General features: G+C 38.8%; 52 protein-coding genes (2 of these 52 running past the window's edge). 27 read left to right on the forward strand and 25 right to left on the reverse strand.

Going from position 1 to position 57,671, the window contains the following annotated elements:
* From AC1RJ8_RS22230 to AC1RJ8_RS22240, 3 genes are all read left to right on the forward strand, one after another.
* On the forward strand, positions 1 to 329 hold the 3' end of the coding sequence (locus AC1RJ8_RS22230; protein ID WP_493008062.1) for a TonB-dependent receptor. The gene continues 2,029 nt to the left of window position 1, outside the view; 329 of the gene's 2,358 nt are visible here — the last part of the coding sequence; its start codon lies beyond the left edge, outside the window; its stop codon occupies positions 327 to 329.
* 27 nt (positions 330 to 356) lie between these two features.
* Positions 357 to 923: a biliverdin-producing heme oxygenase gene (locus AC1RJ8_RS22235; protein WP_492955717.1), complete on the forward strand. Its 567-nt coding sequence runs from the start codon at positions 357 to 359 to the stop codon at positions 921 to 923.
* A 515-nt stretch (positions 924 to 1,438) separates the two neighbouring features.
* The gene (locus tag AC1RJ8_RS22240; RefSeq protein ID WP_492955718.1) at positions 1,439 to 1,744 is read left to right on the forward strand and encodes a GNAT family N-acetyltransferase; all 306 of its coding nucleotides are present in this window, start codon (positions 1,439 to 1,441) and stop codon (positions 1,742 to 1,744) included.
* A gap of 297 nt (positions 1,745 to 2,041) precedes the next feature.
* Here the strand turns inward: AC1RJ8_RS22240 and AC1RJ8_RS22245 are convergent, their stop codons facing one another.
* The 4 genes from AC1RJ8_RS22245 to AC1RJ8_RS22260 all read right to left on the reverse strand — a co-directional run bounded on the left by AC1RJ8_RS22245 (position 2,042) and on the right by AC1RJ8_RS22260 (position 6,009).
* The gene (locus AC1RJ8_RS22245) at positions 2,042 to 3,190 is read right to left on the reverse strand and encodes an FAD-dependent oxidoreductase (protein ID WP_492955719.1); all 1,149 of its coding nucleotides are present in this window, start codon (positions 3,188 to 3,190) and stop codon (positions 2,042 to 2,044) included.
* Positions 3,191 to 3,197: 7 nt separating this feature from the next.
* On the reverse strand, positions 3,198 to 3,794 hold the full coding sequence (locus AC1RJ8_RS22250) for a TetR/AcrR family transcriptional regulator (protein WP_492955720.1): 597 nt from the start codon (positions 3,792 to 3,794) through the stop codon (positions 3,198 to 3,200).
* Between the two features lie 249 nt (positions 3,795 to 4,043).
* Entirely contained in the window at positions 4,044 to 4,913 is an 870-nt protein-coding gene (locus AC1RJ8_RS22255; protein ID WP_492957537.1) for a 1-aminocyclopropane-1-carboxylate deaminase/D-cysteine desulfhydrase, read from the reverse strand.
* A gap of 64 nt (positions 4,914 to 4,977) precedes the next feature.
* Positions 4,978 to 6,009 (reverse strand): DUF6588 family protein, encoded by a 1,032-nt coding sequence (locus AC1RJ8_RS22260; protein ID WP_492955722.1) that lies wholly within the window; start codon positions 6,007 to 6,009, stop codon positions 4,978 to 4,980.
* Between the two features lie 102 nt (positions 6,010 to 6,111).
* Here AC1RJ8_RS22260 and AC1RJ8_RS22265 point away from each other — a divergent pair, with 102 nt between their 5' ends.
* Positions 6,112 to 7,140, forward strand: coding sequence for an RluA family pseudouridine synthase (locus tag AC1RJ8_RS22265; RefSeq protein WP_131032353.1), 1,029 nt, complete (start codon positions 6,112 to 6,114; stop codon positions 7,138 to 7,140).
* 3 nt (positions 7,141 to 7,143) lie between these two features.
* Positions 7,144 to 7,983: an aminotransferase class IV gene (locus AC1RJ8_RS22270; RefSeq protein WP_492955723.1), complete on the forward strand. Its 840-nt coding sequence runs from the start codon at positions 7,144 to 7,146 to the stop codon at positions 7,981 to 7,983.
* A gap of 565 nt (positions 7,984 to 8,548) precedes the next feature.
* On the opposite strand, the gene fmt is transcribed toward AC1RJ8_RS22270, so the two are convergent.
* A complete protein-coding gene (gene fmt, locus AC1RJ8_RS22275) occupies positions 8,549 to 9,457 on the reverse strand; it encodes a methionyl-tRNA formyltransferase (RefSeq protein WP_492955724.1) in 909 nt (302 codons plus the stop codon).
* Positions 9,458 to 9,549: 92 nt separating this feature from the next.
* Here fmt and AC1RJ8_RS22280 point away from each other — a divergent pair, with 92 nt between their 5' ends.
* Together AC1RJ8_RS22280 and AC1RJ8_RS22285 are read left to right on the forward strand one after the other, a co-directional pair.
* Positions 9,550 to 10,593, forward strand: a complete 1,044-nt coding sequence (locus AC1RJ8_RS22280; RefSeq protein WP_492955725.1) for a DNA topoisomerase IB — start codon at positions 9,550 to 9,552, stop codon at positions 10,591 to 10,593.
* Positions 10,594 to 10,625: 32 nt separating this feature from the next.
* Positions 10,626 to 12,473: a PAS domain-containing sensor histidine kinase gene (locus AC1RJ8_RS22285; protein WP_492955726.1), complete on the forward strand. Its 1,848-nt coding sequence runs from the start codon at positions 10,626 to 10,628 to the stop codon at positions 12,471 to 12,473.
* Between the two features lie 33 nt (positions 12,474 to 12,506).
* Here AC1RJ8_RS22285 and AC1RJ8_RS22290 read toward each other — a convergent pair whose 3' ends face one another.
* Entirely contained in the window at positions 12,507 to 12,713 is a 207-nt protein-coding gene (locus tag AC1RJ8_RS22290; protein WP_492955727.1) for a hypothetical protein, read from the reverse strand.
* Between the two features lie 137 nt (positions 12,714 to 12,850).
* Positions 12,851 to 14,119: an exo-beta-N-acetylmuramidase NamZ family protein gene (locus AC1RJ8_RS22295; RefSeq protein WP_492955728.1), complete on the reverse strand. Its 1,269-nt coding sequence runs from the start codon at positions 14,117 to 14,119 to the stop codon at positions 12,851 to 12,853.
* 178 nt (positions 14,120 to 14,297) lie between these two features.
* Between AC1RJ8_RS22295 and AC1RJ8_RS22300 the strand changes: the two genes are divergently transcribed.
* Positions 14,298 to 15,518: an ABC transporter permease gene (locus AC1RJ8_RS22300; protein ID WP_492955729.1), complete on the forward strand. Its 1,221-nt coding sequence runs from the start codon at positions 14,298 to 14,300 to the stop codon at positions 15,516 to 15,518.
* Between the two features lie 56 nt (positions 15,519 to 15,574).
* On the opposite strand, the gene AC1RJ8_RS22305 is transcribed toward AC1RJ8_RS22300, so the two are convergent.
* The 3 genes from AC1RJ8_RS22305 to AC1RJ8_RS22315 are packed head-to-tail and all read right to left on the reverse strand — an operon-like array spanning position 15,575 to position 17,271.
* On the reverse strand, positions 15,575 to 15,976 hold the full coding sequence (locus AC1RJ8_RS22305) for a hypothetical protein (protein WP_492955730.1): 402 nt from the start codon (positions 15,974 to 15,976) through the stop codon (positions 15,575 to 15,577).
* 11 nt (positions 15,977 to 15,987) lie between these two features.
* Positions 15,988 to 16,434: a hypothetical protein gene (locus AC1RJ8_RS22310; RefSeq protein WP_492955731.1), complete on the reverse strand. Its 447-nt coding sequence runs from the start codon at positions 16,432 to 16,434 to the stop codon at positions 15,988 to 15,990.
* A gap of 36 nt (positions 16,435 to 16,470) precedes the next feature.
* A complete protein-coding gene (locus tag AC1RJ8_RS22315; protein WP_492955732.1) occupies positions 16,471 to 17,271 on the reverse strand; it encodes a tRNA pseudouridine synthase A in 801 nt (266 codons plus the stop codon).
* A 74-nt stretch (positions 17,272 to 17,345) separates the two neighbouring features.
* On the opposite strand from AC1RJ8_RS22315, the gene AC1RJ8_RS22320 reads away from it, so the two are divergent.
* On the forward strand, positions 17,346 to 17,729 hold the full coding sequence (locus tag AC1RJ8_RS22320) for a YchJ family protein (RefSeq protein WP_492955733.1): 384 nt from the start codon (positions 17,346 to 17,348) through the stop codon (positions 17,727 to 17,729).
* A gap of 81 nt (positions 17,730 to 17,810) precedes the next feature.
* On the opposite strand, the gene mazG is transcribed toward AC1RJ8_RS22320, so the two are convergent.
* The 6 genes from mazG to mnmC2 form a co-directional block, all read right to left on the reverse strand.
* Entirely contained in the window at positions 17,811 to 18,617 is an 807-nt protein-coding gene (gene mazG / locus AC1RJ8_RS22325) for a nucleoside triphosphate pyrophosphohydrolase (protein ID WP_492955734.1), read from the reverse strand.
* Positions 18,618 to 18,637: 20 nt separating this feature from the next.
* Positions 18,638 to 19,087, reverse strand: coding sequence for a DoxX family protein (locus tag AC1RJ8_RS22330; RefSeq protein ID WP_492955735.1), 450 nt, complete (start codon positions 19,085 to 19,087; stop codon positions 18,638 to 18,640).
* Between the two features lie 16 nt (positions 19,088 to 19,103).
* Positions 19,104 to 19,400 (reverse strand): hypothetical protein, encoded by a 297-nt coding sequence (locus AC1RJ8_RS22335; protein ID WP_492955736.1) that lies wholly within the window; start codon positions 19,398 to 19,400, stop codon positions 19,104 to 19,106.
* 1 nt (position 19,401) lies between these two features.
* The gene (locus AC1RJ8_RS22340) at positions 19,402 to 20,511 is read right to left on the reverse strand and encodes an AI-2E family transporter (protein WP_492955737.1); all 1,110 of its coding nucleotides are present in this window, start codon (positions 20,509 to 20,511) and stop codon (positions 19,402 to 19,404) included.
* A 78-nt stretch (positions 20,512 to 20,589) separates the two neighbouring features.
* The gene (locus AC1RJ8_RS22345; RefSeq protein ID WP_492955738.1) at positions 20,590 to 21,537 is read right to left on the reverse strand and encodes an aldo/keto reductase; all 948 of its coding nucleotides are present in this window, start codon (positions 21,535 to 21,537) and stop codon (positions 20,590 to 20,592) included.
* Positions 21,538 to 22,200: 663 nt separating this feature from the next.
* Entirely contained in the window at positions 22,201 to 22,869 is a 669-nt protein-coding gene (mnmC2, locus tag AC1RJ8_RS22350; protein WP_492955739.1) for a tRNA (5-methylaminomethyl-2-thiouridine)(34)-methyltransferase MnmC2, read from the reverse strand.
* Between the two features lie 312 nt (positions 22,870 to 23,181).
* Here mnmC2 and AC1RJ8_RS22355 point away from each other — a divergent pair, with 312 nt between their 5' ends.
* The gene (locus AC1RJ8_RS22355; protein WP_492955740.1) at positions 23,182 to 23,520 is read left to right on the forward strand and encodes an MmcQ/YjbR family DNA-binding protein; all 339 of its coding nucleotides are present in this window, start codon (positions 23,182 to 23,184) and stop codon (positions 23,518 to 23,520) included.
* 64 nt (positions 23,521 to 23,584) lie between these two features.
* Here the strand turns inward: AC1RJ8_RS22355 and AC1RJ8_RS22360 are convergent, their stop codons facing one another.
* A complete protein-coding gene (locus AC1RJ8_RS22360) occupies positions 23,585 to 24,394 on the reverse strand; it encodes a DUF2625 domain-containing protein (protein WP_492955741.1) in 810 nt (269 codons plus the stop codon).
* A 320-nt stretch (positions 24,395 to 24,714) separates the two neighbouring features.
* The gene (locus AC1RJ8_RS22365; protein WP_492955742.1) at positions 24,715 to 26,748 is read right to left on the reverse strand and encodes a M13 family metallopeptidase; all 2,034 of its coding nucleotides are present in this window, start codon (positions 26,746 to 26,748) and stop codon (positions 24,715 to 24,717) included.
* Positions 26,749 to 27,094: 346 nt separating this feature from the next.
* On the opposite strand from AC1RJ8_RS22365, the gene AC1RJ8_RS22370 reads away from it, so the two are divergent.
* Positions 27,095 to 29,077 carry a heavy metal translocating P-type ATPase gene (locus tag AC1RJ8_RS22370; RefSeq protein ID WP_492955743.1) on the forward strand — a complete coding sequence of 661 codons (1,983 nt, stop codon included), beginning with the start codon at positions 27,095 to 27,097 and terminating at the stop codon, positions 29,075 to 29,077.
* 164 nt (positions 29,078 to 29,241) lie between these two features.
* Positions 29,242 to 29,877 carry a Uma2 family endonuclease gene (locus AC1RJ8_RS22375; RefSeq protein ID WP_492955744.1) on the forward strand — a complete coding sequence of 212 codons (636 nt, stop codon included), beginning with the start codon at positions 29,242 to 29,244 and terminating at the stop codon, positions 29,875 to 29,877.
* 1 nt (position 29,878) lies between these two features.
* On the opposite strand, the gene AC1RJ8_RS22380 is transcribed toward AC1RJ8_RS22375, so the two are convergent.
* Positions 29,879 to 30,280 (reverse strand): DoxX family protein, encoded by a 402-nt coding sequence (locus AC1RJ8_RS22380; protein WP_492955745.1) that lies wholly within the window; start codon positions 30,278 to 30,280, stop codon positions 29,879 to 29,881.
* Between the two features lie 367 nt (positions 30,281 to 30,647).
* Here AC1RJ8_RS22380 and AC1RJ8_RS22385 point away from each other — a divergent pair, with 367 nt between their 5' ends.
* From AC1RJ8_RS22385 to AC1RJ8_RS22400, 4 genes are all read left to right on the forward strand, one after another.
* Entirely contained in the window at positions 30,648 to 33,314 is a 2,667-nt protein-coding gene (locus AC1RJ8_RS22385; protein WP_492955746.1) for a valine--tRNA ligase, read from the forward strand.
* Positions 33,315 to 33,753: 439 nt separating this feature from the next.
* Positions 33,754 to 35,109, forward strand: coding sequence for a Gfo/Idh/MocA family protein (locus AC1RJ8_RS22390; protein ID WP_492955747.1), 1,356 nt, complete (start codon positions 33,754 to 33,756; stop codon positions 35,107 to 35,109).
* 92 nt (positions 35,110 to 35,201) lie between these two features.
* Positions 35,202 to 36,566 (forward strand): 3-keto-disaccharide hydrolase, encoded by a 1,365-nt coding sequence (locus AC1RJ8_RS22395; protein WP_492955748.1) that lies wholly within the window; start codon positions 35,202 to 35,204, stop codon positions 36,564 to 36,566.
* A gap of 320 nt (positions 36,567 to 36,886) precedes the next feature.
* The gene (locus AC1RJ8_RS22400; protein ID WP_492955749.1) at positions 36,887 to 38,080 is read left to right on the forward strand and encodes a Gfo/Idh/MocA family protein; all 1,194 of its coding nucleotides are present in this window, start codon (positions 36,887 to 36,889) and stop codon (positions 38,078 to 38,080) included.
* A gap of 401 nt (positions 38,081 to 38,481) precedes the next feature.
* On the opposite strand, the gene AC1RJ8_RS22405 is transcribed toward AC1RJ8_RS22400, so the two are convergent.
* On the reverse strand, positions 38,482 to 38,940 hold the full coding sequence (locus AC1RJ8_RS22405) for a type I restriction enzyme HsdR N-terminal domain-containing protein (RefSeq protein ID WP_492955750.1): 459 nt from the start codon (positions 38,938 to 38,940) through the stop codon (positions 38,482 to 38,484).
* A 257-nt stretch (positions 38,941 to 39,197) separates the two neighbouring features.
* Between AC1RJ8_RS22405 and holA the strand changes: the two genes are divergently transcribed.
* The 3 genes from holA (at position 39,198) to AC1RJ8_RS22420 (ending at position 44,575) form a co-directional block, all read left to right on the forward strand.
* On the forward strand, positions 39,198 to 40,220 hold the full coding sequence (gene holA / locus AC1RJ8_RS22410; RefSeq protein ID WP_108199923.1) for a DNA polymerase III subunit delta: 1,023 nt from the start codon (positions 39,198 to 39,200) through the stop codon (positions 40,218 to 40,220).
* A gap of 135 nt (positions 40,221 to 40,355) precedes the next feature.
* The gene (locus AC1RJ8_RS22415; protein ID WP_492955751.1) at positions 40,356 to 42,614 is read left to right on the forward strand and encodes a glycosyl hydrolase family 95 catalytic domain-containing protein; all 2,259 of its coding nucleotides are present in this window, start codon (positions 40,356 to 40,358) and stop codon (positions 42,612 to 42,614) included.
* A 449-nt stretch (positions 42,615 to 43,063) separates the two neighbouring features.
* On the forward strand, positions 43,064 to 44,575 hold the full coding sequence (locus AC1RJ8_RS22420) for a sulfatase family protein (RefSeq protein WP_492955752.1): 1,512 nt from the start codon (positions 43,064 to 43,066) through the stop codon (positions 44,573 to 44,575).
* 185 nt (positions 44,576 to 44,760) lie between these two features.
* On the opposite strand, the gene AC1RJ8_RS22425 is transcribed toward AC1RJ8_RS22420, so the two are convergent.
* Positions 44,761 to 45,378, reverse strand: coding sequence for a class I SAM-dependent methyltransferase (locus AC1RJ8_RS22425; RefSeq protein ID WP_492955753.1), 618 nt, complete (start codon positions 45,376 to 45,378; stop codon positions 44,761 to 44,763).
* 159 nt (positions 45,379 to 45,537) lie between these two features.
* Between AC1RJ8_RS22425 and AC1RJ8_RS22430 the strand changes: the two genes are divergently transcribed.
* The 4 genes from AC1RJ8_RS22430 (at position 45,538) to AC1RJ8_RS22445 (ending at position 48,584) form a co-directional block, all read left to right on the forward strand.
* The gene (locus AC1RJ8_RS22430) at positions 45,538 to 46,530 is read left to right on the forward strand and encodes a helix-turn-helix domain-containing protein (protein WP_492955754.1); all 993 of its coding nucleotides are present in this window, start codon (positions 45,538 to 45,540) and stop codon (positions 46,528 to 46,530) included.
* A 475-nt stretch (positions 46,531 to 47,005) separates the two neighbouring features.
* Positions 47,006 to 47,566: an RNA polymerase sigma factor gene (locus AC1RJ8_RS22435; protein WP_492955755.1), complete on the forward strand. Its 561-nt coding sequence runs from the start codon at positions 47,006 to 47,008 to the stop codon at positions 47,564 to 47,566.
* Complete coding sequence (locus AC1RJ8_RS22440; protein ID WP_492955756.1) at positions 47,547 to 47,816, forward strand: hypothetical protein; 270 nt, start codon at positions 47,547 to 47,549, stop codon at positions 47,814 to 47,816. The genes AC1RJ8_RS22435 and AC1RJ8_RS22440 overlap by 20 nt, the downstream gene beginning before the upstream one ends.
* Positions 47,817 to 47,894: 78 nt before the next feature.
* Positions 47,895 to 48,584, forward strand: a complete 690-nt coding sequence (locus AC1RJ8_RS22445; protein ID WP_492955775.1) for an ATP-dependent Clp protease proteolytic subunit — start codon at positions 47,895 to 47,897, stop codon at positions 48,582 to 48,584.
* A 1,482-nt stretch (positions 48,585 to 50,066) separates the two neighbouring features.
* Here the strand turns inward: AC1RJ8_RS22445 and AC1RJ8_RS22450 are convergent.
* Entirely contained in the window at positions 50,067 to 50,465 is a 399-nt protein-coding gene (locus AC1RJ8_RS22450; protein WP_492955757.1) for a hypothetical protein, read from the reverse strand.
* Between the two features lie 1,179 nt (positions 50,466 to 51,644).
* On the opposite strand from AC1RJ8_RS22450, the gene AC1RJ8_RS22455 reads away from it, so the two are divergent.
* Together AC1RJ8_RS22455 and AC1RJ8_RS22460 are read left to right on the forward strand one after the other, a co-directional pair.
* Entirely contained in the window at positions 51,645 to 52,052 is a 408-nt protein-coding gene (locus AC1RJ8_RS22455; RefSeq protein WP_255497757.1) for a helix-turn-helix domain-containing protein, read from the forward strand.
* Positions 52,042 to 52,605, forward strand: a complete 564-nt coding sequence (locus tag AC1RJ8_RS22460) for a PIN domain-containing protein (RefSeq protein ID WP_492955759.1) — start codon at positions 52,042 to 52,044, stop codon at positions 52,603 to 52,605. The genes AC1RJ8_RS22455 and AC1RJ8_RS22460 overlap by 11 nt, the downstream gene beginning before the upstream one ends.
* Before the next feature lie 482 nt (positions 52,606 to 53,087).
* On the opposite strand, the gene AC1RJ8_RS22465 is transcribed toward AC1RJ8_RS22460, so the two are convergent.
* Positions 53,088 to 53,639 (reverse strand): hypothetical protein, encoded by a 552-nt coding sequence (locus tag AC1RJ8_RS22465; protein WP_492955760.1) that lies wholly within the window; start codon positions 53,637 to 53,639, stop codon positions 53,088 to 53,090.
* A gap of 698 nt (positions 53,640 to 54,337) precedes the next feature.
* Between AC1RJ8_RS22465 and AC1RJ8_RS22470 the strand changes: the two genes are divergently transcribed.
* Positions 54,338 to 54,742 (forward strand): EVE domain-containing protein, encoded by a 405-nt coding sequence (locus tag AC1RJ8_RS22470; RefSeq protein WP_492955761.1) that lies wholly within the window; start codon positions 54,338 to 54,340, stop codon positions 54,740 to 54,742.
* Between the two features lie 324 nt (positions 54,743 to 55,066).
* On the forward strand, positions 55,067 to 55,630 hold the full coding sequence (locus tag AC1RJ8_RS22475) for a hypothetical protein (protein ID WP_492955762.1): 564 nt from the start codon (positions 55,067 to 55,069) through the stop codon (positions 55,628 to 55,630).
* A 310-nt stretch (positions 55,631 to 55,940) separates the two neighbouring features.
* Here AC1RJ8_RS22475 and AC1RJ8_RS22480 read toward each other — a convergent pair whose 3' ends face one another.
* Positions 55,941 to 57,122: a cation:proton antiporter domain-containing protein gene (locus tag AC1RJ8_RS22480; protein WP_492955763.1), complete on the reverse strand. Its 1,182-nt coding sequence runs from the start codon at positions 57,120 to 57,122 to the stop codon at positions 55,941 to 55,943.
* A 70-nt stretch (positions 57,123 to 57,192) separates the two neighbouring features.
* Positions 57,193 to 57,671 carry the 3' portion of an acyl-CoA thioesterase gene (locus tag AC1RJ8_RS22485; RefSeq protein ID WP_029275086.1) on the reverse strand. 43 nt of this gene lie beyond the right edge of the window, so the window shows 479 of its 522 coding nt (coding positions 44-522); its start codon lies beyond the right edge, outside the window — the gene reads right to left on this strand; its stop codon occupies positions 57,193 to 57,195.

The following is a 57,671-nucleotide window of genomic DNA, read 5'->3' on the forward strand; positions in this document are numbered from 1 at the left end:
GGGGGATCGAGAACAGATCTCGTCATATGGCTAACTTTAAGGCATTTTATAACTACCGTCCATGGGATGCCAGTTTAAATGTAAGGGTAAATTATAGAGGAAAATATCCTTTTGGCGACCTTAACGGAAACCAGTTTATCGATCGATACGACACCTTCGTAGATGGCTTTTTTATGCTTAATGCAGCTTTTGAAAAGAAACTGATGAAGCAGCATTTAAGCGTCAGGCTTACTGCCGAAAATATTTTAAATTATACCGATCGGCTCATGCCAGGCCAGCCCGGACGCGTATTGCTGGCAGGATTAACCTATCGTTTATATAAAGATTAATTATTCAATCACCATAAATTACAAAACATGTTAAGTACAAATATTAAAGACGCTACAAAAGCTGAACACCAGAACTTAGAAAAACAGGTTGTTTTAAAACTAAAAGCGATCAGAAGTAATGCTGATTATGCAGATCTGTTAAAACATTTTTATGCCTATTTCAGTCATATTGAAACAGCCATTAAGCCATTTATCACGGCAGAAGTTTTGCCTGATTATTCACAGCGTAGAAACTCAGGTTATATCAAAGCTGATATTTTGGAATTGGGCGGCGATATGAATGATCTGCCATATACCACCGTACCAAAAATCGAAAATGCAGTACAGGCTTTGGGTGCATTATATGTATTGGAAGGCTCGATAATGGGTGGCAGCATCATTGTGAAAATGCTCGAAAAAGGAGGGGTAACGAAAGGCGTATCTTTCTTCTCGGGTTATGGAGAAGCCACTGGTATGATGTGGGGTAGCTTTATCGCTGTTTTAAACGCACAGGCAAAAACAGAACAAGAGGAAGAAGAAGCCATTGTAGCTGCAAATGATACCTTTAAACATTTTGCCTATGTTTTCGAAAAAGTGAATGTGCAACCTGTCTAAACTTCGATAAGGTAAAATGATCTATACCAGTTGCTGAACGACAAACTGGTATAGGTTAAAACCTTTTTTAAGAAATTATAGTACCAAGCCTCAGTTCACCATCTGCCGTGACCCTGAATGTGCTGTCAGATCGTTTTTGGTAAAGCCGCAAAGGGAAACGGTTAGAAAATACATGCTGACAGAAACCCGGCCCATAGACATACGGTAACAACGCAAGTTCATTTTTTTGAAATGGTTTGCATATTAGTAGGGTGGCAGATATGCCATTCACTGATGAATCCTGCTATTTAAGATCAGGAACAAGAACAAAAGATTTACTCGATGCCTATTTTGTCAATTAAGTGCTTGGGGCAAGAAGAATAAAGCTAAACAAGAATAGATCATAAAACTGTTAAAGTATGATTATAGATCATTCATAAATCAGTAGATATTGGTTATCTTTAATTGATTTGGCGGCTATTTAATGCCGCATCAGTTTGATGAGCAAATTTTAAAATTATATCAGCTTAATTATTATGGTAGAAGTTAAATTAAATATCCAAAAAGAAGAACCTAGTGCATTCGAACTTTATGATGAGGGAGAAAAATACGGAGAAATGGTTTTTGATATCCAGGGAGAAAATCTAACGGTTTACCATACCGAAATTGATCCCGAAAAAGAAGGCAAAGGTTATGCAAAACTATTGCTAGATGCGATGGTAAATTATGTACGGGCTAATAACCTGAAGGTAATTCCACTGTGCCCTTACGTACATCTGCAATTTAAACGCCACGAAGATCTTTACGGTGATATCTGGAACAAAGTGCGTGAAAACGATTAATCAATAAATAATATTAGCATTAACTTCAGAAAGTTACACTAATATTTCATGGTTCTGGAAAATCGGCAAGAAATTGTATATGGGTTGATTAAACCTTTAAAAAGAACTAAAAGCCGGTTGTTTAGGACGATTTATTATTCAATGTGTATAGATAGTGCATCTTCATCTATTATTTAGCGGTTTTGCTCTATTTTTATTTCATTCGAAAGAAAGTAGCGATACTTTTATAAGAAGAATCAAATTAACGGGACGATTTAGAGATCTTATTGGGGTTCCTCAGCAATGAGGACCCTTTTTTTATTCAGGGTCCATAATGTTAAGCATATAGTTAATTGCATCGATAGAATGAAGTGCCATTGTAGATTGCATCGTAATATCTGCGGTTTCTGAAGCTCTTTTTAACATTTGTTTTTCATAGGCTGCTATGGCTTCCTTAGGGGTATTAAAGTGGTTTTTCTTGAAGCATTGGCTTAGTTCTAAAGCATCGAGCATGGCCATATTTACCCCTTCGCCAGCATAAGGCGGCATTAAATGGGCTGCATCGCCCAGCATGGTTAAATTGGAGACGGTTTCCCAATGCTGATCCAAAGGCATACAATATTGAGGCCGGGGAACAAAGGCTGTTGATGCATTTTCAAATAGTTCCAGCCACATGGAGTCCCAGGTAGAAAATTCATTCCTGAACCAGTCGATCACCTGGTTTTTATCTGAAAAATTAATACCCGACGCTTTCGCCCAGTTTTCTGGCGCATGACAACCCGTGTAAAACACCAAACTGCCATCACCTTTTGAACTTACGATCAGTGATTTTTCATCACCCATAGCGAATATTTTGCCGCCGTTTAAAAGCGCATGCATTTTCGGACAAGCAGTTGCCGATGAATAAATGGCGCCTTCAACAATGCTAATGCCCGAATAAAAAGGTTTAATAGGTGTAATGTATGGACGGATTTTTGAATTTGCCCCGTCTGCGGCAATTACTATATCAGCCTGCGCTAAAGTTTCATTTTTAAATCCGATCAACCATGAACCGTTGCTGGGCGTAAGTGTTTCAAAATGACTGTCCCAAATTACAGTATCTTTTATTAGCGAATTTAAAAGGATCTTTTGTAATGGACCGCGGTCTATTTCAGGCCGGAAAGCTTCTCTGTTTTGTATATCGCTATCTTCAAAAACGATATTGCCGCGCTGATCAATAATACGTGTACGATCTGCACCCGGACGATAATTTTCCATAAAGGCATCCATGAGTTTAGCTTCACGTAAGGCAGCTAATCCGGATTCCTCGTGCAGATCTAGTGTAGCACCTTTTGGTCTGGCATTTTTATCGTTGTCACGTTCGTAAACTTTTACATTGAAGCCATCCATTTGCAAAAGTCTGGCTAGGGTCAAACCTCCCGGCCCAGCACCTATGATGGCTATTTTTTTATCTTTAATGTTGTTCATTGTTTTTTTATTTAAGGATGCCTTTAATTACGATTTCGCAGGAGGCTAAAATAACTTCCTCGGTAATAATTTGTATAGGCCGATCTGAATGGTCAAAATATTCAGCTACCAGATCTTGGATCGGCGAAAATAGAAGTGCTCTGTGTACATCATGGGGGAGATCTGCAATCAACCCCGCTTGAACATTTGTTCTTAAAAAGATATGTATGGGTGCAAAAAATGCACCTTGTTGAATGTTTTTCTCTTGAAAAGCCTTATTTAAAAGAGGAGAAGATTTTCCATATCGGATTAAGGAGAAAGCAGGTTTATTATTTCTTAGGTAATGAAAGGTATTTAACCATAATCTTTTCATACCATCAGCAAAAGCTACTTTTGGATCAAAATTTTCCAATATCGCTTTTTCATACTTGCCCAATACTTCTTCGATAAAAAGTTTTATCAACAGGTCTTCCTTATTTTCATATTTGATATAAATGGTACGCGGCGATATATTGGCTGCCTTGGCCAGTTTCTGCATACTCAGGTTTTCCAGTCCTTCTTCAGAAATAATCTGAAGGGCAATCGATCTGATGGCTTCTTCTTTCGCTAAATTTTTTGGCCGCATAATTCACATAATTAAATATGATTCAAAAGTAAGTAAACGTTTGTTTACTTTAAAATTTTATTTAAATTAATTTTTGCTGACAAATAGATTTGAGCTTTTCTAACACGATCGGCATGCTGATCCGAAAGCTGTCGGGTTTATTTCAGCATCTATACTTAAATAATAGAAAATAGTTCAGATTAAAATTTAGAATGGGTACAATCATCACCTAATGATTATCCGGATATCTTAATTAAGTTTTGAGGAATATTAAAACTTATCCTTCATGCCAAAAAGGCCCATTAGCCCTCCAGTATGGATGGCCAATACTTTTTCATCTTTACCAATAATTCCTTGTTTCGCTAAATCTTGAATGGCATAAAACATTTTTCCCGTATAAACAGGGTCTAGGAGCAATCCGGTTTTTGCCGTAAAGGTTTTGATAAAGCTGATCAGTTCAGGAGTGGTTTTCGCATAGCCACCAAAATGATAATCAAGATGAAGTTCGAGGTGATGAGATATGGGGGCATATTTGTTTATTTCCTCTTCAATAAAGGAAGCGCCCTTTAATACGGGGATGATATGTAACTTGGTATTTAACTGTTGTTGTTGAATTCCCCTCAACAAACCTGCAGCTGTGGTTCCTGTTCCGGCAGCACAAAAAATGTGGTCGTATGGTTGCTCCAGTTCTTCAATTACCTCTGCACAACCAATAGTGGCTTCAAGTGATGCACCCCCTTCATTTATAAAATAAGCCTGTACGTCGGACGCAAAATATTGGTCAAACAATTGGTGTTTATCCCGATAACTTTCTCGGTCGGTAAAAATGAGTTTCATCCCAAATAAACTGCACAGCAATAATAGCTCATTCTTTACTGCTTCGCCACGTACAAAGGCCGTAGCGGTTAAGCCTGATCTTGATGCTGCGGCGGCAGTGGCTACAAGGTGATTGGAATAAGCACCTCCAAAAGTGACCAGATGCGTTTTGTGATCAGCTTTAGCCTTGGCTAAAATATATTTAAGCTTACGCCATTTATTGCCTGAAATATAAGGATCAATAAGATCATCCCTTTTCACAAACAAGTTGTTTAAAGGTGCAAATGCTATTTTTTGTACCGGGCTATATATTTCTTCGAACACGTGTAAAAATAAAAAACACCTGAGTATTTCAGGTGTTTTAAGCATTATTATATTCGAAAATTAATTATTTGCCGATACCAAGGCCTATACCTGCATTAACCATACTGTATTTTGCCTGGGTATATGAGCCGTAAAATTTAAAGAAACCAAACTTCAACTGAAAGCCTAAACTTCCTCTTACACCATCAATATCGGTTTGTTTAACCGAAATCGGATCAACATAAGTTGCCGAGGTTGTTGCACTTGTTGCAAATTTATAGGTACCTAAGGCTTTTAAATTGGTATTAGATGTTTGGTAACCAATACTGGCAAAAGGCGTAAAAAACAGGATCTTTTTGGAAACAATGGCATCAAAATTTACGCCATTGAATTTAGCATCAATACGCTGATCTGAATTTGCCACATTATCGATATTCAGGTCTAAAGAATATTTATACTGCGTAAAACCACCGGCAATGGCAATATCTACAGGAATCAGTTTTTCTGTTGTCGAACCCATAAATAAGGGTAAAAGTTCAATTTTGGCACCAAAACCGATCATCGATAAACTTCCCAGGTCATCACCTAATTTAATTTTAGGCATTGCCCTTAAAGTAACATCGATATTTTTAGGTAAGCCTAATGTTGCCTGAATTTGTGCCGAAGGCACCACATGGAAACCTACACCCTGTGGCAAATTGAAAAATTTACCTGTTGGAATACCATTGCTCGTGTAAACTTCCATTTTACCACCTTCATGGTCATCGCCAAATGCAGTAGGGCCTATAGATGATGCGCCTAGAGCAGGTTTAATATTACTTAAACCCAAGGTATTTACATCATAACTTCTGCCCGATTGGGGTACAAAAGCGCCCGAGGCCGAAACCCTGACATCGAATTTTAAAAAACCTTTCGATTGAGCGGTGTTCGACCACCCATCGGTTAAACCCAAGCCTAAACCTTTATACAAAGGATCAAAATAGGCATTAACAAGTTTGGTCGCATCTGCTGGCCCGCCCACAAACAAGTCTCCAACATCTTGTTGAGCATTTGCTTTTTGAGCCACTGTCAATAAAAACAAGGCACATAATACCTTTAAAGCGTAACATTTTTTCATATAAATGATTTAGGATGATTTGATTGTATTAAAGATAGGGTTGTTTTTTCGAAAACTGCAATCATTAAAAAATTCTTGAAGTTAAAAGTTTATTTTTGCCCCATGGAAAATGTGGTCGAATTGCAGGAATCAGAAGAGCAGGAATTGTATGAACATTTAAAAATTATTGTTGATAAGGGGCAATCGCTGCTTCGTATTGATAAGTTTTTGATGGTACGCGTAGAAAATGCCTCCCGAAACCGTATTCAAAATGCAATTGATGCAGGGAATGTACTGGTTAACCAGAAACAGATAAAAGCGAGTTATAAGGTTAAACCTTATGATGAGATATCTATCGTTTTACCTCACCCACCGCGCGATACCGAAGTTTATCCTGAAGATTTACCACTTGATATTATTTATGAAGATAGTGATCTTTTGGTGGTGAATAAAGCCGCAGGAATGGTTGTACACCCCGGTTTTAATAATTATACCGGAACTTTGGTTAATGCTTTGGCATTCCACTTTGAACAACTGCCTCAGTTGCCCGGCAATGATGGCCGCCCAGGTTTGGTGCACCGTATTGATAAGGATACCTCAGGTTTATTGCTGATCAGTAAAAATGAAAAGTCGATTACGCACCTTGCACGTCAGTTTTTCGACCACAGCATTACCCGTAAATATATTGCACTGGTTTGGGGCGATATCGAAAACGATGGAACGGTTACCGGTTACATTGGCCGAAGTGTGAAAGACCGTCGTGTGATGGATATTTACGATGATGAAGAAAAAGGGAAATGGTCTGTAACACACTATAAAGTATTAAAGCGTTTGGGTTACGTTACTTTGATCAGTTGTGAGTTAGAAACGGGGCGTACGCACCAGATCAGGGCGCACATGCAACATATTGGGCATCCGCTTTTTAACGATGCAATGTATGGTGGCGATAAGATTTTAAAAGGGACTACGTTTAATAAGTACAAACAGTTTGTAGATAATTGTTTTGAATTGCTGCCCCGTCAGGCATTACACGCACAAAGTTTGGGTTTTATTCACCCTACCACTAAAGAGTATATGTATTTTGAATCGCCATTGCCACCCGATTTTAAAGCTGGCTTAACCAAATGGGAAAATTATATCGCTACATCATAAAATATGCTTCAAGAGTACCTTTTATTTAATGATGAATTTCAAGCAGTTGATCTTCCGATTTTAACGGCCTCTAACAGAAGCTTCAAATTTGGCGACGGACTGTTCGAAAGCATGCGAATGATTAATAATAAATTGCAATTTGCCGATTTACATGCCGATAGATTAACGGCTGGCATGAAAGCACTTAAAATTGATGGTCATGCTTTAATGGATGATTATTTCTTACGCCAAAAAACGGCTGATCTTGCTAAAAGGAACAAGTGGAACGGTAATGTCCGTTTTCGCCTTTCAGTTTATAGGGGAGGAGCAGGTGTTTATACGCCCGAAATCAATAAAGCAGGATACATTTTAGAAGGCATTGCCTTAAAAGCATCTACATATGAGTTGAACAGCAAAGGTTTGATCATAGATGTTTTTGATGAAATGACCAAGCCGGTTAATAAACTCTCTAATTTTAAAACAGCCAATGCGCTGCTTTATGTAATGGCCGGGCTTTTTAAAAGCCAGAACCGTTTAGATGAAGCGATGATTCTGAACCAACATGGTTTTCTATGCGAAAGCATTAGCGCTAACGTTTTTGTGGTGTACAACAAGCAGATTTATACCCCGTCGTTAGCTGAAGGTTGTATAAGCGGTGTAATGCGTACAGCCATTATGCAGTTGTGCAAAATGAATGATATGCCTTTAATCGAAGCGCAGATTAATCCTGAAATATTAAAAGAAGCTGAAGAAGTTTTTATCACCAACGCTACGCAAGGCATTCAATGGGTAATGGGCTACGGCAGGAAACGTTATTTTAACGAGGTATCGAAATTTTTGATCGAAAAACTGAATGCTTTGTAATCTGGTTCATTGGTCATTAGGAGATTAGTGCCATTGGTTCGTCATCTCGACTGAAGCGTAGCGAAATGGAGAGATCTTACTTAACTCATTATTTTTTTGGAAAGCAATACCTGTGCTAATCGGTTCGGGCTGGTCCCGCCCTTTGCTTAATCCCAATTAAATTTCACTTCATAAGATAAACAATTCTTAATCGGGATAACGCTGTCGGTCGGGTTTATTTAACCCTAGACAGAAGCACTTTTGTGGCCACCTAAACCCGATCAAAGCGGGATGCCCCCCGATTTTACATCGGGTTGGCAGAAGCGGGAGCGGGGCTGAAATAACCAAAAAGCTACTGCAATTGCTTTCCTAAAAAGAATAACTTAAGTCGATCGTCATCCCGACTGAAGTGCAACGGAATGGAGGGATCTCTGAACTTGATTCATATCCGATACAGCTAAATAGATTTAGCTTCGCTGAGCACTACGTGGTTCTCGACTTCGTTGCACTCCGCTCGAAATGACGTATCTTTTGTCAGTCGTCATCCCGATTGGAGTGCAACGGAATCAAGGGTCTGTATTAATTATTATAACCGCATCCCCCTTAAAAAATCTTCGATCAGCATCCGTTTTTTACCTTCGTATTGGATATCTAAAAGCTTGATAAAGCCATCTTTTGCGGCAAATTTTAAATAAGTTTTACCGTCCGTTAAAAAGCCTCCGGCAACAATACCTGGTTCTTTATCTTCTATTTCGGCCTTAAATACCTTTAAGTTTTTCTCGTTGAGCACGGTAAAAGCAGTTGGGTAAGGGCTTAAACCGCGGATTAAATTGTGGATGGTTTGCGCCTGGTTGTTCCAGTCGATTTTGCAATCTTCCTTAAAAATCTTTGGAGCATGTTTTAAATCAGCATTTTGTGGCTGCGGCTGCTCTGTTATATTATTGGCTTCGATAGCACGTAGCGTTTTAACCAAAAGATTTGCGCCAACTACCATCAGTTTATCATGCAACTCACCCGCAGTTTCGTCGTCGGCAATGGGCACACTGTCGCTGAGAATAATATCACCGGTATCAATTTCCTGTTTAAGGAAAAATGTAGTTACGCCACTTTCTTTCTCCCCATTTATAATAGCATGGTTAATCGGGGCTGCGCCACGGTATTGCGGTAACAACGAACCATGTAAATTGATGGTTCCTTTAGCTGGCATATTCCAAACTATTTCTGGTAGCATCCTGAAAGCCACTACCACTTGTAAATCGGCTTGGTAAGATCTTAGTTCTTCAATAAACTCAGGGTTTTTTAATTTTTCAGGCTGTAATACAGGAATTCCTTTTTCTACAGCATATTTTTTTACTGCACTTTCATTCAATTTTTGGCCGCGGCCTGCAGGTTTATCTGGCGCAGTAACCACTGCAACTACATCGAAATTGGCTTGTACCAAGGCATCTAAAGAGGCTACCGCGAAATCGGGCGTACCCATAAAAACTATTTTCATAAAGAAAGTGTTGTGTTTCTAAAAATAACGTGGCTACCCATGTTAAAGTTTTGCAAAATAACTAAAAATAAACCCATACTTATAGGCAAAAAATGGTACAAGGCAAAGATGTTGTTCAGGCAAATGGATTGGTGTACGTAACTGATGCGCTACCTGGGATTTACCGTAAAGGAAAACCTGGTAAATTTCATTACGAAGATAAAGATGGAAACAAAATTACCGAAGAGAAACACCTCGACCGGATAAAAGCCTTAGTTATTCCTCCCGCATGGCAAAATGTATGGATTGCTAATAGACCCAATGCATACCTACAGGTTACCGGTATTGATGCTGCAGGCAGGAAACAATATAAATATCATGCAAAGTGGACCAGCCGCCGATCGGAAGCTAAATATTTCCGTTTATTGGAATTTGGAAAAGCATTGCCCAATGCACGGAAAAATCTGGAAAAAGACCTCCGCAGAAAAGATTTCGATGAGCGTAAAGTGTTGGCTATTTCGGTAGATGTACTTCAAAAAACGCTAATCCGCGTGGGTAATGAAAGTTATAAGCAATTGTATGGTTCTTTTGGTTTGACTACACTTCGCGATAAACATGTTAAAATAGAAGGAAGTAAAATTACCATGGATTTTGTTGGGAAAAAAGGTGTTCGGCAAAAAGTAGAGTTAAATGATCGGTCGCTGGCGAAACTGGTCAAGAAATGCAGAGACATTCCCGGACAGGAATTGTTTCAGTTTTATTCGAACGGGAAAGAACATAAAAGTATCGATTCAGGTAAAATAAACGCTTATATTAAAGAAATTACAGGCGATGATTTTACCGCTAAGGATTTTAGAACCTGGGGTGGAACCTTAGAAGCGTTGCGCCAGTTTTCGAAGTGCAGTGCCGACGAAAATTTTAACCTAAATTCAAAAAAGGCCATCGTTAATGTTTTAGATTGCGTAGCGAAAAAATTAGGCAATACCAGAGCCGTTTGTAAGAGTTCTTACGTATATCCGTTATTGCTCACCGCTTACGAAAACAACGAGCTTGGTAAATACATGAAAAAAATGAATAATAACAAAGTAACTGGTAAATCAGGTTTAGCACACGATGAGAAAGTTTTATTATCATTCTTAAAATCAAGTAGTAAATAGAAAACCCATTATATTTGTTTTTTTATCCCTTTATGCAAATTAACCTTGACGATAACACTGCTATTTTTTATACATTAATCGAAGAATCTCCAATGCCGATCGGACTGTACATTGGGGAGAAAATGAACATTAAAGTTGCTAATAAAGCAATGCTTAAAGCATGGGGGAGAGATCATTCGGTTATTGGACAAGAGCTTGCCATTGCTTTGCCCGAGCTTAAAGAGCAGCCTTTTTTAGAGATTCTTCAGAACGTACGCAAAACCGGTATTGCTTACGAAACCAAAGAAGACCGGGTAATGCTGATTAATGATGGCGTTTTACAGACCTTTTATTTCGATTTTATTTATAAACCCCTAAAAGACAATGATGGCACCGTTTGGGGAATTTTGAATAATGCTACTAATGTTACCGAACTGGTAAATGCCCGATTAAAGGTTAAAGCCAGTGAAGAACTTTTTCGCAAGATGATTCAGGATGCACCTGTAGCCATTGGCATTTTGAGGGGTGAAAATTTTATAATCGAACAGGCTAATGCAGATCTTTTAAAACTATGGGGTAAAACAGAAGAGGTAATCGGTCTTCGTTTAATTGATGGTTTGCCCGAACTAAAGGGACAGCCCTTTCCCGATTTGTTAACTCAGGTTTACCATACAGGGGTGGCCCACCATGGTTACGAGACAATGGCGAGGATAGAAAGAGATGGTGTACTTCAGGATTATTATTTCAATTTTGTATATGACCCAATCCGCGATCAGCACAATGAGGTGACTGGCATTATGGTAGTTGCGAACGAAATTACCTCACTCGTACATTCGCGGATGGAAATGGCCAAAAGCGAAGAACGTTTCAGGAATTTATTATTGGATACTCCAATGGCCACAGGTTATTACGAAACGGAAGATATTATCATCTCGCTGGCTAATGATGAAATGCTGAGGTTTTGGGGGAAAGATAAGGATGTAATCGGGAAGCCGATGGAAGAAGCCATCCCTGAATTAAAAGGACAACCTTTTATCGATATTTTAAAAGAGGTTTATCGTACAGGAGTTCCTTATCATGCCGATCAGCAGGAGGCGCTATTACCTGTTAACGGTAAGATGGAAAAGCTTTGGTTTAATTTTACCTATAAACCTTTGAGAAATGCCCAGGGAAAGGTTTATGCTATTTTACATGCAGCAATGGATGTCACGAAACAAGTTCAGCTTCAGCAACAGAAAGACGAGTTTTTGGGCATTGCGAGCCATGAGCTAAAAACGCCGGTAACCAGTATAAAAGCTTATGCACAGGTATTGGAAAGGATGATCAGGAATGAAGGTGATGAGAAAAAGGCTGGCATGGTACGCAAAATGGATCAACAATTGAACCGCTTAACCGGTTTAGTTGGCGATTTACTTGATGTAACCAAAATACAATCGGGCAAAATGACTTTTAATCCCGTAAAATTTGATTTTGATCAGGCTGTAGGAGAAATAGTAGATGAAATGCAGCATATCACTTCTAAACATCAGATCAAAACCGATTTAAATAGCAACAGTAGCGTTTATGCCGATCGCGAACGTATCGGCCAGGTGATTACCAATTTTTTATCAAATGCCATTAAATACTCTAATGATGCCAATCAGATCGATGTGCATACTTATGCATTGAACGATGAAGTCATTTTGTGCGTACGCGATTACGGAATCGGGATTTCGAAAGCGCTACAGCATATGGTTTTCGATCAGTTTTATCGGGTGGGTGGAAATCTGCAACATACCTATCCGGGTTTAGGCCTGGGACTTTACATTTCTGCAGAAATTATCAGAAATGAAGGGGGCAGAATTTGGGTAGAGAGCGAAGAGGGGCAAGGCGCCACATTTTATTTTGCACTAAAAATTTAATTACTCTAATTCACGGTTAAAGAGTTTAACTTTTTATTCTTTAGGTGCCTTTTTTATCGGATGAACAGGTTGTTCCTCAAGCTCACGCTGCTTTGCAGGGTTATTTGTTTTTGGCGCTTTATTGGGGCTACTGTCATTTTCATGCCTCACCGTTTTATGGTCAACAGGTTCTCGGCCTTTAGGCACTTCTTCCTGGTAATTGCTTCCTGGTTTATCGCTTTTAATTTTTGGACCGCTCATAGCTAAAATGATTGAATTTATGAATGATTGAATAGCACAGCGCTTATCAACTATCAATAATAACAAAGCTCTTTCTGTTAAGTTTGAAAATAATTGTAAGGGCAATTCAATCATTCAATCCTTCTCTCACTCAATCCTTAATTATAAAGCAAATATTTCTTACGCATGGCTTTGTAGGCACTTAGGCCTGGCTCCCAGCTGGCTCTAATTTCCGCTTCACTTTTTCCGTCTATTACCTGTTGCCTAAAATCTGCCACACCAACTAATCGTTCAATAGTCCCCATTTCTTTGCTCAGCTTGGTATTAAAGAAATCTTCTTTTCTCGGCGATGCCTGGTACAGTTCGATTAACCAGCTGATGTTTACCTGTTTCGATTTTACCAGTTTTGAGGTATCGTAAGTTCTTAAATCTAAACCATAACAAACCTGATCCTGAAATAATGGTGTTTCTGACATTCCTTTTATGCTTTTTGGCGTAAAACTGAAATCGAATTTTCCTTTAAGGTATGGTGCCCCAACAACAGTAAAAGGAAACATCGTCCCACGGCCGTGGTTTAAATAAGTGCCCTCAAATAAACAGGTAGATGGATAAAGTAAAATAGATTGCTGCGTATTCAGGTTAGGAGAGGGCTTAACCGGTAAGGTATACTCCATATCATGATTGTAATTGGCGTTTTTGATAATGGTAATTTTGCATTTCACCTTATCTTTCAACCAGCCTTCGCCATTTAACATCTGTGCATATTCGCCAACGGTTAAGCCATGCGCAATAGGGATGGGTTGCACACCAATACCTGATTTAAATTTTGGATCTAAAATCGGTCCATCAATTAAATAACCATTTGGATTGGGGCGATCTAAAATCAACAGTGTTTTATTGTTTACTGCACAGGCTTCCATAACGTGCTGTAAGGTATTGATATAGGTGTAAAAACGAACACCCACATCCTGGATATCGAACACCATAATGTCGATATCTGCTAAATCTTCAGCCGTAGGCGTACTGTGTTTGCCATAAAGTGAAATGGCTTTTATACCTGTTTTGGTATCAACATCATCGTTAACGGTAACGCCTGCACTGGCATTGCCTCTAAAACCATGCTCCGGACCAAATATCTTCTGGATTTTAACACCTCGTTTCAGCAGGCTATCAACCGAAGTCTGTGTGCCGATAATCGATGTGGGGTTAACTACCATTCCAACACGTTTTCCTTTTAAAAGTGGGAGGTATTTTTCGGTCTGCTCTGCACCGGTTTTAATTGTCGATGGCAGTTTAACAGTCCTGATCATCAGTTTTCTGTTTTCAGGGCTTTTCTTTCCGAGAACTTCCTGTTCGAGTGGTTTGGGTTGTCCGCAGGCTGATAATGCAATTAAACTGCTTAAAGCAAAGCTGATGTAAGTTTTCATTTTCTTATTATTCTAATCTTCCGGTATTATAACAAAACAATTTACAATATATTTCGATTATGCTATTGGTATTTTCTTGTTACAACTTAATGATTGATGTTTAAAGTTGGTTATTTATTTTCGAAAATGCCATTTTTAAAAAGGAATTGAGCATTTTTGTTAATACAAATTGATTAAATTGAATTTCGAATATTTCATAGCCGGGCGGATAGCCGTTAAATCTGAGCGTACTTTTTCAAAACTTATCGTCCGCATTGCAATAGCAGGCGTGATGTTGAGTTTGGCTGTTATGATTCTCTCTATAGCCATTATTAAAGGTTTTAAAACTGAAATTCAGGATAAAGTAAGGGGCTATTTGGGCGATGTGCAGATTACCCGTTACGATCTGAATAATTCTTTTGAGCATTCTCCCTTCGTACTTGATGGAGAAACCAAAAAAATGCTCAAAAACGATCCCAATATTGAATATTATTATCCTTTTGCTACAAAACCTGCCATCCTTTCGGCCAATAATGAAATTGAAGGCATTAATTTTAAAGGGATAGATAAAAACTATAAGTGGGATTACATTAAGCAGCATATCATCAGCGGAACCATTATCGATTTTTCTGACAGTACCGCTGCCATGCAAGAACTGCTCATTTCGAATTATACAGCTAATCGTTTAAAACTCAAAACCGGTGATGATTTTATCATGTATTTTGTTCAAAACCAGTTGCGGCCGCGTAAATTTAAAATTGTAGGCATTTACGATATTGGTGTAGAAGATATTGATAAGGGTTTTGTGCTGGGTAACCTGAATATTATAAAACGCCTGAATAACTGGGAGGCCAACGAAATTGGTGGTATAGAAATCAGGATCAATGATTTTAACAGACTTAAGCCTATAGCCAGTAATATCTATGAAAAGCTTCCACGCAATTTGCGCTCGTATTCTATCGAAGAAAATTTTCCTAATATATTTACCTGGTTAGGTCTTCTTGATGTAAACACCAATGTACTTTTAATCCTGATGTTAATTGTAGGTGTAATTAACATGGTTACCGCATTGCTGATTATGATTTTAGAGAAAACAAATATGATTGGAATGCTAAAATCTTTTGGGGCCAGTAACTGGAGTATTATGAAAATTTTCCTTTACAACGCAGCTTATTTAATCGGCATTGGCTTATTACTAGGAAATATTCTAGGCTTAGGACTTGGTTTTTTACAGCAGGCCACTCACATTTTCAAACTTAACCAGGCCTCTTACTTTTTGGCTTATGCACCAATAGAATTTCATTTTATTGATGTGCTGCTGCTTAATATCGTTACAGTAGTGGTATGTTTAACGGTTTTGATTATCCCTTCGCTATTGATCAGTAAGGTTTCTCCGCTTAAAGCAATCCGATTTAAATAAGGAAAAAACTTGGGTCACCGGACAGATCATTTTCCGATGCCCAAGCAAACCTAAACTTAAGCTCTTGTCAACTCAACTTTTACAGTTTGTGTACGATCACTTTTCTGAAGTTGAGGATATGGTGTAATGTCAATTAATTTGAGTGAATAATCTATGCCGTTAATTTTAATGTTTGCTACACTTGCTATTGTGCCACAATCTCCTTTGCATAAGATAATTTCCTGATTTATGTTATTGGCTGTTAATTTGAAATATGCTTTTGCTCCCCCGGCGCCAATGCAATCAGCATTTATTGGGCAACGGCTATCACTGATAGATTTTAATATTAATGTAGATGCACCGATTGATTTTGAAGTATTGATTTCAAAATCGTAATTCGTCGTTTTTGTTTCAGATTTCTTCTCACATCCAAAAACAAAAATAGATAAGACAATAAAGAAGAATATTAAATTTTTCATTTAGATATGGATTAATTACTTCTTTTTAAAATGTATTCATAATCTACGGTAGCATAGGAGGTAGCCGGAGAAAAATCTGTTTTTGCACTGAATCTTTTTCTAAGGGTTAAATCTACTCCGCTGCTTCTAATATCGTATTCGCCGTTTAAAATCATATTCCAATCAAAATCTGCTGTCCAAACGCCCTCATCGGTAAAATATCCGATCCCATTCTTAAAGTTATAGGTTCCCTTACCTCCCGATGGTTTCAGGTTAGCATCAGCACTAGGAGTAATGTTGAATTTCCCACCCTGTAACGAGATTGAAATTGGTCGGGTTACCGGCACAGACTTAACACTATTGGTAATTACCAACACACCTGTATAATTGCCATCCAATAAAACATCTACGTTTGTAGATTTTTTACAGCCTAAAGATAAGATCAGGGCAAAAAGAAAAATACAGATTTGAACTTTCATACCCCTAAAACGGAGTTCAAAATGAAAACGCTACATTTAAATTGAAATCCATTCTACACCTTGTGTATTATGGATAAATTCAGTTCTTGGCTCGAGGTTTAGATAAGGATAAGTGACTTTCGAAAGGTATAAGCCTGTAGGATGAGCGGGCAATGATAGTTTTGAGGATTGCAGGGTAATCAGTTCGCTTTCAAATTCGTCAAAGCTAAGCTCTCCTTTGCCAACCATTAGAATTTTACCCATAATAATGCGGATCATTTTGCCCAAAAAGCGGTTGCTGGCAATATGAAACCTCAGCCTGTCGCCTTTTGGATTTGCAAATAAATCAGCTTCCATTACATTGCAGATGGTATGTTCATATTTATCAGGATGTGTACAAAAAGCCCTGTAATCTTTGTATTGGGGTAATAATTTTACAACAGCTTTCATTTTATCAAAATCGAGATTGTTTAATTGATAAAAGGAACTTTGAGTGCTTAAAAAAGGATCTTTATAGGTATGGATAAAATAATCGTATTTTCGTTGTACAGCATCAAACCGGGCATGCGGTTTCCCCTCCATTTTAATAATGTCGAATACCGCGATATTATAAGGTAAAGCTTTATTTAGGATATAAAGCAGATCGAAATCAATCTCTTTTTCGATATCGGCATGAAAAAAGAACTGACTGGCATGCACATGCGCATCAGTCCGCCCGCAGCCATTAATAGCAGTCGGCGATTTTAAAATCTTCGATAGCGTTTGTTCAATAACTTCCTGAACGCTTTTTACCCCAGGTTGTTTTTGCCACCCACTAAAGTATTGGCCTTGATAGGCAATGTGAAAGAAATACCTCATTTTTCAGCTGCAATTTTACGGAAATTTTAGCAGCAGGAATATTAAATCATATTTTTGTGCGGTAAATTTTAATCATGAATTTAACAAACTGTCCTTGCGGAAGCGGAACTGCCTTTAACCAGTGTTGCCAGCCTTATCATTTAAAAGTGAAAGCGGCACCAACGGCAGAAGCCCTAATGCGTTCCAGATATTCGGCTTTTGTAGTTGCTGATGCAGATTATCTTTATGAAACCACACACATCAGTAAAAGAAAGAATCATTCGAAAAGGGCATATTTAAATAGTGCGAAAAATACCAGATGGCTAAAACTCGAAATTGTTTTTTCGGATTTTGATATTGTGGAATTTAAGGCCTATTACCTCAATAAGAAATTTCAGACTGAAGTATTGCATGAAAAATCTAATTTCAGGTTAGCAGATGGGAAATGGTATTATGTTGATGGGGAATTTTATAAATAAGGCTGAAATCGCAAAATTCATATAAAATTTGCGATTCCATTCGCAGAATTAATGTGAATTTTGCGATTTTACTCCTTTTAGCTATAATTTCTTTGCTTCGTTCCAATATACATCCATCTCTGCAAGGGTCATATCAGCCAGGGCTTTCCCGTTTTCTTTTGCTTTGGTTTCGAGGTACTGGAAACGTTTGATAAATTTTTTATTGGTTTTTTCCAATGCATTTTCAGGATTGATGTTAATGAAACGTGCATAATTGATCAAAGAGAAAAGTACATCGCCAAATTCTGATTCTGCTTTTTCGATATCGATGGCTGTATTATCGGCAACGTTAAATTCGGTTTTAAACTCCTGTAGTTCTTCTTCTACTTTTTCCCAGACCTGATTTTTATCTTCCCAATCGAAACCTACACCGCGGGCTTTTTCCTGAATGCGGGCAGCTTTAACCAGCGCCGGTAATGAAGATGGAACACCGGCCAATACCGATTTGTTGCCTTCTTTAAGTTTAATCTGCTCCCAATTGCGTTTAACATCTTCTTCGTTCTGCACTTCAACATCGCCATAAATATGTGGATGTCGGTTTACCAGTTTATCGCAAACCCCGTTTAAAACATCTGTAATGTTAAAATCATTGGTTTCGGAGGCAATTCTCGAATAAAAAACCAAGTGCATCATCACATCGCCAAGTTCCTTTTTAATTTCGTCTAAATCGCCCTCTAAAATAGCATCGCTCAACTCATAAGTTTCCTCTATCGTTAAATGGCGCAATGTTTCCATGGTCTGTTTTTTATCCCATGGGCATTGTGTACGCAGTGTATCTAAAACGGTGAGTAATCGTGTAAAGGCATCAGCTGGATTATTGGCACTGGCAGGAATTGGATTGTTCGGCATGTTTTATGGTTAAGCTATATTTATCGAACGCTAAAGTACCAAACCCAAGCGATTAAGAAAAGCTGAAAAGGTATTCTGAACCATAAATATTTTGGTCCCGGCCCTGGCTTATACAAATCTTCATAATTGATGCGGTGTTTGGCAGCATAAATATTGGCAGGTAAAATAGCAATGTAAAAAATAATTAGGGTTATCCCGGTAAAATATCTGGTGCTTTCAATCGCCAGGCCAAGGGCAAATAAGATTTCCAGAACACCGGTTAAAAGCACAATTTCTACCTTTTTAGGAATAAATAAGGGGACCATAGCAGCCATACTCGTTTTAAACTTAAAATGCCCGATAGCGGTAAAAAGTAACATCACAGCCATTGCAATATTGCCTGCAAAAATATTTCCCTTGTCAAAAGTAGTATGACCGCCAAAAGCCAATAGCGCAACATAAACAATGATTAATACGAATAAGGGTTTCATGAACGGTATATTTAATCTATTTTATTAAATTAAACGCAATTAAAATTGTAGCAACAAACAATACCAATAATCCGGATAAAAATACAAAGTCGGCAACTTTTTCTAGTCGCTGGCTTGCAGTTTTTTGTCTTCTCATCGAGATAAAAGATAAGATACAGCTGGTCATAAAAAACATGACGGCAGCCACAGCAAACTCATCAATTAAGGAACCATCGGTAAGTGCGAGTTTTTTTAAAGAAGTAAGCACAACAAAGCAGATGCCCAACAGATTGGCAGAAGTGCTTAAAATATGAGGCGATCTGTTCTCGGCCATATTAATCTTTTTCTTCTAATTTAATCTTTTTCGTAATCCGGTAAACACGTTTCTTTTTGTCGGGCTTATGCTCTTCGCCCATTAAAATGCCCCATGGCTTTAAATTATCCACTCTGTCGAAGATAATCTTTAGCATGGCCAGATAAGGTATACATAAAAACATGCCCGATATCCCCCATATCATTTCGCCAACTACAATACCAATAAAGGCGAAGAGCGCATTAATTTTTACTTTCGAGCCCACTACCAGCGGCATTAGTACATTTCCATCTATTGCATGTACGCCGACAAAGGCAATCAAAACCAGAAGCACTTTACCTGCACCAGCTGTTGCAAAGGTGATTAAACAGCTTACCAGTAAAGCAAAAAATATCCCTAAATAAGGAACCACGTTAAAAATGCCTGCCACCAAGCCTAACAGTACGGCGTATTTAACCCCTAATAAACTTAGTACGGTAATCATTAATATCGTAACAATAAGCATCTGTAGAAACAAACCGATGATGTATTTTTTAATGATAAACTGAATCTGACTAACAATTTCTGAAACTTTTTCTTTGTGTTCTTCTTTAAAAACAGCGGTTAAGAAAGTGAATAAAATACGGCGGTAATTTAAAATGAAGAAGGTAAACAAAAGCGTGAAACCCAAAAATAATAGGGTAGAAGATAGTGTGGCCAAGGTTGTAGCAACAATAGCAGCACTGGTAGCCAAAGCTTTTTCGGTGCTATCATTTAAATAATCGAGTTGTTTCTGAGAATTTACACCAAAAGTGTGCGAAATCCATTTCTGCAGTTCATGGTACGAAACATTAGCTTTTTCTTTTAACAATGGCCAATCGGCCCATAAATCGCTCAACTGATTGCCAAAGAAGTATATAATGCCGCCAATTACAGCAATCATAAGCACAACTGAAACAAGAGTAGATAAGCTTCTTTTAAACTTAAATCTCTGCTCCAAAAAATTGCCCACAGGCAACAATAAAATTGCCATTAAAAAAGAGAAAAGCAGGGGTGCCAACAGCGACTGCCCTAAAATAGCGATGTAGGTTAAGCTTATTAAACAGAAAAGAACCAGGGCAAGCTTAGGTAGGAACGATAATTTGTCTTTCATATGATTTAAATCCTGTTTAATACAAAATGCCCGATTAATTGTTTCACCAATCGGGCATTTAAATATAAGAGATTATTTTTAATAGATACTTGCTTTGTCTAAAAGTGAAATATCATCTGGAGATAATTTCAAATTCGCTGCATCTGTAAAAGATTTTAACTGGCTTAAATCGGTAACGCTTGCAATCGGTGCCGTAATTGATGGATGATAAATTAACCAGGCAAGGGCTACCGAAGCTGGCTCAACATGGTGTTTTTCTGCAACCTCATCCAATGCAGCTAAAATTTTAAAGCCACGTTCGTTCAGAAATTTTTTAACGCCACCACCACGCTGGCTTTTATTTAAGTCATCTTCGCTGCGGTATTTTCCTGTTAAAAATCCGCTGGCCAACGAATAATAGCTTACTACGCCCAAGCCATAATCCAGGCAGATTTTTTCGTGCTCCTGCTCAAAGTTTTCTCTATCGTAGAGGTTGTATCCAGGCTGGTAAACTTCGTAACGGGGCAGGCCGTGTTCAGTAGCATAAATCAAAGATTCTTTTAACCGCTCAGCAGAAAAGTTTGATGCGCCGATCCAACGTACTTTGCCTGCTTTAATTAAAGTTTCGTAAGCACTTAAAGTTTCTTCAACGGGAGTGTGCTCGTCGTCGTAATGAGAGAAATAGAGGTCGATATAATCTGTTTGAAGGCGCGATAAAGAGTGTTCTACTTCGTTTATGATATAATCGCTCTTTAACGATTTGCCCTGCCCCATATCAGCCCCTACCTTGGTAGCGATAATAATATCGTGGCGCTTGTTATGTTGCTTAAGCCATTTACCAATAATCGTTTCCGATTCGCCACCTTTATTTCCGGGTGCCCAACGCGAATATACATTGGCAGTATCGATAAAGTTAAATCCATTTTCTACAAACTGGTTTAATATTTCAAACGATTTTTGTTCATCAATTGTCCAGCCAAAAACGTTTCCTCCAAATACAATAGGTGCAATATTTAAATCGGTTTTTCCTAAAATTCTTTTTTCCATGGTATGAATGTTAATAGTATACTAACAAATCCTAATGCAAGCGGTTTTCGCGTGGGACTAAATTATATTAAAATAAGAGGAGAATAATTTTTGGAAGCAAAAAATTAATCAAATCGTCATCCGAGAATTATCGGATGCGAAGCTGGGCAAGCGCGAGCCTAAGCAATCTTGTATCACAAAGCCTATTACTTTTTTTAGAAAAGCAATACCTGTAATCAGTCGTCATGCTGACCTGTAGCGCAGCGGAAAGCTACGGAGTAAATTTAGTTCAGCATGCATCATGTTTCAAAATTACCAAAATCTTTTTTTGGAAAGCAAGGCCTGTAGTGCTTTGGTTAAACCCGTCCCGCCCTTTGCTTAATCCCGATAGATAAAGTGTTAGATACAATCATCATCAATCGGGATAACGCTGTCGGTCGGGTTTATTTTAGCACAGATAGTAGTACTTTTTAAGCTTCCTAGACCCGATCGAAGCGAGATGCCGATTTATTTCATCGGCAGAAGCGGGAGCGGGGCTGCAGTAAGCTAAAAGCTTCTGCATCTGCTTTCCGAAAAAAACTGATTTAACAAATCTTCGTCCGATAGTTATCCGAAGTGAGGCTAGATGAGGGTGTACTGAAGCAATTTTCTGTCGTAATTTCTGTAATTGCTATTGTTAAACCTTTAAACTTCAGCCCTGGTTGCCCTAAGCATTTCTCTTTTTCCGGGAGCACCAGGTAATTTTTCGATGGTAAATCCGCAGGCTTTAACGGCTCTTTTCAATTTTCCGGTAATAGCGTAGGTTACAAAAACCCCACCTGGTTTTAAGAAACTGCAGGCATGGGCAATAATTTCATCGCTCCACATTTCTGGCTGGTGCTGCACAGAAAAGGCATCGTAATAAATCACATCAAATTTTTGGTCGCTCTGGTATGCGGCCAATGTAGTATGTGGAATTTCCAGGGTGCAGAGCGAATTTAATTTTTGAGGTGTTTTTAATGCATCAGGGTAATTTGAAATAAAATCCGTCCATATTGCTTCAGGAACATATGCTGCATAACCGGTTTGCTCAATTACTGCTGCAGTAAGTGGAAAGGCTTCGATACTGGTATAGTTAAGTTTAATATTATTTGCCGCACAATATTCGAAACTTAAAATAAAGTTCAGTCCGGTGCCGAAACCAACTTCCAAAACGGAAATTTCAGTTAAATTAGTGGACACGAATTTTAGTCCAGCATCAATAAATACGTGTTTGCTTTCCTGTAATGCGCCATGTTTACTGTGGTAATGTTCGCCTATAGTTTCATTGTAAAGTGTATTCGAACCATCGGCAGTAGGCGTTATAATATTCATGAGCTAGGATTTAAAGGATCTTGGTTTTTTTCAAGATAATGATGCAAATATAGATATAGGATTAATATGATTTTTAGATTTCAGGATCATGGTGTAGATATGAATGCAGCATTTAAACGATTTCTGGATTTAGGAATAAACTATCCAGAGATAGGAGGAGGAAAGTTAACCCGCTTTAGTCTTTAGTCTTTTAGCTTTAGTCTTCGGAATCCCGCCCTCTGAATTCTCTCTCTTTGTCCTTTCAGCTTTAATCTTTTGTTCTTAGCTTTGGTCTTACCCTAAACCCTAAACCCTAAACCCTAAACCCTAAAAATGGATATCGAATCTTTCAGAGAATATTGTTTGAATTTACCTGGTACAACCGAAGGAATGAAATGGGGGCATCTATGCTTCATGATCGAAGAAAAAATGTATTTCATTATCGCTATTGATGAAGATAACAGTTTTTCTATAAAGTGTGATCCCGAAGAGTTTGATGCATTAACGGCTAGAGCGGGCATACAACAGGCCCATCATATGGCTAAACGACAGTGGATACGTGTTGATAACCTGGAGGTGTTTAATGAAACAGAACTGAAAAAAAGAGTGGCCGATTCAAGAGCTATGGTTTTAGCTAAATTACCTAAGAAAACACAGGCAAGGTACGCTTAAATCTGGCGCAGAGGCACTAAATAACTTCAATACAATTCTTATACAAGTTTCTTTCTACGGGAACTTATTGTTCGTTTTTGGTTTCCTCCTTTTTCGTATCGTCTTTTTTTATGCCTTTATCCGCATTCAGTTCTTTCGACTTCATGATATTAAAACGGTACATTTCTTCAATCCCAACAAGTTTCCGTGTACATTTATCGATGTCGGTTCCTTCTTCCCATAAATAAGGGCGGAAGCTATAAGTTTTGGTGCCATCTAAATTTGCAATAAACTGGTTCCAGCTGCTCCAACGTAAACCTTTATAAAATTTAGAAAGATCACTATCAAAACAAAAAACAAGAAACTCACCGTAGCCAGCACCAAGTGGCTGCCAGGTTAGGCTGTTAGGCTCCAGGTAATACACGTTTTTAATGTCTTTACCCAGGCCGCCGTAATTAATAGCAAAGAAACCACCCACAGCATCATCGGCAATTAACAGGTATGGGATGTTATCGCCATATTCTTTTATGGTTTTTCCTTTGTTCCATTCGGCAACATTCCGGCTCAATCTTTCGCTGCCCGAACCTAAAATTCTAATCCATCCATTATCAACCATAATGCCCCCGGTATTGTAAATTACCGAGCCTAGTGTAGCATAGGTCGTCATTTGCGCATTATATAAAACTTCTTTTGCTTTTGCAGAATCAACTGGCAGAATCTCCACCTTATTTTTGGCAGAATCGATCCACTTTTTTACCAATGGCCAAGCCGGATCGGTTTTATTTATTAACGCCTCAAGGCTTATTAATTTATTATCTTTATTGTCTTGGGCGAAAATCTCTGAAGAGAATAAAGTTAAACCAAGGAAAAAGAGGGTTTTGAATGCGCTTTTCATGAAAAAGGGGCTTATGTTTTTCCAAAGATAGAATGATAATTAGTAATTGCTGAAAGGAGTGGGATAATTTTTGATTAATCGTGCAGTCGGATGTTACCATCCGACTGATTTATTCAATATCTAAAAAGAATTGATTAATTCGATGAATTGAATTGATAATTTCAGCTAGTGCCAGATGTTAACGTCTGCCCCCCGCGCTAATAAAACAAAACGCCCCGATTAAATCGGGGCGCTTGTAATATAGGGATGATAAATAATTGATTTTAAACTGTTAAGTGGAAAAGCCTTAAAGCCTTCACCTTTTAACCTTCTGCCTCAATCTACCACATTCTAATCCTGTCTTCTGGTTTTTTATATAATTTATCGCCAGGTTTAACATCAAAAGCATTGTACCATGCATCCATATTTACAGGTGCACCAATAGTACGGTATGGGCCTGGAGAATGTGGATCGGTTTTAATTAACTGAGCGGCACTTTCTGGTAAAATATTACCTCTCCATACCTGCGCCCAGGCAAGGAAGAAACGCTGATCTGGCGTAAAACCGTCAATTTTCTCGTTGCCCTGACCTTGTTTAGTCATTTTAAAAGCAGTATAAGCTGCATTTAAGCCCCCTAAATCGCCAATGTTTTCGCCCATAGTCAATTTACCGATTACATGAACCGTATCCAATACGGTATAACCATCAAACTGCTCGCCCAAAGCTTTTGTTTTAGCATCAAATTTGGCTTTATCTTCAGCCGTCCACCAGTTTTTTAAATTACCGGCAGCATCGTACTGGCTTCCGCTGTCATCAAAACCATGGCTCATTTCGTGACCAATTACCGCACCAATACCACCGTAGTTAACGGCATCATCAGCATTTGGATCGAAGAAAGGAAACTGTAAAATACCTGCAGGGAAAACAATTTCGTTCAGGGTAGGGCTGTAGTAGGCATTAACGGTTGGAGGTGTCATACCAAAACGTTTGCGATCGACCGGTTTACCTAACTGATCAACCATTTCTTTATAGCCCCAAACACTTGCATTGCGTAAGTTTTGGAAGTAGGTGTCTTTATTAATCACCAAACCATCGTAGTTTTTCCATTTTTCCGGATAACCCACCTTTGGTGTAAATGCATTTAATTTAGCTAATGCTTTTTGTTTGGTTTCAGGGCTCATCCACTCCAAACCATTGATTCTGATTTCGAAAGCTTTACGCAAGTTCACAATCATCTGGTTCATGCGTTCTTTAGCTTCTGGTTTAAAATATTTGGCTACATAAAGCTGGCCCAATAATTCGCCAATAGTGCCATCGGTTAAAGATGACATGCGTTGCCAGCGTGGTGTTTGTACTTTCTGACCAGTTTGTGCCTGTGTAAAAGCGAAACTTGCCTTAACAAAAGGAGAACTTAAGCTCGATGCTGAGCCTTTTAATATGTTCCACTCCAAATAAGTTTGCCAATCGGTAACAGGAACCGATTTCAACATTCCATCTAGGCTTGCCATAAATTTTGGCGAAGAAACCAGAACAGTATCTTGATTTTTGATTTTGAATTTAGGTAAATAGGTTGTCCAGTTAATGTCTGGAGTTTTTTTGTTCAGTTCTGCAACAGTAAGCTTATTGTAGGTGGCGTAAGGATCACGCATTTCTAAACGGCTCATCTGTGCTTCAGCAAATTGCTTTTCAATATTAAAAACGGTTGCTGCTTTTTGTTTTGCTTGTTCAGGCGTACTTCCTGTTAAGGTAAATAGCGTAACCATATAGTTGTTATAAGCCTCGCGGATTTTAACACTACGGGTATCATCTTTCAGATAATAATCGCGATCGGGAAGTGTTGTGCCGCCCTGGCCAATATTCACCATGTATTTGTTTACATTCTTGCGGTCTTGGCCAACGCCCAAGCCGAACATTCCACCGCCTAAACCATTGGTTCGCATATAAGCAACCTGATCTAGCACACCCTGAATGTTTTTAATCTGCTTAATTTTCTCTAAATCGGCTTTTATTGGTGTGTAACCTAGCTTTTCAATGGTTGCACTATCCATTGCAGCCGTATAAAAATCGCCAACTCTGCGTTTCACCGAGCCTGCAGGAGCAGATTTATCAGCAGCTGCATCTTCAACTAAAGACTTTACTGCATTGATGTTGAAATCGCGAAGTTCGTTAAATGAACCCCAACGCGTTTCTTTAGCAGGAACTGGATTATTTTTTACCCACGTACCACTTGCGTAAGTGTAGAAATCGTCGCCTGGCTTAACGGAAAGATCCATGTTAGCAGGGTCGATAAATTTTTTAGTTTGTGCATTTGCAGAAAAGCCTGCAGCGACTATACCTAGCGCCGCAAAACATCTTTTCAAATTTTGGTATTTCATTCGCTTAATAAGTTAGTAATTATGCGAAATTTATGAAATACTAATTAATACTGGTGTTATATATTAAGAATATTACTTGTTAAACCAGTAGTAAATTTTTGCTAAACCAAGCCGTCTGATAAGTTCGGACGCTGAAAAAGAAATTTTAATAGATTTCATGATTTTAAATCTTTTATACACTATTAACATTTTTTAACAAAATTTATTGTGTCCTTGTAAAAATTATTGCTATTAAGAACGATTCGGGATAAAGCATTTTATTTTCCATAAATTTGAAAACGGTTATCTAAACCTGCGAGGTTTTATCGATAATAAATAAAAAGATGTTTAGCATACAATAGATATAATGAGCCACTCACACGATAAAGAAGATAGCTGTTGCAGCAGTAAAGTGCATTCCGCTCCAAAACATAACCACGATCATGCGCACGAAGAAGGCGACGAACACGACCACGATCATGGTGGAGATCCGTCGGCCTTGCAAACTTATCTGCCAGCCATTGTAACATTGGTTATGCTGCTGATCGGAATTGTGTTTGATAATCTATTTACGGTTCCTGCATTTCAGATTATCCGGCCTTATTGGTATATCATGGCTTATTTGCCTGTGGGCATTCCGGTTTTACGTGAGGTTTGGGAAACTTTTAAAGCCAAAGATTTCTTTACCGAATTCTCTTTAATGTCTATCGCTACAATCGGTGCTTTTGCCATTGGTGAATATCCCGAAGGTGTAACGGTAATGCTTTTTTATACCATCGGCGAGTTGTTTCAAATGGCTGCGGTAAACCGTGCCAAAAGAAATATTAAAGCATTGCTCGATGTCCGTGCAGATGTAGCACATGTATTCCGCAATGGAAAATACGAAGATGTTAATCCTGAAAAGGTAGAAATTGGCGAAACCATACAAGTAAAAGCTGGAGAGAAAATCCCCCTAGATGGGGAACTGATCAGTGATAAAAGCAGTTTTAATACTGCTGCTTTAACAGGCGAAAGTAAACCGCGTACAATTAATAAAGGTGAATCAATTTTAGCGGGGATGCTTAACCTGGATAAGGTAGTTGAAGTAAAAGTAACTAAGGCTTTTGCCGATAGTGCATTGTCGCGCATTTTGGAAATGGTTCAGAACGCTACTACGCGTAAAGCTAAAACCGAACTTTTTATCCGCAAGTTTGCTAAAATATATACACCAATTGTTTTCTTTTTGGCCCTTGCACTGGTTACTATCCCAATTTTGGTTTTAGGGAGCGAATACCATTTCCAAACCTGGTTGTACCGTTCACTGGTCTTCCTGGTAATATCTTGCCCCTGTGCGCTGGTCATTTCCATCCCATTGGGTTATTTTGGTGGCATTGGTGCAGCGTCGGCAAATGGAATTCTTTTTAAAGGCTCTAATTTTCTTGACTTAATTACCAGGCTGAATACCGTTGTAATGGATAAAACGGGAACCTTGACAAAAGGTGTTTTTAAGGTTCAGCAAGTAGAAAGCAGTATCGATGAAGCAACGTTTTTGAATTTATTAACTGCCGTTGAAGCGAAATCAACCCATCCAATTGCTAAGGCTATTGTAGAATACGCAGGAGTGAAAGAAATTCATCCTGCCGAAAATATTGAGGAAATTGCTGGAATGGGCCTAAAGGGATCGGTAAATGGCAAAGCGGTTTTGGCAGGGAACACGAAGCTGTTAGCGAAATTTAATATTGCCTTTGATGCCAAGATTACAGCTATTGAAGAAAGTATTGTGGTTGTTGCGGTTGACGAAAAATATGTAGGATATGTTTTAATTGCCGATGAAATAAAAGAAGACGCCGCAGAAGCCATTAAACAGCTCCACGAAAACGGAATAAAACAGGTAGTGATGCTGAGCGGCGATAAAACTTCAATTGTTAAAAAAGTAGCAACAGGTTTAGGTATTGATACTTATTTTGGCGATTTATTACCGGAAGATAAAGTAGCCAGACTGGAAGAAATTAAAAGCGACAAAAGTAAGGTGGTGGCTTTTGTTGGCGATGGAATAAATGATACGCCTGTATTGGCCATTAGTGATATTGGTATTGCCATGGGGGCGATGGGGAGCGATGCTGCTATTGAAACAGCCGATGTGGTTATCCAAACCGATCAACCCTCTAAAATTGCAACTGCGGTTAAAATCGGTAAGGCAACCAAAAAGGTTGTGATCCAGAATATCGTATTGGCATTCGCGGTAAAAGCACTGGTTTTGATTTTAGGTGCAGGCGGCATTGCAACCATGTGGGAAGCCGTTTTTGCTGATGTTGGTGTTGCACTTTTGGCCATTTTAAATGCGGTGAGAATACAGAAAATGAAGTTTTAATAGGTAATTTGTATGTGGAGTCTATAATCGTTTACCATTAAGAAGTTAAGGGCATTAAAAAGATTATGGTGTAACAGTCTTTATCTCTATTAACTTATTAATGGTAAGTAAGATATGTTGAAAAGTAGGAAGGTGGATTACTATAAAAATTAGTATATTCGTTTATGTCTAAGCCCATTCCATACCCGGTTTTAAACGATGATGAGCCTGTTAGGAAATTCGAAGAACTTGATGCATCATTAACTTATAGCTATTCTAATTATTTAAACTGGCTTTTTCCTGAAAGAGTAGAACTGATTAAAGGTAAAATCTTTAAGATGAGCCCTGCGCCTTCAAGAGTACATCAGGAAGTTGCTGGCAGTATCTTCTTAAATTTAGGTGTTTTTCTAAAAGATAAACCCTGCAAAGTTTATTCTGCTCCGTTTGATGTCCGCTTTCCAAAAGAAAGTAAAGCCGATAAAGATGTATATACAGTACTACAACCCGATATTTGCGTAATCTGTGATAAAAGTAAACTAGATGCCCGCGGTTGTATTGGCGCACCCGATCTTGTTGTAGAGGTTTTGTCTCCCGGCAATACCAAAATGGAGCTGCTCAATAAGTATAAGGTTTACGAAGAATTTGGTGTCAAAGAATATTGGGTGGTTAGCCAAAGCGATCAGAGCATCCTCATTTACACCCTTAATGATTTGGGCAAATTCCAGCCATCTAAAATATTTACCCACAGTGAAAAAATCACTTCATCGGTATTACCAGGTTTTGAATTGATTTTGGATGATGTTTTTGAGGATATCGGTTAGCCTACTCCTTTATTTGATCAGGAGTATTAAAAAATACAATTGCAATAAGCACACATATCAGTACAAAATTGTACTCTACACCATTTCTTCCTCCACCCACAACAAACCAACCCTCTTTAAAATGCACCATGATAATGCCCATTATCAATATAAAAATGGTTGCAAAACATGCCAGCCGGATATATTTGTTCATAACTAAAAGTACGGCGCAAACAACATGTGAAAGTTTAATTAGCCAGGCAATTGCTATCCCATAAGGTGCAAATCCAATTTTATTCAAATAGAGATTGCCAAAATCATTAATTCCGCCATCAAACATGCCCAACACACTGTGTGATAATAAAATGATGACTATTGATACACGTAATATGGCATAAGCAATTTTAGCGTTTTTAGTATTCATGGTCGTTTGAATGTTTTTCTATTCTAAAATACAATTATCTATTGAAGCGTATGTATTTAGCATATAATTTTGGTGGCATAAGCCTATGTTTTTAAACCTGATTGATTGTAAAGCCCCCTATTCCGATTTAAGCATTCATAATTTTGTTTATTGGTATGCTTGCTTGTTGCACAGGTTTCATCGGGAGCGGACTTGTAACGAAAAGCAGGATTCACTTTAAAATGGAATGCTACATCTGCTTTCCAAAAAATAAATACCGCATAAGCATAGATAATATTAAAACGCCTTGATTTTGCTTGAGTCTTTCAGCCAACTCTGCTTTGGTCTTTCAGCTTAAATAGCTATTTTTGGACTTTTAATATCATTCATGAGCATATCCACCAAGTACAATCCTGCAGAAACAGAAGATAAATGGTATAGCTATTGGCTATCGAAGAAATTTTTTCACTCCGAACCCGATGAACGCGAGCCTTACACCATCGTCATTCCACCGCCAAATGTTACCGGTGTGCTGCACATGGGGCATATGCTTAACAATACCATTCAGGATGTATTGATCCGTAAAGCCCGTATGCAGGGTAAAAATGCATGTTGGGTGCCTGGAACTGATCATGCCTCTATTGCTACCGAAGCAAAGGTTGTGGCGATGTTGAAGGACCAGGGGATTAACAAAAAAGATCTTTCGCGGGAGCAGTTTATGAAATATGCCTGGGAGTGGAAAGAGAAGTACGGAGGTATTATTTTAGAACAGTTAAAGAAACTGGGTGCAAGTTGCGATTGGGACCGTACGCGTTTCACGATGGAAGAAGATCTTTCTGAAGCAGTGATCGATTCGTTTATTCACTTATACAAAAAAGGGTGGATTTACCGCGGTATCCGTATGGTAAACTGGGATCCGGCAGGTAAAACTGCCGTTTCTGATGAAGAGGTAATCCGTAAGGAAGTAAACCAAAAATTATATTACATTAAATACCTGATTTCTGGAACGGAAGACCAGTTTTTAACGATTGCAACTACCCGTCCAGAAACAATTATGGCCGATGCGGCCATCTGTATCAACCCGAATGATGAACGTTTTATGCACTTAAAAGGCAAAAAAGTGTTCGTGCCTTTGGTTAACCACGAAATTCCGGTTATTGAGGATGAATATGTTGATATTGAGTTTGGAACAGGCTGTTTAAAAGTTACGCCGGCACACGATTTAAACGATTATGAACTAGGCGTAAAACATAATTTACCGGTTACCGATATCTTAAACGATGACGGAACTTTAAACGAACTGGCGGTTATTTTAGTGGGCGAAGACAGGTTTGTTGCCCGTAAAAAAATTGCTAAAATGCTGGAAGAGGCTGGTCATTTAGATAAAGTTGAAGATTATAAATCGCAGGTTGGTTTTTCTGAACGTACAGATGCCGCTATCGAACCAAAACTTTCCATGCAGTGGTTTGTGAAGATGAAAGAAATGGCGCAGCCAGCTTTGGATGATGTATTGAATGGTGAGGTAAACCTGATTCCAAATAAATTTGAGAATACTTACCGCCATTGGATGGAGAATGTTCGCGATTGGAACATTAGTCGCCAGTTATGGTGGGGACAGCGGATCCCGGCCTGGTACGATGATAAAGGAAATTGGGTGGTTGCCAAAACTAAAGATGAAGCATTAGAAGAATTCTGGAAGAAAAAACATTTGGACGAAAGCTGCTCAGAAACGGAAAAAGCTGGATTCAAACATCAGTTAGAGCCATTTTTAAGGCAGGATGAAGACGTGATGGATACCTGGTTTTCGTCATGGTTATGGCCGATTTCAGTTTTCGATGGTTTTAAAAACCCTGAAAATAAAGACATCAATTATTATTATCCAACCAACGATCTGGTTACCGCGCCTGAAATTTTATTCTTCTGGGTGGCCCGTATGATTATGGCCGGACATGAGTTTATGGGTAAAAAGCCATTTACGAATGTATACTTAACAGGTATTGTACGCGATAAATTAGGCCGTAAAATGTCTAAATCGTTGGGTAATTCACCTGATCCGATTGGATTGATCGAAAAATATGGTGCCGACGCCGTTCGTGTGGGTATGTTAATGTCGTCACCTGCCGGAAACGATTTAATGTTCGATGAAAGCTACTGTGAACAGGGACGTAATTTCGCCAGCAAAATCTGGAATGCTTTCCGTTTGGTAAAAGGATGGGAAGTTGACGAAAATCTGGCGAACCCAAATACCCAGGCCATATCTTGGTTCGAAAACCGCTTTAACGAAGCTTTGGTAGAAATTGAAGCCAACTTTAAGCAATACCGCCTATCAGAAGCATTAATGATTACCTACAAACTGGTTTGGGATGATTTCTGTGCCTGGTATTTAGAAATGGTTAAACCTGCTTATCAGCAACCGATTGATGCGGAGAGTTTTAAAGCTACAGTCGGTTTCTTTGAAAATATTATCAAATTATTGCACCCAAACATGCCTTTCTTAACTGAAGAGCTTTGGCATGATGATCTATTTGGCGAGCGCGGAGAAATGGACTGTTGTATTGTGGCCGAATTCCCGAAAGGCGGCGCTTTTGATGAGCAATTATTGAAAGATGCTGAGGTAATTAAAACCGTGGTAGCCGAAATTAGGAATGTAAGGAACCAGAAGCAGATTTCTCCTAAAGAAGCGTTGCCTTTAAGCATCAAAATAAATTCTGATCTTGATTATGAAAAATGGTTGAACATTGTTTTCAAATTGGCCAATGTATCAGAAGCTGAAATTGTAAACGACAAAATTGTTGGTGCAACTGCTTTTATGGCGGGCAAAGATGAATTTTTCATCCCGCTGACCGAAAATATTAATGTAGAAGCAGAACGTGAACGTTTAAATGCCGATTTAGTGTATTTGCAGGGCTTTTTAAAGTCGGTTGATGCTAAATTGAGCAACGAACGTTTTGTACAGAATGCAAAGCCAGAAATTATTGCAAACGAGCGTAATAAAAAAGCCGATGCTGAAGCTAAAATCAAAATTATTGAAGAAAGTTTAGCGGTTTTAGGATAATAATAACTTAACAGCCGTTGCGATCGTCATGCTGACCTGTAGCGCAGCGTAAAGCTACGCAGTAAATTAATTTCAGCATCTTTCCTGCTATTATATTTAGACCCTGAAATGAATTCAGGGTGACGACTCTCCCTAAAAAGCCTTTCAGATTATTTTCTGAAAGGCTTTTTTACTTATAGTTAATTAGAACTATCTCAATAGAAATAGATTATTTCAAACGTTTTCCTACATATTGATAAAAATAGGTTATTGCCTTAAATATTGGCTTTTTGGCTGTTTATTTAAGGTTAATGTGATTGTAAGCCGTTATTTTAATATAAGGTTTCAAAAATATTACTTGCGAATATTTAAGGTTTGTTTTTATTAACCATATTTTAGGTTTTATTTAAATGGTTTGTCAGATTAGCAAACTAAGAGATAATCTAACCTAATATCCCAAATGGAAAATTCCAGAAGAAAATTTATTAAACAATCAGCAATATTTGCTGCTGCAACCTACGCGGGTACAATGGGCATGAGTGCCAAAAGTTATGGACGCATCATCGGTGCAAATGATAGGGTACGCGTTGGTGTTGTTGGGTTTTCTGATCGCTTTAAAGAAACCCTTTTGCCTTGTTTCCTGAACCACAACAAGGAATTAAACTTCGACATTGTAGGTCTTTCTGATTTATGGAACTACCGGAGAGATTTAGGAATTGCCCATTTAAAAGCAAAATTTGGTCACGATATTAAAGCCTGCCGTAACAACGATGAACTTTATGCCACAAAAGATCTTGATGCCGTAATTATCAGTACGGCCGATTTTCAGCATGCACTTCACACCATCGAAGCTGTAAAAGCCAGTTGCGATGCCTATGTGGAAAAACCCTTTGCCGAAACCATGGATGATGCTAAAGCCGCATTTAAAGCCGTTAAAGCAAGCAAACAGATTGTACAGATTGGTTCGCAAAGAAGGAGTGGAGAGAATTATACCAATGCAGCAAAATTTATTCAGGATGGAAAATTTGGGCCAATAACTGCTGTAGATTTAGTATGGAATGTAAACCAACCTGGCAGATGGCGCAGACCAGACTTAGTAGCCAAATTAAAAGAAGAAGATATCGATTGGAAAAGATTCTTATTGAACCGCCCAACTGAAGCCTTCGACCCAAGAAAATATTTAGAATACCGCTTGTTCTGGCCTTATTCGTCGGGAATGCCAGGGCAATGGATGTCGCACCAGATCGATACGGTACACTGGTTTACCAATTTAAAACATCCGCGGAGTGTAGTGGCAAACGGAGGTATTTACACTTGGAAAGATGGCCGCAGAAACTGGGATACGATGGTAGCGGTATTCGATTACGGCCAGCCCGATACAACAGACGGTTTCCAGGTTACTTTTACCTCACGGATGCAGAATAGTGTGGGTGATGTAGGCGAAGTTTACTATTCGAACGGTGGTGAACTGAATTTGATTACCAATAAAGTATCGCCAAAAGGAGGCTTAAAAGAAAAAGAGGCTGCAGCCATGGGTTTAAAAGCCAATCTTTTGCCTGAGTTTGATTTAAGTAAAACCGAAATTAAAACGGCTACAGGAGCCAATATGGGTGGCGATGCGTTAACCTCTGGCCATATGCGTAACTGGATGGAATGTGTACGCAGTCGTAAAACACCAAATGCGCCTGTTGAAGCGGGTTACTCGCACTCTATTGCTAACATCATGACCAATGCTGCGGTACGAACAGGTGCAAAAGCAATTTTCGATGAAGGCAGACAAGAAGTAATTGCAAACGGAAAAGTATTTAAATATTAAAAAAATATCGTCATTGGGAGTGCAAAGCCATCGGACCTTCAAGAAAGATTGCTTCGTCATTCTTCCCCGCAATGACGGCAAAAAAACAAATCATGTTAAATTTTAAAAAATATAGTATTCTAGCCCTTTCGCTAATCAGTTTATCAGCCGCTGCCCAAAAAGCAAGGCCATTATTTGATGGTAAAACTTTAACTGGTTGGAAAGCCGTTGCAGGAGCCGCTCCATACAAAGTTGAAGATGGAATGATTATCGGAACGATGACCAAAGGCACGCCAAATTCGTTCTTAATCACCGAAAAAGAATATGGCGATTTTATTTTAGAACTGGATGTAAAACTCGAAGGAGAAACCACCAACTCGGGCGTACAAACACGCAGCCATATTAAACCAGAAGGAAATAACGGTAAAGGATTGGTTTTTGGTAGACAGGTAGAAATAGACCCTACGCCAAGGGCATGGACCGGGGGGATTTACGACGAAGCCAGAAGGTTATGGTTATATCCTTTAGAACTTAACCCATCGGCAAAACCATTGTATAAAAAGAATGAATTTAACCATTACAAAATCGAATGTATTGGCAACGAAACCAAAACCTGGGTAAATGGAACGCCTGTGGCCTACGTGATCGATACCTTGGATAAATCTGGGTTTATTGGTTTACAGGTCCACGGCATTGGCAATAACCTCGATAATGATGGCAAGAAAGTTTATTTCAAAAATATCAACATTCAAACAGCCGGGTTAAAAGCCAAAGCCTTTCCAAAAGGAATTTATACGGTTAATTTAACACCGAATACCTTATCTGCTTACGAAAAGTCAGAGGGTTATAAACTTTTGTTCGATGGTAAAAGCAATGCAGGTTGGGTTGGTGCTTATAAAACTACTTTCCCTGCCAAAGGATGGAAAATTGCCGATGGTGTAATTAGTGTGGAGCCATCAGGTGGTGCAGAATCGACAAACGGCGGCGATATTGTAACCAAGGATGAATATGCTGCTTTTGATTTATCGTTCGAGTTTAAGCTTACCCCTGGTGCCAACAGTGGTGTAAAATATTTTGTTACCCTGAGCGAAAAAAATACAGGTTCTGCTATTGGTCTCGAGTATCAGGTTTTAGATGATGTATTACATCCTGATGCAAAATTGGGCAGAGATGGAAACCGCACCTTGGCTTCGTTATACGATTTAATGACTTCGAAAAAAGAAGCCCGTTACCTGCGCCCTATTGGTAGTTGGAATAACGGACGTTTGGTTGTGTACCCAAATAACAAAGTAGAGCATTATTTAAATGGCGTAAAAGTTTTAGAATATACACGCGGTTCAGAAGAATTTAAAAAACTCGTTGCTATTAGTAAATATAAGGATTGGAAAAACTTCGGTGAGGCACCAAAAGGGCATATTTTGTTGCAGGATCATGGCAATAAAGTAGATTTCAGGACCATTAAAATCAAGACTTTATAAGTTTTTGATTTGAAAAAATGAGCGTTGATTTAACATGGCGGCCGGTAGTCCTGCTTTCGCTTATAGCCTTGTTCGTACCTCACTGCGGGCTATTTAGCTCAATCGGGTTTATCATTAGCGTTTGTGCCGGGAAACAACCCATAGGCACTAAATGATGTTAATTAGCCCCGACATATGCGGAAATACTTTTTGTGCATTTTCGTTAATGTAGTAGATACCGGCAACAAAAAGATTGCAGCATTGGCGGGACTACCACTAAATTGCAGCATTATCCTGGCGCTCCAAATCATCATTTTAAAAAAATAAAATATTAACATACCATGCATCGTCGATCTTTTGTAAAACATACCACTTTGTTAGGCTCTGGTTTGCTTTTGGGTAATCAGGGCTTTGCTAATTTAGTGGCTGATGAAATTATTAATGTGGCAATGATTGGTTGTGGCGATCGTGGCAAAGGTGTTTTGTCGGTAATTAAATCAATGCCTGCAAAGTATAAAATCAAGGCTTATTGCGATTTGCTCGATTTTAGGCTTAAAGAAACCGAAAAATATGTTCCTGCGGATGCAAAGGCCATAAAAGATTACCACAAAGTTTTAGACGATAAAACAATTGACGCGGTTTTTATTGCCACACCTTTAAATGAACATTTCAGAATTGCCAAAGATGCGGTACTGGCTGGCAAACATGTGTATGTAGAAAAAACCATGACCTACAATATTGCCCAGGCACTCGAACTTAAAAAACTGGTGAAACAATATCCCAATCAGGTTTTTCAGGTGGGGTATCAATATCGTTATTCGCCTTTGTACTTTAAGGTGAAGGATATGATCCAAAGTGGTTATTTGGGCAAGGTTAGCCAGATCGATTGCCGTTGGGACCGCAATGGTAATTGGCGTAGGGCAGTGCCAGATCCAGCTTTAGAACGCAAAATTAACTGGCGGATGTACAAGGAATATTCTGGTGGTTTAGCTGCCGAACTTTTATCGCACCAGATCGATTTTATCAATTGGGCTTTTGAAACGCAGCCTGATGAAATTATGGGATCGGGAGGGATAGATGTATTTAAAGACGGGCGCGAAACCTACGATAATATTCAGGCCATTCTCCGTTATAACGAAAAAGGCATGATCGGCAATTTTGGAGCCACTTGCGGTAATGCACATGATGGTTACCTGTTTAAGATAAAAGGCACTAAAGGTTCGGTTTCTTTGCTTACCAATACCGGTTTGTTTTACCCTGAAGAAAGCATTAAAAAAGAATTAGGCATAGTTGATGGGGTAACCGGAGCCACAAAGATTGTGGTCAATAAAGATGGCGGAATCCCGATTTTGGATAAAGCCACCATTGATGGTACAAATTATGCCTTAGATGAATTTTATAAATCGATAACAACCAGGAAAGAACCTGTATCGAATATCAATACGGGAACGCAAGCGGCTATCTGTGTGGCCATGTGTAACGAGGCGATTTACAGTGGTAATAAGCAGTTTTGGAAATCTGAGTATAGCGTATAAGTGATCTGTCATCTTCACAAAAATGTATTCGAAATATCGTCATCTCGACTGAAGCGCAGCGTAATGGAGAGATCTGCTACTGTTGTTTTTTCCTATTGGTTGGTATCTCAATGGCCAAGAAGAATATTATTCTACTTTCATTTTATTTTGCCCTTCGACTCCGCTCAGGGTGACAAAAAAGGATTTTCACGTCAATCAGGTTTTTTCTATTGGTTGGTGTACCACCGACCAAGAAGAACTATTATTCTACTTTAGTTTTGTGAATGCGGATTAAGTTTCGGTCGGTGGGACACCAACCGATAAATGAATCCAAGAATTATGTTATAAAGATCCTTCATTGCATCCGATAGCTGTCGGATCAGGATGACAGAAAACCGTGTTTACCTAGCAAAATTATTTTGCTATAGCCCCAAATATTCTGGCATTTCCTGTACGAAGTTAAAGCTGCCTTTTTCAATATCCATCTTCGCATAAACATGTTGCAAACCATTGGTTAACACAATCCATTTCGCTTGATGGATAGAATTGTACCGCGATGCCTGATCGAAAACCGATTGCGTAATCTTTACCTTGGGTGCCTTACACTCAATTAACATCAGCTTTTCGCCGGCCGTATTGTACACTAAAATATCACTCCGCTTTTGTAATTGGTTTAAAACCAAACCGCCTTCAATCTGGATCAATGTGCGGGGGAATTTCTTTTCCAAAACCAGGTTTTGTATAAAATGCTGACGTACCCATTCCTCGGGTGTAAGTACGAGGTGCTTTTTCCTCAACTCATCGAAAATAAAAACCACATCATCTTTTTGGGTAATTTTAAACGGATACGGAGGAAGGTTAAGTGGAGTAGGAGTAAACATTTTCTCAGTTGGCGGTTATCAGTTTGCAATTGGCAGTAATCAGTTTTCAGTTAACAGTTGGAAGTTCTCCTTTAACAATGGAACAGGCTATCAATTATCATTGTGGCAAAGTTAATTAATTCTAAGCGATGCGAGGAAATTTCCAATCATCTCACATCTCAAATCTAGTGTCTCAAATCTCAGCTCTAATATCTCACCTCTCTTAAATTATAAACATTTGCCTAAATCCTTAAAGCTAAATCGTAATTTTACGGGCAATGACTGCTGCCGAAATTATTAAAGATATTAAAGCCCGAAAATTCAAACCTGTGTATTTATTGCATGGCGAAGAATCTTATTATATCGATCAAGTAACAGATTATATTGAAGATAAGCTGTTGAACGATGCCGAAAAGGGCTTCAATCAGACGGTTCTATACGGAAAAGATACGGATATGGCTACCGTTTTGGGTGCAGCAAAGCGATACCCGATGATGTCTGATTATCAGGTGGTAATTGTTAAAGAGGCACAGGATTTAAAGTGGGGCAAAGAAGATTCGAGCAGTAAAGAGGGCGAATTTGTGCTCAATTATTTCGAAAAGCCCTTGCCCAGCACCATTTTGGTATTGGCTTTTAAATATGCCAATTTCGATAAGCGCAAAAAAATCTACAAAGCCATTAATAAAAGTGGGTTGATTTTTCAGTCAGATCCTGTGCGCGATTATAAACTGGTGCCCTGGATCGAAGAATTTATTAAAGATAAGGGTTACAAGATCGATCAGCAGGCATCGGCTTTAATGGCCGAATATTTAGGAACCGACCTTTCTAAAATTGCCAACGAGATCGAAAAGTTAATGCTCAATGTTCCAAAAGAAACAACCATTAATACCGACCTGGTTCAGAAAAATATAGGCATTAGTAAAGAATATAATGTTTTCGAACTGCAGAAGGCATTGGCCATCCGCGATGTGCTGAAATGCAATAAAATTATCAATTACTTCGCCAGCAACCCTAAAGCCAACCCAACGGTAATGGTTTTGGCCAATTTAGGCGGTTACTTTACTAAACTTTTAAAATACCATTACATCCCAAATAAGGCCGATGCGGCATCAGCTTTGGGCGTGCCTCCATTTTTTATTAAAGATTATGAGGTAGCTGCAAGAAATTACAACACCGGCAAAGTTTTTCAGGTGATCGGCTTACTCCGCGAATACGATTTAAAAAGTAAGGGTTTAGATAGTACCGGAAATGTTGAAGATGGAGAGCTGTTAAAAGAGCTCGTTTTCAAAATTGTACACTAACCTTTTTTTCGCAAAAGCCTGTTTTATATTACCTATCAAACGTTTGCGCAAATTTTCTGGATTTTATTGTAATTTAATATCATTATTTTAGAAATCGATACCTCATTAACAGGTACTAACCATTTCTAAACACAAATGAAAACTAAAATCCTTTTACTGTTAGTGCTTCAGTGCATTGGGAACTTTATTTATGCCCAATCATTAAAAACTTATAATCTTTCCTTTCCTAAACTTGCCAATAAATGGGACGAAGCCATGCCCTTGGGGAATGGGATGTTAGGCGTATTAATATGGGAAAAGAACAATAAACTACGCCTTTCATTAGATCGTGCAGATCTGTGGGATGAACGTAAAGCGCTGGATATTTCGAAAATTAACTTTAAGTGGGTAGAAGAGCAGGTTCATCAAAACAACTACGCTGCCGTTCAAAAAATAGGTGATGAGCCTTATGATAACAGTCCATATCCAACCAAATTGCCTGCGGCGGCAATGGAATTTGATATTGCTAAATTAGGTAAAGTAGTATCGAACGAATTGGATATCGAAACGGCTTTAAACACGGTTAAATTTGATAATGGCACTGTTTTTAACTGTTACATCCATGCAAAGCGGCAACAGGGATATTTTAGTTTCGAAAATCTTAAATCTACGGCAATCATACCTAACCTGATTGTGCATAATTATGCCAATAATCTGATAGAAAAAGGCGATAACAGCCACGCAGGTGAGGGCTTGCAGAAACTGGGCTATGCAAAAGGAACCGTTAACAATACGGTAAATAGTATCCGTTACCGTCAGCCTACTTATGATGGCCATTATTATGAAGTGTTGGTTAAATGGACAACAATGGAGAACGGCAATGTAATCGGTTCCTGGACCATTAGTAATGATAAAGCGGCAAAATTACCTGCTATTTCTTCAACAGCGAAAGAGCCGACGGGCTGGGATTCTCATACTGGATGGTGGAAAGATTTCTGGAATAAATCGAATATCTCTGTTCCGGATCAGCTTATTCAAAAACAATATTATTTAGAAATGTACAAATTAGGGTGTGTAGCCAGAAAAGGCGCACCCGCCATTACCCTGCAAGCCGTTTGGACCGCAGATAATGGCAGCTTACCACCCTGGAAGGGCGACTTCCATAACGATTTAAATACCCAATTGAGTTATTGGCCAACATATACTGCTAACCACCTGGCCGAAGGAGCCACTTTTACCGATTGGCTGTGGAAAATCAGAAAAAGTAACCTGACCTATACCAAACAGTATTTTGGTGTTGAAGGCTTAAATGTTCCTGGTGTAGCCACCTTAAATGGTGACCCAATGGGTGGCTGGATCCAATACTCGCTTTCGCCAACCGTAAGTGCATGGACCGCGCAACATTTTTATTGGCAGTGGAAATATAGCATGGATAATAGGCTTCTTAAAACCAGGGCCTATCCGTATATTCATGAAGCGGCAACCTATCTGGAGAATATTACAAGGTTGAAAGACGGCAAACGTTCACTGCCTTTAAGCTCTAGTCCTGAATATAACGATAACAGTGTTAAAGCCTGGTTCTTAAACTGGACTAATTTCGATTTGGCCTTAGCCAAGTTCTTATTTAAAGCTGCGGCAGAAGTAAGCCGGGCAAAAGGTAAAATAGACGAAAGCAAACATTGGACGGAAATACTGAATCAGTTACCAGATTACGAAATAAATGAAACTGGTTTTACCATTGCACCAGGATTTAATTTAGCGAGCTCACACAGGCATTTTTCGCAGTATATGGCCATATATCCACTCGATTTATTGGATATTAACCACGAGCGGGATAAAAACATTATTGGCAATTCTTTAAAACGGCTGGAAGAAATTGGTACAAGGGCATGGTGCGGTTATTCTTTTAGTTGGATGGCTTCTTTGTATGCGAGAGCTTACCAGGCCGATAAAGCCGCAAAACAACTGGAAATTTTTGCTTCAAATTTCTGCTCACCAAATAGTTTTCACTTAAACGGCGATCAGAAAGGTGGGCAATACTCTGATTTTACCTATCGTCCGTTTACCTTAGAAGGCAATTTTGCCTTTGCACAGGGCGTACAGGAACTTTTACTGCAAAGCAGAAATGGGTATATGCAGGCATTCCCAGCGGTACCACAAAGCTGGAAAGATGTAGCTTTTAATAATCTGCGTGCTGAAGGTGCCTTTTTAGTCAGCGGAAATAAAGAAAACGGTGTGCCAACAACAGTAAAAGTATATGCAGAAAAAGCGGGTGTACTTAGAATTAAGCTGCCTTTTAAAACTTATGTGGTAAGGGATATACCTGCTGAGATTGTAAAGATGGGCGATGATGGAATTGCCGAAGTCACCCTGAAAAAACGACAGACCATCGTTTTTGAAAACGGATATGAATAATATCCTTAACTAGAATGATGAATTAACCGCAAAGAACGCTAAGGGTTTCGCAAAGTAAGCAAAGGACTATTGCTGATGTTATTAAGCGTGAGGGATAGAAGCGAAAAGCCCACAGCGAGGCACGAGCGAGGACTTGCAGCGCATAGCCCGACCCCTTGCTCAGCTTGGGGGCACGCCCAAAATACACGATGCATCAGTATAAATTAAAGTATATTTTGTACCACACGTTACAGTACTTGGAGATGCAAAGAAGATCATTTTTAAGCAACATAACGATAAATTAATAATAACTGTTAGGGTAGATAGTAAATCCCGTTTTACCAAAGTATATAAAATAACAGGCATTTTGTAAATTTACGGGTATAGGGTACGCATCATACTCAGCTCTAGCAAGAAGCTAAAAACGTTAATAATAAGCCTTTTATATACGATTCATATCAAAATCATCAATGAGAAAAATAATATTGATCACTGCGCTGTTATGCTGCAAATTAAGTTATGCCCAGCAAAAACCCAATATTGTAATCATCATTTCTGATGACCATGCTTTTCAGGCCATTAGCGCTTATGGTAGTAAATTAACGCAAACACCAAACATAGATCGTATTGCCCGGTCGGGGGTAACCTTTAACAAAGCTTATGTAACCAATTCTATTTGCGGACCAAGCAGGGCCGTTATATTAACAGGATTGTATAGCCATAAAAACGGCTTTAAAGATAATGAAACCTCTCATTTTGATCATGGACAGGATAACTTTGCCAAACACCTTCAGTCAGGGGGCTATCAAACTGCATGGATAGGCAAGTTGCACCTGGGTAATAAACCTCAGGGATTTGATTATTACAGCATTCTGCCAGATCAGGGGCAGTACTACAACCCCGATTTTATCGGTATGGATGGTAAAACCGTGCATAAAGAAGGTTATGTAACCAATCTCATAGAAGATGCCGCTGAGCAGTGGTTAGATAACAGAGACCCATCGAAGCCCTTCTGTTTGGTTATTGGCCACAAAGCCACGCACCGTACCTGGCTTCCGGATACGGCTGATATGGGGAAATTCGATAAAGTGAAATTCCCTTTGCCTAAAAATTTTTACGATAATTATGTAAACCGGGAAGCGGCAAAAGTACAGGATATGACCATTGATAAAACCATGTTAATGGGCTACGACCTGAAAATGCTTTCATATAGCAAAAATGGAGAGGGTAGCGTTAACCGAATGAACTTAGCACAAAGAGCCAGGTTCGATGCCTACTATAAGCCAATCGAAGCCGATTTAAAAAGCCGGAATTTAACAGGCAAAGCCTTGGTAGAATGGAAATATGAACGTTATATGCGCGATTATTTAAGCACAGCAGCATCGCTTGATCGAAATATAGGCCGTACGCTTGATTACCTTGAAAAACACAATCTAACTAAAAATACGATTGTAATTTATCTTTCAGATCAAGGCTTTTATTTGGGCGAGCATGGTTGGTTTGATAAACGTTTTATGTATGAAGAATCTTTCAGAACACCAATGGTGATGCGTTACCCGGGGGTGATTAAACCGGGAAGCAAAAGCGAGGCTTTTGTGATGAATCTTGATATTGCGCCAACTTTGCTTGATGCAGCCAACCTTAAAGTGCCACAGGCTATGCAAGGGAAATCGATGTTGCCTTTGTTTCAAACAAAAAAAGTAGCATTCAGGGATGCCATGTTTTATCATTATTATGAAAACGGCGAACATTCCGTATCGCCTCATTTTGGCATCAGAACCGAACGATATAAATTAATCCGCTTTTACAAACGTGTTAATAGTTGGGAATTATACGACCTGAAGAATGATCCCTCAGAAGAAAATAATTTATATGGTAAAAAAGGATATGCAGGTATTGTTGCGCAATTAAAAGGCAAATTAAACAAGCTTATCGATCAATATGACGACCAGGATGCCAAAGATATTATGGCAGAACTTTAAATATCTGTTGAGGTTGCTGCCAATAATTTAATGTCGAAGGTAGCCATTGCGCTATTGAGCGCATTTGGCTGTTTTGTGTTTTTATTGGCGATATTGAGGCTTCAATCGTGCAATTTTTCCAAAATCCTGTGCGCCTCTCCGATCTTTTAAAGGTAATGTTTTGTTAAATTTAATCAGATCATCCATTATTTCCGGCCAGACACCACGATAAATGGTCTGCTGATTTCCCTTCCGTTTTGATCCATTATCGTTTCCATCATTTTCTTTACTTCAATATTCGCAAACCCCGATTGTTTGAAAAACGATTTTACTTCATCAATCTCATAAAATGTAAAATCGAGCTGTGTCCAGGGCAGGTCGCCACCAAAATTTTTTTCAACAAAGCCAAGGTTCATTTTTCCCCCAGGTTTTAACACACGGTAGCTTTCAGTTAAGTATTTTAGCGGATCCGGCCAGAAATAAATGGTATTTGCCGTAAAACAATAATCAAAGAAATTATCCTGAAAATCGAGTTTATTATCCGTTGTTTTAATCAACTCTACAGCATTACCATCAGCCTGGTAAGTAAAAAAGGCCTCTTTTATTGCAGAGTCGGTAGAATAAGTGCCAGAATAACTGATATTTTCTGCTATTTGAAACAAATAAGGAAGGTGTTCGATGTCCGCTGGGCTAATTTCCAATACTCTTGCATTCGTTTTTAACGGTAAATCTTGTATGAGTTTAAAAATTAGGGTGTTTTTGGGTGGGAGAGCGCCAATTTTTTGGTCTGGCGTTAATGTGTTCAGGTCTTTTTGCTCCTCCATGGTATCGTTATTAGTCTCTTGCGGTGCATTTCGCAATTCGGGCAAAATTGAAAAATAGCAGCTGTACGCCTTTACATCAAAGGGATTTTCTTTTACACAAAACCGAATTGTGGATAACCCCATTACTTTAGCTGGGCTTTTTTTGTGATAATTGCCTTTATGGGAATCAATGTTGGTAAGGATTACGGCGCCTGGAAAAAGGTAGGGGGCAGCTTTGATGATCTTCCTGCTCGGGATGGATTGGTAACAGAAAGGAAGGAGAAATACAGTTTTTCTTTTAGCGATGCCGAATTGGTGCAGATCAATATCCCCGGTATCTATATTGTGTATGGCGATATCATATTTAAACAGCAACAGATGTATTTCAGGCCCACTTACGATGTGCCCGATATGGTTAAACTGCGTTTTACGCTCTCCGGCAATGGCACCATCTTTAACAGGGTAAATAAACAGCAGTACATCTTTAATTCCAACCAGCAGAATATTATTTACATGCCTGAGCTTGATGGTAAAGGCGAATACGATACCAGCCATAGCTACCGCTTTTTTGAGGTCCATTTTGCTAAAGAAAAGTTTTTGCAACTGGCAGAACATTCTACCAAAGCATTGCAGGTTTTGGCAGATTATGCCGATACCGGTCGTTATACGCAACTGGCGGAGCAAAACCTTCCCATTTCATGGGCCATGCAGCACTGCATCCGCGATATTCTCGATTGTAATTACCCAGAAGGCCTGAAAAGTATGTTTATCGAATCGAAATGTATTGAACTGCTTGTGCTACAGGCCGAGGCTTTTGAACGTGCCATTAGCCAAAAACAGCCAGCCGCTTTACATTCTGCTTACGATAGGGATTGCCTTTATCAGGCAAGGGATTACCTCATTGCCAATATCCATCAGCCACCATCGGTTGCCGAACTGGCTAAATTATGTGGCATTAACGAATTTAAACTTAAACAGGGCTTTAAAGGCCTGTTTGATAACAGCATATTCGGTTATCTGAGTGATTATAGACTCAACCATGCAAAAGAGTTGCTGCTGGATGGTCTGCCCATAAAATCGGTGGCATTTATGCTTGGTTATTCATCTGTACAACACTTCAGCAATGCTTTTAGAAAGAAATTTAGCTTAACACCGGGTAAGCTGAAAAGTTAAACCGAGTTCTTGCTAAATGCTTATCATGTGAAACACAGATATTCAGTATAGTTTAGGCATTTTGCTAACCAACTTTAATAAAACACAGATTTTACCCAAGCACGCCTGTCAATCCCAGGGGCCGGGAAATCAAAAAAACAGTAGCACAACAGTATAAATGGCACTATCAAACCTATAACGCAGTGGTTTTGTGTTTCATGTTTGCAAAAACCTTTCACCTAGCTCTAACAAACAAAACAAAGTGACGCTGTTTTTTTGATGTGTATAAGGATTGTGTAAAAGGCCCATTGCTGGATTGACGAAGCATTTTTGCATACTTTTGATGCTTCAAAAGTTTGATGCCATGCGGCATAGAGCACTAAAATAATTTCAGTGTTAGTGTCTACACATTGGGCTAAAAGTGAAAAAAAATAATTGTTAATTTTAGGTGATATCTGATCAAAAATTCCCACATACTGTATAAAGCATAGTAATCATGACAGCAACATCCACTAAAGAGCAGCCCAGCCATCGCGAAGCACTTTTTATGAAACTCTACAAAGAGGCTTTTCCTTTGGTGGCAAGGCACATAAGCAAGATGGGCGGATCATTTGAGGAAGCGAAAGACATTTTTCAGGATGCGCTGGTGGTGTATTACGAAAAAGTACAGGTTGCTGGCCTGCGGCTGAAGTATCAAGAGAAAGCTTATTTATTTGGGATTTCCAAATATTTATGGATCAAACGTTATAAAGAAAACGACAAGCATTTTTCCCTTAATCCACTTGGCCTTGTCCTTAATGAAGAGATCGATTTCGCAGATACCGGATATGAAGAAGTTTCTTCGGGGAAACTGATGCAATTACTGGAGCAGGCCGGACAGAAATGTATGCAGTTGCTCAGTGCTTTCTATTACGAAAAACTGGATATGGAAACACTGGCAGGGCGTTTTGGCTTTTCGGGGGCACGCTCTGCAACCGCTCAGAAATTTAAATGCCTCGAAAAAGTGAAAGAAACGGTTAAAGCAAAATCCTTAAAATATGAAGACATCGTTGAATGAACTCCGTTTAATAGAGCATTATTTGCTGTCGGACGATAAGGATGGAGAAAGTTTCCTCTTCGAAGCCAAAATGATCCTGCAGCCTGAGCTAAAGCAGCAGGTTTACTGGCAAAACAAAACCTATCAAATGGTGCGTGATTATGGCCGGAAGCAGTTGAAAAATGAAATCGATAACATACACGAAACGTTGTTTAATACCGATGCGCATCAAAGCTTCAGGCAAAAGGTAATGCGTTTGTTCAGCAAATAAACAATCAATTTAATTTATCAATCATGCTCCGTTATCGGGGCAGGGGCATTGTTATGCCAAAAATTTAAAATCAATATGATGGATATAAACAAAGAATTCCGCCTTTATGCGGTAAAACACCAACGCTTAAATGGCCTTTATGTAGATCAGTATATGGGCAGAACAGCTGCTTATACCATGCCTGTTGCCATGACACCCTATATTACGGAAGAACGCCAGCTGAATGTGGCACAAATGGATGTTTTCTCCCGGTTGATGATGGACAGGATTATTTTTTTAGGGGAAGCCGTTGATGAACGGAATGCAAATGTAATACAGGCACAATTGCTTTTTTTGCAGTCGGTTGATACCAAAAGCGACATCCAATTGTATATCAATTCGCCCGGTGGATCGGTGTATGCAGGCTTTGGCATTTATGATACCATGCAGTATATCGCGCCAGATGTAGCCACCATTTGTACGGGCATTGCACTTTCTATGGGTTCGGTATTGTTGTGCGCGGGAGCTGCCGGTAAACGTTCGGCCCTGCAGCACTCGAGGGTCATGATTCATCAAACCTCGGGTGGGACAGAGGGAACCGCCATTGATATGGATATCAGGATCAGGGAGGTGTTGAAAGTCCAGTCGGATCTGTACCATATTTTGGCGAAACATAGTGGCCAAAGTTATGAGCGGATAAATGAAATTGCCAGTCGCGATTATTGGATGACCGCCATCGAAGCAAAGGAATTTGGAATGATAGATGAGGTGTTAACGCGTGGGGAATAGGGGTTTTTGATTTAAAATGAGTTATTAAAATATCTTACACAAGTCTTGGAGCTTAGGCCAAAAGCAAAGGCCTAACTTGTGTTTAAACGATCAATTAATCTCTGTTTAAATGCAGGTCATGCAATCTACCAGCGCAGATAGTAAGACTTGCGCTAGTAATGATGCCAATTAGGTTTCGGCCGGTGGGAGACCAACCGATAGATGAATAAGTACTTCAGATCCAATATCGCCAAATACAAGAAAAGGCAGTTTTAAGTTCATCTTTCATTTATAATGTCGACCGGTGTACCAAATGAACCCTTATTTTTAATGAATTCTTTTCATCTTCGGTCAGTTCGTTTGTGCCGAGTGCAATGTCTTCTCATATTTTTCCGTCTTTTCGTTTAAGTGCAAATTCAATTGTTTCAATTTTTTGCTTCTTGTTCAGGCCTAACATTGTATCGAATTACTTTTAGTGTAAATGCGGAGAGAAAAAGGTAAAATCGTTGTCTCTAATAGAGGGTTGAGACGGGGTTGGTTCGGAGTTGGTTCGGACTTCTGACAGGGTTGTTACAATTGTACCCGAACAAAACCCGAAGTAAATCTGTAGATATCACCTCCTAATTGTTAACCTCTTTAGTGTCGGAAGTGTTCGTGTACAAGGCAGCGTGATGAACGGCTTGTGTATATACCGCATCTAACTCGTTAACATTTTTAATGAGATTAATGTATTGACAGCACAAGCCTTAATGGCGCAAGGGCTTGGGGTGATGACTTGTGCATTTACCGTACACAATTCGTTAAGCTAAGATCCTGAATCAAGTTCAGGAGGACGATTCTTCGAGTGAAATCGTCTTCTCGACTGGAGCGCGTGCCTTTTTCGGGCAGCAGCGAAACGGAGAGATCTTTGAAATCAGGTTTTATTGATCAATCTAATTTTAGGAGGTTAAATATTCTCATTCTAGCGCGAGTCTTAGCGCTCATAGCCTTAAGCCTTGGCCTGACTTGTGTTAAAAAGACTTTCAATTAAATCACTCATCAAAGCACAAGTCATCCAGCGCGCTAGCCTAGACACTAAGACTTGCGCTGGTAATGGGATTTGTGTTATTCTAAATCCTCCAGTTTATAAAATTTAGGAAGAACGATTCGGAATAGAATTTATTTTTATCCTATCAATTGGGGAGAATATTGCATTAAAAACTATTCGCTTGCAATCGGTTTTAACTTTATCCCTAATGGATTTGTTATAATAAACTCAGCCATTAGTCAGCCTCTTAAATTTTACTAAAAAACAATTTCAAGAACCTAATGCCGTAATTTTAGTATCACAAATAATTGATTTTATATAATACCTTTTTTATAACCTCGATCACCTAACTCATGATTTAAAAACCATAGAGCCAAATGATCTAGCCTAAACTTTTTAATTAATGAATGTCTAATTATTCGCAGAAAGCGACTAAGAACCAGTTTTTGCGAAACTTACAATGAAACAATTATTTATTAAAAATCGGAAAACTTAGCGACACCCTTAAGTGGATGGACTAGGAGTGTAAATTGCAGCACGTTCTTCTTTTCCTTTAATAAAAATTTAAGGTCGCGAAAAACCATATCTAGGAATTCCAGATCTTTATATTGGATAGAAAAAGACCTTATTTCCTTCCCTTCAAAGAATTTTTCGATTATTGACTTTTCTGACTCGCTATAATTGTACGAAAGCTCGTGTCTGGTATCATCAAAATAGTTGTGAAAATAAATCTCATGAAATCCCTTTCCCTTCTTATTGAAGAAAAGTGTGTCATCATCTTCATCATCGAGTTCAGTTTCGTTATACCCCAATAGAAATTCCCTAAAGAGGTCAATAAAAGACTTTTCTGCTGTGAAAATTGGTAGTACTTCCATTTATTCTATCCCCATATTTTTTAAAGATCGGTTTCATTTTGCGGCCGGAGACTTGAAAATTTCCTTATATGCTACTAAATGATTGCCTTTGAACCTCTGATAACATCAAAATAATTTTCAACTAAAGTACCGTTTATCTACAACAATTGGCACTGTGCATTATGGAGAAGCCCTTTGTTGGGTAACTGTATCCGAAATGCCCTAAAGAAAGACTGGGTCAAAAAGGGAATGCCTTTGCTGGCAGCAGAATTATCCAAATCTAAATAGCGGACCATAGTTTCCTTTCTAGATACAACTTAGGCCAAGGTATGATAAAATCCTTCTATATTTTTTAAGAGTATGTGTTCCTGGTGCTGTGGTCAGGGTCTCTATTAAATGTAGATAGCATTATATTCCCTTATTAAACCGTCTAATTTTTCCTGGAAACCTTTGCCAAGATATTCGCTGTGCAAAGTGGAAATGACATCAGTCGTAATGCCGTATTTTTTTGCCAAAATAGAGGTTATCTATTAACGAAAGTCCCTGTTCCAGCTCAGCACCTTCCCAGTTTTTTAGTATAAATTCCCTCAGCTTGGGAATAGCTTCGACACGTTCTTTACCATGATAAAGTCGCCCTCCGTGGGGAACTTGCAGCCGCTAAGGTCTATTTCCACATCTAGCGCGAGTCTTAGCGCTCATAGCCTTAAGCCTTAGCTTGACTTGTGTTAAAAAGACTTTCAATTAAATCACTCATCAAAGCACAAGTCATCCAGCGCGCTAGCCTATACACTAAGACTTGCGCTGGTAATGGTTGCAGTCAATAGTTCAGACCTTGTAGTCGGTAGTTCAGAGGTTGCAGACGGTAGTTCAGACGTTGCAGTCGATAGTTCAGACTTCGCAGTTGGCAGTTCAGACTTTGTCGTCGATCGTCAGTTAGTCATTGTACCACCATGAGCTTGTTCTTTACTATTATTTAATTTCATATTTCCGTGTTTATGTATCCTTAACTTTTTACGGTTTTTTATTCGTACTGTTATGATATATTTCCTTTTTCAAACTATTGGTCTATTTGGTTTGTTATGTTTTTGTTTATTTTATTTATTTCGTTTATTTCGTTTGTGTTTTTTGTTTAACTTCGTAGAAAATTGCAGCATGATTTCAACCGATCAAACACGCCGTCCTTCCAAAACAGAGCAGAAGATGGCCATAGAATCTTTACCAGCTTTATCATCGATACTCTCCAATATCCATTCTGAACAGACTGAAATTGAGATCGAGGAGACGGGCGAACGCATTAAGATACCTGCCAGGGCTTTGGTATTTCTTGGCGATATTTTAAAGGCTATGGGTGAAGGCAAGCCTGTTTCTATAGTTCCAATGGCAACAGAGGTAACTACCCAGAAAGCAGCCGAAATATTGGGATGTTCAAGACCATATTTAGTAAAATTACTGGAAGAGGGGGCTATTGAGTTTATCAAAGTGGGCAAACACCGCAGGATAAAATTCGAGGATGTTGTGGCTTACAGAGAAAAGATGAAAGTGCAGCAGAAGAACAATATTATCGACATCATGAGCGCTGACGAGGAACTCGGATTGTATGATTCATAGTGTAAGGTTTAAGGCAGTACTGGATACCAATGTCATCTATCCAGTTGTGATCAGGGACCTGCTTTTTTGGTTTGCCCATTATGATCTTTATACGCCCAAGTGGGGTACTAATATTTTCTGTGAGTGGAAAGAAGTGATGCTCAGGCATGGCGTGGAAGAAAGGGAAGCTGAAAAGCGGGTGCAAAAGGCAAACCAGGCTTTTCCAGATGCTTTGGTGGGTAATTATGAAGGTCTTATTTCGCAGCTTCAACTACCGGATGAGGATGACCGTCATGTGCTTGCGGCTGCAATTAAAACGAACGCAAATGTGATTGTTACCAATAACCTCAAGGATTTTCCAGAGGAATATCTGGACACTTTCGGCCTGAAGGCCAAAAGTGCCGATGATTTTCTCACCGATATTATCGATCTGAATCAGGAGCAGGCAATTAAGGCTTTCCGCGAGATGGTGCTGAACCGGAAGAATCCCGCAATGGATGAATATCAAGTGCTGGAAAGCCTACGTAGGAATGGGCTTATCGATACTGCAAATTATTTGCATGCGCTATTGTAAAATCCTAGTAACATCCTTATTAATTAAAGCGTTGCAGTCGATAGTTGAGGTGTTGCAGGATATTAGTGTTCATACTCTTTATTACAAGTAAAGCACCACCAGTATTCTCTATTCGTATCTCTTAATAATGATTCTGATTTTTGCCTGCACACGTTACAAATATGCATTAGCCCTTCATCTTCCAAAGCCAAATAATTACAGGTGTAGCAACCCCAGTTAGTTTTAATATACGGCTCATCTTCAATAGCCCATGTAAAGCTTGTAGTGCCGCATTTAGGACAGATATGTAAGGACATAATTGCTAATATAATGATTTACATTTGAGGTTAAAAGGTTAGCTTACTGTCAAGAGGATAGTTTGGGATATACTTATACTTATTAAATTTATAAAACACCATCTCATCAAAAGCACAAGTCATCTACTCGTTGGCCTAAACACTAAGGATTGCGCTAGTAATGGGGCTAGTAACGTAAACTGATATTTAAAACTTCTTCTTCCCGTTATGGAGATCCTTTGGTGCCTCGGATTTGATGGAAACGCCTACCTCTTTGTTCTGTATACCGTATTGCTTCTGAAGATCTTCTTTGGTTAAGACTTTGATTTCTTTAAAGACTTTATCATCAATTACAGCTAAATTTCCCTCAAAGTTCTTATCCAGAATTTTACCGTTTAATATATACTGAACAGTCGTATCTTGACCAGCGACAGGTACTAATGCACTATACTCAGCTGATTTGCTGCGAAAGTATCTCCAATATCTTGATTTGGCGAATGAAATTGTTTCTATATATACAACTCCGTCCTTGCCATCCTCACCAATTATATCTATTGCCTCTTTGCCTTTTAAAACCGTAACAATTGCTATACTGCTCGGGTCATACTTCATCAACTCACTTTTATCAACATTAACGCTATCCATAAAGTAAACTGGCTCGGCACCGAGTTTCTTGAGAGCTCGTTTAGGAGATTGGCTGAAAGCCACTATTGTTGTTAAAGTAAAGACTGTTGTAAAGAAAAATTTAGATGAGCGCATATGGTTCTTTTTAGTATTGCGAGTATATTGCATTCCGCAGAAACTTGCAATAAGTGATTTGCGTACCGAACGAGGCTCATTGCAGTAAAGTTCTTAATAATGATGCAATATTATAGTTTGAAATAGATAAGACAAAACCTTAGTTGATTTTAGTAATCTCACTTTTTAGTATCAGAGAGCTAAAATTTGATGTTGCGCTTATCTTGTAGACGTTACCATTGTAACTAATTATATTAACTGTAATAAGTGCATTTTTAGGGGTGTTAGGAAATCTCTTAAAGTTATTTGCATCAGGCTTTAAGGTATATGAACAATTGCTAATCCATTCAATACTATAAGAATTGGGAACGGTTGAACCATCATAATATTCATATTGATGAGTTGCGTCACGTTTTATTATTAATAACTTCCCCTTATATATCATCTTAAACTTTCCCTGTTTGAATTTTAGACAGTCAGAGGTTTGTGCTTTTACACTATTGAAAAAGAAGAATCCAACTATTGTGAGAATGAAGTGTTTTAGAATCACTATGTCGATGATTTAGATGTAAGGCAAATATATGGTATTAATAGGAGCCTGACTAGATTTATCCAGGATAAAGCGAAGCGCTTAATCTCCTTATATTTCCTCCATTCTTCCTAACCTATTTCCTATTCCGTTCTGTTTTGTTAGTTTTGAGCTTTAAATAAAGAACAAAATGAATCATTGGTTAGTAAAATCAGAGCCTTTTAAATACAGTTGGGAAAAATTTAATCAGGATGGCCGTACCTTTTGGGATGGTGTTCGTAATTATCAGGCCCGGAATAACCTAAAAGCCATGCAAGAAGGAGATTTGGTGCTTTTTTATCATAGTAATGAGGGTAAAAATGTAGTGGGTATTGCCAAAGTGGTGAGGGAGTTTTACCAGGATCCAACTACTGATGATGCCAACTGGGTAGTGGTCGATTTATCGCCTGTAGAAAGCCTGAAAAATCCGGTTTCATTGGAGCAGATCAAGGCTGAACCGAGTTTGGTTGATATTTCATTGGTGCGTCAGGGCCGTTTATCGGTAATGCCGCTTAAAGCTGCTGAATTTGATAAGATTTTGGAAATGGGAAGCTAAATCAGTTTTCAGTTAACAGTTGGCAGTTAACAGTTGGCAGTTTTTAGTTAGCAGTTGACGGTTTTCAGTTGGCAGTTTTCAGTTAACAATTTAATAGATTAACACGCTTAAGGCGGAGTATAAATCGTTGGAATGCTGATTATGCTGATGACCTGCAGGGTCGTAAACGAAAGCAGATCGCAGGATTTATTGATTATAAGGTAAAGGTTCGCAAAATTATTTAGATCTCCATTAAGGGATTTTGGCGCAAGTTAACTCAGAAACCTGAAAATTCTTCAAATTTTATTATATTGATAAAATATTGATAAATCTTAACGCCTTGATATGAAAACCATCTGTTTTACGCTCCTCTTTTTTCTTTCCTTTACTTTGGCAAATGCTCAGGGTATAAAACCTTACATCGCCATTCTAAAAACCCAAAATGGTAAATACAAAGGGATTTTATACAAAATAGATTCAGTAAATGCGATCCTGAATCATGACGGCGAATTTATTGAGGTTCCGATTAATGAAATTAAAATTGTACAGATCAGAACGATTAAAAAGGGCTATAAAGGAATGAGTTTTATAAAAATAGGTGAAGATCGGGCAGAAGAATATAAAATGAATACAGCTGGTAAAATGGTTGATAAATGGGGTAAGGAAGAGCCGGGTCTGAAGGAAGATGCGGCAGCAACTGCATACTCTGTGGTTTTTACAACACTTGCAAATGCTATTGCAATGCCTATCCATGCTATTAATCCGAATCTGGCACGTTTTAACTTTAATAAAATAGATAAAAATAAGTTAAACGAACTCAGTTATTATTCCATTTACTATCAGGCCAATCCAAATGTGCTCGCCGAGCTGCACCAGCTAAAAAGCATTTCAGCTACGTTTAAGCCTTAGCGTGTTGCGGGTAGCGTTGGGAGTTTGGCGTAGAATGAAGCTAATCTGTCTAGATAGATCTCTCCATTTCGCTGCGCTACAGTCGAGATGACAATCATTCTATTGGAATTTATACGGTTTAACCTAATGAACCAATGACCAATGGACTACTAACCGGTTTAAACAAATGACGACATATCTGTCCAGATAGATCTCTCTCCCGAAAGTTCGGGACTGCACTACAGTCGAGATGACGATCATTCTACTAGAGTCTATACGATCAATCCAATGAACCAATGAACCAATGACCAATGAACTACTGAACCGATGACTACTGAACCACACTATTTCTCTTGCTTAAGGTTATCCCCAGCGTCATTACAATACTCGATCCCAGTACAACCAGGAACAAAAACGGCGTGCCCACTTCAGGTATTTTTAAGGAAGCTGGCAGGTTGAAATAAAGCAAAATGCTGATCAAACCACGGGGGGCGATGTATAAAATCGGACTCAGGTTTTCTTTTTTGAATATTTTGAGAAATACCACTCTGATGATGTAAATCGATATCAAAATGAAAAGGCCATTGGCCAGTACAATTTTGTTATTTAAGTCACCGATATTCATCGTAAAACCAAAAATAACGAAGAAAAAAGTACGCAGAATAAAAGCGCTCTCGGCCGATAACTGATAGAGCTGGGATAAATCGGCAGTTAAATTTTTGTATAAAAAGATACTTCTAAACCAGGCATTCTCAATCGTATCGGCATTATTCAGAAACAGGCCTGTGCTCAAAATCAACACCAGAGAGGATAGGTGGTAAGACTGACCAATGGCATAAACCAGAATCAGTATGGCTATAATTAAGAAGAATTTAATGTGGTGAACCAATCGGCCCATTACGTATAACAGCACCACACAGGCAATGGCCGATAGTAAAAGGATGAGGAAAGTACTTAAACCCAAACCAATAAAAGCAGATGTATTGATCGAATGGTTGGTAATGGCAAAATTGAAGATGATAATTCCTAAAATATCAGAGAAAGAAGATTCATAAATTACAAATTCTTTATCGGTATTGTTTAATGCCGCTGCCGAAGGGATGGCAATAGCCGAGCTGATTACGCTAAAGGGAATGGCATTTGCAATACAGGTATATAAATCGTGATGCGTGATCTGGTAAATAATGCCTGTGATTACTATAATGGTTCCAATTAAAATGCTTAGGGCAGAGAAAAAAGCACTGCGAATAACCTTGTTTTTATGCCGGTCGTATTTAAGTTCGAGTGAGCCCTCAAAAACAATCAAAATTAAGCCTACAGTACCCAGTGTTGGTAGGATAGAGAGGAAATTGAAGGTTTGTATCTTCAGGTTATCGACCAGCAAACGTAAACCAATACCTAGAAGGAGTAACAACAAAACCGATGGTACTTTGGTTTTACTGGCCACTAAATCAAACAGATAAGAGAAAATAACTAATCCGCTTAAAATAATAAGAATGGTATAGGTTGTCATATTTTTCAGCGTGGGGTAAACCGCTAAAATAAAACAATCATGCTAAGCAGAAAGAAATTTAATGTAAAAATTATGCTTTAAAGAAAAGAGCTTTCAGTTCGCTGGCATCATCAGGGTTCATTTTTCCACCTAACACCAAACGCAATTGCCTGCGGCGTAGTGCACCATCAAATAGATCAATTTCTTCGGGTGTTTCTGGTATTAGTTCTGGCACAGGGATGGTACGGGCACTCTGATCTACTGCAACAAAGGTATAATAAGCCTCATTACTTTTTTGGCGTGCACCACTTGGAATATTCTCTGCCCAAACATCCAAACGAACTTCTACTGAAGTATTAAAAGCCCTGGTCACTTTGGCTTCAATGGTAATCACATCACCTAATTTAATGGGTTGTTTAAAAGAAACATTATCAACCGAAGCCGTTACTACAATACGGTTACAGTGTTTTTGAGCCGAAATTGCCGCTGCAATATCCATCCAATGGAGCAAGCGCCCACCCATTAAGTTGTTTAAGGTATTGGTATCGTTTGGTAATACCAATTCGTTCA

The sequence above is a fragment of the Pedobacter sp. GW822-FHT03F06 genome, from assembly GCF_058801365.1.

Bases quoted from the DNA above. Each gene is read 5' to 3' on its own strand.
- AC1RJ8_RS22235 (WP_492955717.1), top strand. From the start codon at position 357: ATGTTAAGTACAAATATTAAAGACGCTACAAAAGCTGAACACCAGAAC.
- AC1RJ8_RS22240 (WP_492955718.1), top strand. From the start codon at position 1,439: ATGGTAGAAGTTAAATTAAATATCCAAAAAGAAGAACCTAGTGCATTC.
- AC1RJ8_RS22245 (WP_492955719.1), bottom strand. From the start codon at position 3,190: ATGAACAACATTAAAGATAAAAAAATAGCCATCATAGGTGCTGGGCCG.
- AC1RJ8_RS22250 (WP_492955720.1), bottom strand. From the start codon at position 3,794: ATGCGGCCAAAAAATTTAGCGAAAGAAGAAGCCATCAGATCGATTGCC.
- AC1RJ8_RS22260 (WP_492955722.1), bottom strand. From the start codon at position 6,009: ATGAAAAAATGTTACGCTTTAAAGGTATTATGTGCCTTGTTTTTATTG.
- AC1RJ8_RS22265 (WP_131032353.1), top strand. From the start codon at position 6,112: ATGGAAAATGTGGTCGAATTGCAGGAATCAGAAGAGCAGGAATTGTAT.
- AC1RJ8_RS22270 (WP_492955723.1), top strand. From the start codon at position 7,144: ATGCTTCAAGAGTACCTTTTATTTAATGATGAATTTCAAGCAGTTGAT.
- fmt (WP_492955724.1), bottom strand. From the start codon at position 9,457: ATGAAAATAGTTTTTATGGGTACGCCCGATTTCGCGGTAGCCTCTTTA.
- AC1RJ8_RS22280 (WP_492955725.1), top strand. From the start codon at position 9,550: ATGGTACAAGGCAAAGATGTTGTTCAGGCAAATGGATTGGTGTACGTA.
- AC1RJ8_RS22285 (WP_492955726.1), top strand. From the start codon at position 10,626: ATGCAAATTAACCTTGACGATAACACTGCTATTTTTTATACATTAATC.
- AC1RJ8_RS22290 (WP_492955727.1), bottom strand. From the start codon at position 12,713: ATGAGCGGTCCAAAAATTAAAAGCGATAAACCAGGAAGCAATTACCAG.
- AC1RJ8_RS22295 (WP_492955728.1), bottom strand. From the start codon at position 14,119: ATGAAAACTTACATCAGCTTTGCTTTAAGCAGTTTAATTGCATTATCA.
- AC1RJ8_RS22305 (WP_492955730.1), bottom strand. From the start codon at position 15,976: ATGAAAAATTTAATATTCTTCTTTATTGTCTTATCTATTTTTGTTTTT.
- AC1RJ8_RS22310 (WP_492955731.1), bottom strand. From the start codon at position 16,434: ATGAAAGTTCAAATCTGTATTTTTCTTTTTGCCCTGATCTTATCTTTA.
- AC1RJ8_RS22315 (WP_492955732.1), bottom strand. From the start codon at position 17,271: ATGAGGTATTTCTTTCACATTGCCTATCAAGGCCAATACTTTAGTGGG.
- AC1RJ8_RS22320 (WP_492955733.1), top strand. From the start codon at position 17,346: ATGAATTTAACAAACTGTCCTTGCGGAAGCGGAACTGCCTTTAACCAG.
- mazG (WP_492955734.1), bottom strand. From the start codon at position 18,617: ATGCCGAACAATCCAATTCCTGCCAGTGCCAATAATCCAGCTGATGCC.
- AC1RJ8_RS22330 (WP_492955735.1), bottom strand. From the start codon at position 19,087: ATGAAACCCTTATTCGTATTAATCATTGTTTATGTTGCGCTATTGGCT.
- AC1RJ8_RS22335 (WP_492955736.1), bottom strand. From the start codon at position 19,400: ATGGCCGAGAACAGATCGCCTCATATTTTAAGCACTTCTGCCAATCTG.
- AC1RJ8_RS22340 (WP_492955737.1), bottom strand. From the start codon at position 20,511: ATGAAAGACAAATTATCGTTCCTACCTAAGCTTGCCCTGGTTCTTTTC.
- AC1RJ8_RS22345 (WP_492955738.1), bottom strand. From the start codon at position 21,537: ATGGAAAAAAGAATTTTAGGAAAAACCGATTTAAATATTGCACCTATT.
- mnmC2 (WP_492955739.1), bottom strand. From the start codon at position 22,869: ATGAATATTATAACGCCTACTGCCGATGGTTCGAATACACTTTACAAT.
- AC1RJ8_RS22355 (WP_492955740.1), top strand. From the start codon at position 23,182: ATGGATATCGAATCTTTCAGAGAATATTGTTTGAATTTACCTGGTACA.
- AC1RJ8_RS22360 (WP_492955741.1), bottom strand. From the start codon at position 24,394: ATGAAAAGCGCATTCAAAACCCTCTTTTTCCTTGGTTTAACTTTATTC.
- AC1RJ8_RS22365 (WP_492955742.1), bottom strand. From the start codon at position 26,748: ATGAAATACCAAAATTTGAAAAGATGTTTTGCGGCGCTAGGTATAGTC.
- AC1RJ8_RS22370 (WP_492955743.1), top strand. From the start codon at position 27,095: ATGAGCCACTCACACGATAAAGAAGATAGCTGTTGCAGCAGTAAAGTG.
- AC1RJ8_RS22375 (WP_492955744.1), top strand. From the start codon at position 29,242: ATGTCTAAGCCCATTCCATACCCGGTTTTAAACGATGATGAGCCTGTT.
- AC1RJ8_RS22380 (WP_492955745.1), bottom strand. From the start codon at position 30,280: ATGAATACTAAAAACGCTAAAATTGCTTATGCCATATTACGTGTATCA.
- AC1RJ8_RS22385 (WP_492955746.1), top strand. From the start codon at position 30,648: ATGAGCATATCCACCAAGTACAATCCTGCAGAAACAGAAGATAAATGG.
- AC1RJ8_RS22390 (WP_492955747.1), top strand. From the start codon at position 33,754: ATGGAAAATTCCAGAAGAAAATTTATTAAACAATCAGCAATATTTGCT.
- AC1RJ8_RS22395 (WP_492955748.1), top strand. From the start codon at position 35,202: ATGTTAAATTTTAAAAAATATAGTATTCTAGCCCTTTCGCTAATCAGT.
- AC1RJ8_RS22400 (WP_492955749.1), top strand. From the start codon at position 36,887: ATGCATCGTCGATCTTTTGTAAAACATACCACTTTGTTAGGCTCTGGT.
- AC1RJ8_RS22405 (WP_492955750.1), bottom strand. From the start codon at position 38,940: ATGTTTACTCCTACTCCACTTAACCTTCCTCCGTATCCGTTTAAAATT.
- holA (WP_108199923.1), top strand. From the start codon at position 39,198: ATGACTGCTGCCGAAATTATTAAAGATATTAAAGCCCGAAAATTCAAA.
- AC1RJ8_RS22415 (WP_492955751.1), top strand. From the start codon at position 40,356: ATGAAAACTAAAATCCTTTTACTGTTAGTGCTTCAGTGCATTGGGAAC.
- AC1RJ8_RS22420 (WP_492955752.1), top strand. From the start codon at position 43,064: ATGAGAAAAATAATATTGATCACTGCGCTGTTATGCTGCAAATTAAGT.
- AC1RJ8_RS22425 (WP_492955753.1), bottom strand. From the start codon at position 45,378: ATGGAGGAGCAAAAAGACCTGAACACATTAACGCCAGACCAAAAAATT.
- AC1RJ8_RS22430 (WP_492955754.1), top strand. From the start codon at position 45,538: ATGGGAATCAATGTTGGTAAGGATTACGGCGCCTGGAAAAAGGTAGGG.
- AC1RJ8_RS22435 (WP_492955755.1), top strand. From the start codon at position 47,006: ATGACAGCAACATCCACTAAAGAGCAGCCCAGCCATCGCGAAGCACTT.
- AC1RJ8_RS22440 (WP_492955756.1), top strand. From the start codon at position 47,547: ATGAAGACATCGTTGAATGAACTCCGTTTAATAGAGCATTATTTGCTG.
- AC1RJ8_RS22445 (WP_492955775.1), top strand. From the start codon at position 47,895: ATGGATATAAACAAAGAATTCCGCCTTTATGCGGTAAAACACCAACGC.
- AC1RJ8_RS22450 (WP_492955757.1), bottom strand. From the start codon at position 50,465: ATGGAAGTACTACCAATTTTCACAGCAGAAAAGTCTTTTATTGACCTC.
- AC1RJ8_RS22455 (WP_255497757.1), top strand. From the start codon at position 51,645: ATGGCCATAGAATCTTTACCAGCTTTATCATCGATACTCTCCAATATC.
- AC1RJ8_RS22460 (WP_492955759.1), top strand. From the start codon at position 52,042: ATGATTCATAGTGTAAGGTTTAAGGCAGTACTGGATACCAATGTCATC.
- AC1RJ8_RS22465 (WP_492955760.1), bottom strand. From the start codon at position 53,639: ATGCGCTCATCTAAATTTTTCTTTACAACAGTCTTTACTTTAACAACA.
- AC1RJ8_RS22470 (WP_492955761.1), top strand. From the start codon at position 54,338: ATGAATCATTGGTTAGTAAAATCAGAGCCTTTTAAATACAGTTGGGAA.
- AC1RJ8_RS22475 (WP_492955762.1), top strand. From the start codon at position 55,067: ATGAAAACCATCTGTTTTACGCTCCTCTTTTTTCTTTCCTTTACTTTG.
- AC1RJ8_RS22480 (WP_492955763.1), bottom strand. From the start codon at position 57,122: ATGACAACCTATACCATTCTTATTATTTTAAGCGGATTAGTTATTTTC.